We start from the raw sequence: 56,469 nt of genomic DNA on the forward strand, positions 1-56,469 counted from the left end.
ACGCTGATCCAGGTCAACAACCGGGACCTGGATCGACTGACCACGGACCTGCGCATTTCCGAGGATCTGATCCGGCACAAAGCCGAGGGCGAGGTCTGGATCAGCGCCAGCGGGATGAACTCGGCCCAGGACATGGCCCGGATGCGCGACGCCGGATTTCACGGCCTGCTCATCGGCTCCCGGCTGATGCAAGAGCCTGATCCGGGGCAGGCCCTGGCGGACCTGTTGCGAACCATGCGAGAGGTACAATCGTATGCATGAGGAAGTCCGCCAAAATGACCGGAGGGACGCCGACCCCCTGGTCAAGGTCTGCGGCCTGCGCCGACCCGAGGACGTGAGGCTGTGCGAGGTACTGGGTGTGGACTGGACCGGCTTCATCTTCTATCCGCCAAGCCCCAGAAACGTGAGTCCGGAGCATGTCGCGGCCCTTCCCCGAGGCCGGGCCGCGCGGGTCGGGGTCTTCGTGCTTCAGTCCGCGGAAGAGGTTCGGGAGATCATGGACCGGGCCGAGCTGGACTTGGCCCAGCTTCACGGCGGCCAGGACCGGCGTTTCTGCGAACACGTCGGGCCGGAGCGGGTGGTCAAGGTATTCTGGCCACTTCGGTACGCTGATCTCGCGGATCTGGAGCGGGATATGGCCACGTTCGCGACCTCGTGCCGGGCCGTGCTCCTGGACGCCGGAACCGCGGTGGGAGGCCACGGCGTCAGTCTGGATTTCGCGGCCATGGCCGGTCTGACTTTCCCCCGTCCGTGGCTCCTGGCCGGGGGCCTGGGCCCGGACAATATCCAGGAGGCCGTGCTTCGGTGCCGTCCGTGGGGCGTGGATCTGAATTCCGGGGTGGAAGAGGCTCCGGGAAGGAAGAGTCCCGTGCTGCTGCGGACTGTGCTGGAAAAAATCAAAATGGATGGCGGTTCGCTAACTGTCCACCATGAACCCCAATAAGAGGAACATCACATGAAAAAAGGATATTTCGGCGATTTCGGCGGGCGCTTTGCCCCGGAACTGCTCATGCCCCCGCTGTTGGAACTTGAGGAGGCCATGGAGCGGATCATGGCCGGAGAGGCGTTTCAGCGCGAGTTGACCGAGCTGCTAACCCATTTCGTGGGCCGACCCACGGCCTTGTACCACTGCGCGAACCTCTCGCGGGAGGTCGGTTTCGGCGTCTGGCTGAAACGCGAGGACCTGGCGCATACCGGGGCGCACAAGATCAACAACACCGTGGGCCAGGCCCTGCTGGCCAAGCATATGGGCAAGACCAAGCTGGTGGCCGAAACCGGGGCCGGGCAGCACGGCGTGGCCACGGCCACGGCCGCGGCCCTGCTGGGCCTGGAGTGCATCGTGTACATGGGCGCGGAGGACGTGGTCCGTCAGGCGCACAACGTCCAACGCATGGAACTGCTGGGCGCGACGGTCCGGCCCGTGGAGTCCGGCAGCCGGACCCTGAAGGACGCCATCAACGCGGCCATGCGCCACTGGATCGCCGAGCAGGCCGCCACCCACTACTGCCTGGGCTCGGCCGTGGGACCGCATCCTTTTCCTCTGCTGGTGCGCGAACTGCAGGCCGTGATCGGCCGGGAAGCCTTGGCCCAGTTCCAGGAGCGCACCGGAAAGCTGCCGGACCGGGTCGTGGCCTGTGTGGGCGGCGGGTCCAACGCCATCGGCATGTTCCATGCCTTCGTGCCCCATGAGCAAGTGGCTCTGATCGGCGTGGAAGCCGCCGGGGACGGTTCTCCGGGCTGCTGTCATTCCGCCACGCTAAGCACCGGGACTCCCGGAGTTCTGCACGGAACCATGACCAAGCTCTTGCAGACCATCGAGGGCCAGATCCTGCCTTCCCACTCCCTGGCCCCGGGTTTGGACTACCCCGGCGTGGGCCCGGAACACGCCCATCTCCAGGCCCTGGGCCGGGCCGAATACGTCTGCGTCACCGACGATCAGGCCCTGGCCGGATTCATGCGCCTGGCCCGGGCCGAAGGCATCCTCCCGGCCCTGGAAAGCTCCCATGCCCTGGCCTATGTCCTTGGCCTGTCCGGAACCCTGCCGGCCACCGTCGACGTGATCGTCTGTCTTTCGGGTCGGGGGGATAAGGACTTGGAGATCGTGCGGCAGGCGTTGGTGAAAAGAGAGGGCTGAGGGCTGAGACCTGATGGTTGAAGGTTGAAGCCGGGGTGAATGTCCATGTCAACAGTATACTTCGACCTCTGACTTCTGAATTCTCACTTTTACTAAACTATTCGGAGAACCCTAATGTCCACAAGTCATTTGACCGATAAGATTAATCAAGCCATGGCCCAGGGGCGCAAGGCCGTTATGCCCTACCTGCCCGCAGGATATCCGACCAAGGATGCTTTTTGGAAGCACATCGAGGATCTGGACGCCGCGGGCGCGGACATCATCGAGGTCGGCGTGCCTTTTTCCGATCCCGTGGCCGACGGACCGGTGGTGGAGCAGGCGGCGTTGTGTTGTTTGGAACAAGGCGTAACCTTGGGATGGATTCTGGAAGAGCTGACCCAGAGGCGCTCGGCCATCCAGGCTGGGATCGTGTTGATGGGCTATATGAACCCTTTTCTGCAGTACGGTATTCCCAAGCTGGCCCTGGACGCGGCCCAGGCCGGAGTGAACGGGCTGATCATCGCCGATCTGCCCCTGGAAGAGAGCGACGAGATTCGAAATGTCCTTCAGGAGCAGGGCATCGCCCTGATCCCGCTGGTCGGCCTGAACAGCTCCATGGAGCGGCTCCGGATGCATGCAGATAAAGCCGCGGGCTTCGTCTATTTTGTCTCGGTCATGGGTACCACGGGAGTCCGGGATGCGTTGCCGGAAGAACTCCGGAACGCCCTGATCCAGGCCAGGCAATCTTTTTCCATACCCCTGGCCCTGGGCTTTGGTCTGCATTCCCCGGCCCAACTCCAAGGCGTGGAAACCGTGGTGGACGGGGTGGTCATGGGAAGTGCTTTGATCCGACACCTGGATGCGACCGGAAAGGTTGGTGATTTTCTGGTCCCCTGGATGATAGCTCGGTAATTTCTATATACGTTGCTTTTTTCACAAGCCTTGACTAGAAAGCGGAGCAAGAAAGTCTTGTATATTCTAATGCTTTTCATTTTTGTGATACTTTTTTGTATGTTGGACCTAAACTGGAGGCGATGATGAAAAAGGTAACGTTCGGGACCATCTTGATCCTATGGTTCGCCCTGGCGTTTCTTCTGCCGCTGGTGATTGGCGCGCAGGGGCCGACGGGCGCAAACTTCGTAGGATCCAAGGAGTGCTCGTACTGTCATCCGGATGAGTATGAACGGTTTACGGCACACGCCAACAAAGCCAAATCCGACCACAGTGTCCGGCTGATGGCGCCCAAGCTGACACCGGAGGAGCTTCGTGAATGTTACGAGTGTCATACTACCGGGTATGGCCAGCCGGGAGGATTTCGAAGCTTCGAGGAAACCCCGGAGATGGCCCATGTGGGGTGTGAAAGCTGTCACGGTCCGGGCTCCGTGCATGCCAGGACAGGCCATCGGGACGACATCGTCGGCAATCTGACTCTCGACGTCTGCCGTCCGTGCCATGAAGACGAGCGGGTCCAGGTAATCAACTACAAGCCGCTGATTTACAGCGGGGCGCATTGACCGCAAGGGAGACGATCATGAATATATTGCGTAACTCCCTGGGAGCAAAGATTCTCATTCTGGTCACCATCTTGACGGCATCGGTTTTCGTGGTGTTGTTGCTTGTCAATTCGTACTGGCAACGCACCGACACCATGTATCAGATCGATGCCATGGGCTCACGGGTGTCGGATCTGCTACAAATGGCCATCGAGGAGCCGATGATCATCGGCGACGACGAGGGAACTCGGGACCAGTTCACCAAGGTCGAGAACCTGTACGCTGATATTGATGTCTTCTTGACTGATTTCCGAGGCAACATCACCTACGCGACACAACCCGCCGCCGTTCGCAAGGACATGACGTCCGTTCATGGTCAGGAGGTCATTCGAGAAGTCCTGCGCGAGGGGCTGAGCAAGGTGACGGATCGGGCCGTACTTTTGGATACCGCGGAGGGGCCGTATTATGTTCGCCTCCGTTCAATCCCTAATGAACCTGGCTGTTATCATTGCCATGGCCGATCCCAACCCATTTTGGGCGCCATGCTGGTTTTTCAGGACGTGGGCGTGGAAATGGCGACGCTCAGAGACCATCAAGTCAAAGGAGCGGCGCTTTCCCTTGGCGGGTTCGCCATTTTGTTGGCCAGTTTGCTGATTTTCATGCGCAGAGCCGTTGTCGGAAAAATCGCGACGCTGAGCGACGCTAGCCAGAAGATCAGTCAGGGCGACTACTCCGTCACCTTTGACATCACCGGTTCCGATGAACTGGGCCGCCTGGCCCGCAACCTGGGGACAATGGTCAAAAGTATCCAGGACCAACTGGAATACAACAAAGAGGTTCTGGAGGGCATTGCCGTCCCCCTCTACGTGACGGACCATGATGAACAGGTCACTTTTATCAACGACCAGGCTGTTGAGTTGCTCGGCAAATCCAGAGAAAGCATCCTCGGGCGCGCGACATGTGAGATGATGGGGGTGGCCCCGGGCTCCTGCGCCGCCTCCCAGGTCATTCGCGAAGGCACGATTGTCAAAGGAAAACGGGAATACGCCCACCCTGATGGACACAATGTGCCGATATACCGTGAGGTTTCACCGCTCAAAAACGCACAGGGTCAGGTGATAGGTGCCATTGGGGTGATTATCGATCTGACTCAGGAGGAAGAAGCCAAGGCCCGGATTCAGAAGCAGCAGGATAATCTGCTTGTCGTTGCCCGCGATGTAACCGAGGTGTCAAACTCTCTGCGGAGCATGGCCCAAAGGCTCTCGGACCAGATGATCACGGTCAGCGACCGCATCGGGATGACCGAGTCACAGACCACCCAGGCGGCCACGGCCATGAATCAGATGACGGCCACGGTCATTGAGGTCGCCCGCAGTTCGGCCCAAACCGCCGAAGCCGCGGCCCAGGCAACGCAGAGCGCCAAGGAGGGTGGTCAGGGCGTCCGGGAGACGGTGGACGACGTAAAGCGCGTGGCTCAGGATACGGACGCCTTGGCCCGCTCCCTGAACGATCTGGCGCAGCGGGCCGAGGATATCGGACAGGTCTTGAATGTGATCAATGATATCGCCGATCAGACCAATCTCTTGGCCCTGAACGCGGCCATTGAGGCGGCCCGGGCCGGAGACGCCGGACGCGGTTTCGCCGTTGTCGCCGACGAGGTTCGTAAGCTCGCAGAGCGTACGGTACAAGCCACCAAGCAGGTGGAAGAAGTGATCACCACGATCCAGACCAGCACCCGAAGTGCCGTGGAGAAAATGGAGCAAACCCGGTCCGTGGTCGAAAACACGGCCGACAAGGCCCTGGTCGCCGGGGAAGCTCTGCAAACAATCGTTGAGCGCTCCGAATCCATGGCGGACATGATCCGGACCATCGCAACAGCCGCTGAGCAGCAATCCGTGACCAGCGACGAAATCAATGAAAGCATCGGCCAAGTCAGCCAATTGTCCATGGCCAACAGTCAGGATATTCAGGAAGCGGACCGTGGTATTCAGGAAATCTCGCAAATGTCGGAGCGTCTGACCGAACTGGTCAAGAAGTTCCAGACTAATTGATCGGGCACGGGTATCTCAACGTAGTTTCGACGCGAATGAAAACAGGGGGGCGGTCCGGGCATTGCCGGGGCCGCCCCCTGTGTTTTTTTCACGGGGCTCCGTTTGGTCCGCTTGAATTCTTTTCGATTACGACAACGAGCACCACTTCGCTGAGCACGAGAGGTTCAGTTCCCTGTTTTCTCGAGGGGCTTGACAAGCGGCCCGAGAGTTAATAGGAATAGTTCTCGTTCACGCAACAGAAGGACGCTGATCATGCCGAAACCCAATCTTCGTTTAACGCCACAGCGAAAAATCATCCTTGAAGAGCTACGAGGGACCCGGACGCACCCCACTGCCGACGAGGTTTACGACTTGGTGCGCAAGCGGCTTTCCCACGTCAGCCTTGGGACCATCTACCGCAACTTGGAGTTTTTGCATTCCCAGGGACTCATCCGCAAGCTGGACAAGATCGGTCCACAAATGCGGTTCGATGCGTTCGTGGACCCGCATCTGCATGTCTGCTGCGTTGAGTGCGGAAAGGTTGGGGATTTACCTCCGGACGCCGCTTCGGTGGTCATGCGCCGGGACCCCGCCCTTGAAGCCGAGAGTGAATTTCGGATCACCGGGCACTGGCTCGAACTGTACGGCATCTGCGCGGATTGCGTGACGGCGCGTGAAGAAGGTTGACGAAGCGTTCTCTCGATGCGCGACATGTTTTGAAAACCACGAAACCCTACGAAACCTATGGAGGACACCATCATGAGCGGACTGAAAGGAACCCAAACCGAAAAGAACCTGCTGATCGCCTTTGCCGGGGAGTCCCAGGCACGCAACAAGTACACCTACTTCTCCAAGCAGGCCAAGAAGGAAGGGTACGAGCAGATTTCCTTTATTTTCGAGGAAACGGCCAACCAGGAAAAGGAACATGCCAAGCGTCTGTTCAAGTTCATGGAAGGCGGCGAGGTGGAAATCACGGCCTCCTTTCCGGCCGGGGTGATCGGCAACACTTATGACAACCTGATCGCCGCGGCCGAAGGCGAGCACCATGAGCAGACCGAGATGTATCCGAGCTTCGCCAAGGTTGCCAAAGAGGAAGGATTCCCCGCAATCGCCGCGGCCATGGAAGCCATTGCCGTAGCTGAGCGGCAGCACGAAAAGCAGTACCGCGAGTTGGCCGCGAACATTCAGTCCGGCAAGGTCTTCCTGAAAGACGTTTCAGTGACGTGGCGGTGTCGCAATTGCGGTTATGTCGGCAATGGGTCAAAGGCCCCCCATAGTTGTCCGGCCTGCGACCATCCCCAGGCTCATTTCGAAGTTCTCAAAGAGAACTGGTAGGGTTAACCGTGCCCGGCCGGAAGTGTCTTTCGAGATTTTTTTCGGCCGGGCGAAAACCCCCGGAAAGGGTTTGACGGGCGGACGGTATCCGAATAGGCTTCACCTTATCCTTATACCCCATGAACCAGACAAGGAGCGTAGGAATGGCCCAACAACATGAAGTGTACAAGTGTGATCTGTGCGGCAATATCATTGACGTGCTGCATGGCGGTGGCGGAGAACTGGTCTGTTGCGGCGAACCCATGAAGTTGATGACCGAGAACACCGTGGACGCCGCCAAGGAAAAACATGTGCCCGTGGTGGAGAAAACGGCCAACGGCTACAAGGTGACCGTAGGGAGCACTCTCCACCCCATGGAAGCCAAGCACTACATCGAATGGATTGAGATCATCGCGGACGGCAAGTCCTACAAGCAGTTCCTGCAACCCGGCCAAGAGCCCGTTGCTGAATTCTGTATCCAGGCCGAACAGGTCACGGCTCGTGAATACTGCAATCTGCACGGCCTTTGGAAGGCCTAGCGGGGCGGCTTGTTTTTCGAACCGGCATCTCGTTTGACGACTAACCCGCCCTACGGCGGGGAATACAGGGAGAAAGCATGGCCAGCCCGGAAGAAATGTATCAATGCCAGGTCACGAACTGCGGATGTATCTACAACCCCGACCGGGGCGACAAGCGGGGAAAGATTCCCGCTGGAACGGCATTTCAAGACCTTCCTGAAACCTGGAAATGTCCGGTCTGCGGAGCTGGCCCAAAATCGTTTCGGCCCTTGGCCGGACCCGGTTCGGCCGCGGAAGAAGCACCATAATATAGGACGGCGGTAACCTCTAGCTTAACAAGGAGTCGCTTATGCGATATGTATGCAGTATCTGCGGTTACGTTTACGACCCGGCGGACGGCGATCCGGACAGCGGCGTCGCGGCGGGTACCAGCTTCGATGATATTCCGGCTGACTGGGCCTGCCCGGTCTGTGGAGCGTCCAAGGATAATTTCGAGCCGGAAGGGTAAACCGGATCATCACCTCATCAAGCCCTCTCCCAGAGTCCGGGAGAGGGCTTTTTCATTGGAGAACATGAATGCTGCCAGTCGAAATCAAAAAGGATATTTTCTGGGTCGGTTCCGTGGATTGGAACCTCAGGGACTTTCACGGCTACTCCCTTGCCCGGCGAGGCACCACCTACAACGCCTACCTGGTCAAGGACGAAAAAATCGCCCTTTTCGACTTGGTTCCCGCGAATCATGTGGACGAGTTGCTCCGTTGCCTCAAGGCCACCATTGATCCGGAACAAATCGACTACCTGATCGTCAACCATGTGGAGCCGGACCATTCCGGGGCACTGCCCAAGATCATGGACATCGTCAAACCGGAAAAAGTGTTCTGCTCGCCCATCGCCAAGCAGGCTCTGATCAGCCACTACCACCGCGAGGACTGGCCTTACGAGGTCGTAGCCACTGGGGACAACATCAGCCTGGGCAAACGAACGGTCACCTTTCTGGAAACCAAGATGCTGCACTGGCCGGACAGCATGTTTTCGTTCCTGCCGGAGGACAAGCTGCTCATTTCCAGCGACGCCTTCGGCCAGAATCTGGCTTCCAGCGAACGGTTCGACGACCAAGTTGATCAAAGCCTCCTGTTCGATTTGGCCGCCAGTTACTACGCGAACATCATCCTGCCCTTCTCCCCGCTGGTCCAAAAGCTGTTGGCCAAGGTCGGGGAAGTGGGCTGGGACATCGACATGATCGCCCCGGACCACGGACTGATCTGGCGAACCCACATCCCGGAAATCCTGGCCAAGTACGGAGAGTGGAGCACCCAAAAACCCCAGCGCAAGGCCGTGGTCTTTTACGATACCATGTGGAAGAGCACCGAGCGGATGGCCAGGGCCATTGCCGACGGAATCATCGCCGAGGGTGTCAGCGTGCAGCTGTTTTCCTTGAAAACAGCTCATCACAGCGACGTCATGCCGTTCATCATGGAGGCCCAAGCCGTTGTTGCCGGTTCTCCAACCCACAACAACGGGATGCTCCCGTTGCTCGCGGATATGCTGACCTACATGAAAGGGCTCAAGCCGCAAGGCAAAATTGGTGCGGCCTTCGGCTCCTACGGCTGGAGCGGCGAGGCGGCCAAGCAGATTTCCGAGTTCCTGCAATCCGCCAAGGTGGAGATTGTCGCCGAACCGCTGCGTGTCAAAAACGTCCCCACTGACCAGGATCTGGCCGCCTGCCAGGAGTTTGGCAGTAAGATCGGACGAGAAGTGATCGCTCGCGTTCCTGAGTAGATTTCTCACGGATCATACGACCAACCTTCGCCGCTCCGTTCATTCCGGACGGAGCCGGATCGAACGAAAGCAAAGGGCGCTCATGAGAGCGCCCTTTCTCATTGGTGCGCTCCAAGAGTATGAACGTTGCCTTTTTCACGGGAATGAATCCCGACAGACTTGGGGTACTATCCCTTGCCAAACAGTTGCCTTTTCGTAAGATAAAACAAAAAAGCGTGCTCCCAGCCCCTTTTGGTTGACATGCTCCTGTCGCGGGGCTAGGTAATTCACCATACTTTGGAAAAGCATTGCGTTGAAATGTTCTTTTTTTCACAGGCTCTGGAGTCGTAAGATGACGATTCCGTCCGGCTCTGAGAAACGACATTTTTTCAATGTCTGAAAACCTTTACCTTAAATGCTTTTCACCAAAGGCGATTTCTTCCTGTTTAACCGTTTAAACGGAGGTGGGTTATGAGACTCAGTGTTGGTCTGGCAAAGGAAGGAGCCGAGAAACGGCTCGAATGCCGTGGCGTGAATCGCCGCGACTTCATGAAATTCTGTGCGACCGTCGCCGCTGTCATGGGCATGGAAGCCTCGTTCGCCAAGCAGGTCGCCGCCGCGCTGACCGATCCCCGCAGACCCTCGGTGGTCTACTTTCACTTCGCGGAATGCACCGGTTGCTCCATGGCCGTGGTCCGGACCGTCAGCCCGTACATCGACGAATTGCTTCTGGACACCATTTCCTTGGATTATCACGAAACATTGATGGCCGCCGCCGGCGACGCCGCCGAGGACGCCTTGGCACAGGCCGTGAACTCGCCCCACGGATTCATCGCCGTGGTTGAAGGTGCCATTCCCACCAAGGACAATGGCATCCACGGCATGGTCGGCGGACATACCATGCTGGAAATGGCCCAGAAGTACCTGCCCAAGGCCCAGGCCGTGATTGCCATCGGTGCCTGCGCAACCTTCGGCGGGGTCCAGGCCGCTGATCCGAACCCCACCGACGCCATGGGCGTGAACGAGCTGATGGAGCACCTCGGTCTTCCGACCCGAGCCATCAATGTCGCCGGCTGTCCGCCCAGCCCGTACAATTTCGTGGGCACCGTGGTCCATTTGTTGACCAAGGGCATGCCCGATTTGGACCGCCTCAACCGCCCGAAGATGTTTTACGGCGAATCGGTTCACGAACTGTGCGAGCGCCTGGACCATTTCTTCAATTATGAGTTCGCCCCGTCCTTTGATTCCGAGGAAGCCAGGAAGGGATGGTGCTTGTACGAAGTCGGCTGCAAGGGCCCGGACACCTACAATAACTGCCCCAAGGTCAAGTTCAACGAGACAAATTGGCCCGTGGAAGCCGGCCATCCCTGCATCGGTTGCAGCGAGCCGAAATTCTGGGATCAGCTGAGCCCGTTCTACAAGCCGGTCTAGGCTGCCTTGATTTGTAAACCGTGAATCACGAAACCTATCGTAAGGAGGACATACCATGTCAGGCTGTAAGCCCCAAGCCGCACCGGTCATTCCGGTGACGCCGCAAAGCGCCTACTCCGGGCCGATTGTCGTCGATCCGTTGACCCGGATTGAGGGCCATCTGCGTCTGGAAGTGGAAGTGGACAACGGCAAAGTCGTCAACGCCCGTTCCAGCTCCCAATTGTACCGTGGTCTGGAGACCATTTTGAAGGGTCGCGACCCAAGAGACGCGCAGCACTTCACCGCTCGCGCGTGCGGGGTCTGAAACTACACACATGCCCTGGCATCCACCCGATGCCTGGACGACGCCGTGGGCGTCGAAATTCCTGATAATGCCCGGATCATCCGCAACCTGGTCATGGCTTCGCAAATCGTCGCCGACCATTTCATCCACTTCTACGTCCTGCACGCCCTGGACTGGGTCGACGTCACCAGCGCCTTGCAGGCCGATCCGGTCAAGGCCGCCAAGATCGCCAACAACATCTCCCCGCGCCCGACCAAGGCTGAAGATTTGAGGGCCGTTCAAGAGCGTCTGACCACCTTCGTCAACCAGGGTCAGCTCGGCATTTTTACCAACGCCGATTTCCTGGGCGGGCATCCGGCCTACTACCTGCCGCCGGAAGTGAACCTGATCGCCACAGCCCACTACCTGGAGGCCCTGCGCCTGCAGATCAAGGCCACCCGGGCCATCGCCATCTTCGGCGGCAAGGTCCCGCACACCCAGTTCACCATCAGCGGCGGGGTGACCTGCTACGAATCCCTGCGGCCCGAGCGGCTGGAAGAGTACCGATCCCTGTTGCGCGAAACCCGGGAATTCATCGAGCAGATGTACATTCCGGACCTGCTGACCGTGGCTTCCTACTACAAGGACTGGGCCGGCATCGGCGGATGCACCAACTACCTGGCCTTCGGCGAGTTCCCGAAGAACGAAAGAGATCTTAAGAGCCGCTGGCTGCCGCCCGGCGTGATCATGAACCGCGACCTGTCCAACGTCCAGGACGTTGATCCCAAGGCCATCTACGAGCACGTGGCCGCCAGCTGGTACGAAGGTTCCGAGGCCCGCCATCCCTACGAGGGCGTGACCGAGCCCAAGTACACCAAGCTGGGCGACACCGAGCGCTACTCCTGGATGAAGGCTCCGCGGTATCAGGACGAGCCTATGGAAGTCGGCCCGCTGGCCGCCGTGCTGGTGGCCTACGGCAAGGGTCAGCCCGAGACCGTCGCCGCCGTGGACCTGGTCCTGAACCACCTCGGCGTGGGCCCCGAAGCCCTGCACTCCACCCTGGGCCGAACCGCGGCCCGCGGCATCCACACCCTGACCGTCGCTCAGAAGATGGAAGACTGGTTGGACGAGCTGGTGGACAACCTGAAGAGCGGAAACAACAAGATCGCCGAAAACCATGAAATGCCCGACGAGGCCGAAGGTGTCGGATTCGCCGACGTGCCCCGCGGCGCGTTGAGCCACTGGATCAAGATCAAGGGCGGCAAGATCGAGAACTTCCAGCTTGTTGTCCCCTCCACCTGGAACCTCGGACCGCGCTGTGCCAAGGGCAAGCTGGGACCGGTGGAAGAGGCGCTGATCAACACGCCCATCGCCGATCCGAAACGCCCCGTGGAATTGTTGCGCACCGTGCACTCCTTTGATCCCTGTATCGCCTGCGGCGTGCACGTCATCGACTCCAAGACCAACCAGGTCCACGAGTTCAAGGTCCTGTAACCACATAACCTGACCGTCCGGCGTTGCCTTTCGCGACGCCGGACGGTATGCATGCACGGAGAGCGAAGGAACCCCGTGGGTCGGGGAATCTTCGCTCTCTGTATTTGGAAAATCCGATGAACGAACAGAACTCCCCGAAAATTTTGGTCCTTGGCGTGGGCAATATTCTGCTCAAGGACGAGGGCGTCGGCGTGAAGACCGTGGAAAAGCTGCGCGCCGAGTACTCCTTTTCCTCCAACGTCGAACTCATGGACGGCGGCACCCTGGGCATGGCGTTAATGGAGCCGATCATGGAGTTCGACAGGTTGATCGTCGTGGACGCCGTGGTCAACGGCGGCGAGCCGGGAACGCTGTACCGGCTGACCGGCGTGGAGATGGGCAAGAGCGTGGCCTTCAAGAACTCCATGCACCAGACCGACCTTCTGGAAACCCTGGCCACCTGCAAGCTTTTGGGCAACTGCCCGGAAACCGTGGTCATCGGCATGGAGCCCAAGGATTTCGATCCCTGGGGCACGGACTTGACCCCGCCCTGCCAGGCCCGCCTGGAAGACCTCTGTCGGGCCGTACTCCGGGAAATCACGGAACACGGCGGCGAGTATCACCCAATTACGCAATAACGCGCGGTCGCTTCCTAAAGATGGAACCTGCCGCGTCACGGAGTATGGTTTCACCACGCAAAAGGCCGCCCACATGGGCGGCCTTTTGCGTTTCCGGTTGGGAGGGGCGGAAAACTATTTGATGAACAGCATCTCCTGGTAGCTGGGCAGGGCCCACAGATCGTCGGCCACCACCGTCTCCAGGGAGTCGGCCCATTCGCGGACCGTGTTGATCGCCGGAAGGATCTTCTCGCAGAAGTACTTGGCTTCCTTGAGGGTATCCCCGTGAGGGATTTTCCCCAGCAAGGCCTCTAAATCGCCCACGGCCTTCTGCAGGGTGCGCAATTTGGCGGTCACGTCTTCCAGGGTGATCATCTTCACGTCGTGGCCGATGGCCTTGAGGTTGGCGCAGGTGGCGGCCAACTCGCCCTGGTAGCGCATGGCGGCGGGGAAAATCACGGTCTTGGCCAGGCGGATGGCCAGGTTGGCCTCAGTGTTGATGGTCTTGCTGTACTGTTCCAGGTAAATTTCCTGGCGGGAATGCAGTTCCGCCTCGGAGAGCACCCCGTAGGTTTTGAACAGCTCGATCACCGGCTTGCTGGTAATTTCGGGCAAGGCTTCGGGGGTTGTCTTCAGGTTGGGCAGCCCCCGTTTTTCAGCTTCCTTGTGCCATTCCTCTGAATAACCGTCTCCGTTGAAGACGATGGCTTCGTGCTCGGTGATGACTTTTTTGAGCAGAGCCTGGACGGCGTTGTTCAGCTTTCCGGGATCGCCCTTGGTGGCTTTTTCCAGTTCCGTGGCCATGTAGTCCAGGGACTCGGACATCATCGTGTTCAGGGCCACCTGCGGCCCGGCGATGGACTGGGCAGAGCCCACGGCGCGAAACTCGAAGCGGTTGCCCGTAAAGGCGAAGGGACTGGTCCGGTTGCGGTCGCCCGGGTCCATGGGCAGCGGCGGCAGGGTGTCCACGCCCACGGTCAGGGCGTCCTTCTTTTTGCTTCCCCGTACGGCCCCGGCCTTGATTTGGTCAAACACGTCGGTCAATTGCGCGCCCAGATAGACGGACATGATTGCCGGAGGGGCCTCGTTGGCACCGAGGCGATGGTCGTTGGAAGCCGTGGCCACGGTGGCCCGCAACAACGCGCCGAATTTATGCACGGCCCGGATGGCCGCGGCGCAAAAGATCAGGAATTGAGCGTTTTCATGGGGTGTTTCGCCCGGATCGAACAGACTGCCCAGTTCGGCGTTGCCGATGGAGTAGTTCAGGTGCTTTCCGGAGCCGTTGATCCCGGCAAAAGGCTTCTCGTGCAGCAGGCACTCCATGCCGTAGCGCTTGGCCACGGTTCGCAGCACGGTCATCACCAGTTGATTGTGGTCCGTGGCCAAGTTGCCGGCCTCGAAAATCGGCGCGATTTCATACTGCCCGGGAGCGACTTCGTTGTGTCGGGTCTTCACGGGAACGCCCAGCTTGTACAATTCCCGCTCCACTTCCATCATGAAAGAGAGGACGCGGCGCGGAATGGCTCCAAAGTACTGGTCCTCGAATTCCTGGCCCTTGGCCGGCTTAGCGCCGAACAGGCTACGACCGGCGATGAGCAGGTCGGGGCGGGTGAAGACGAAGTTGCGGTCGACCAGGAAGTATTCCTGTTCCGGGCCGGCATAGGAGGTCACCGGGAGCTTGGTCTCCACGCCGAACAGGCTGAGCACGCGCTTGGCCTGTTTGTTCAGGGCCTGCAAGGAGCGCAGAAGCGGCGTCTTTTTGTCCAGGGCTTCGCCTGTCCAGGAGACGAAAGCCGTGGGAATGCACAGGAAGGTTCCGTTGGGATTCTCCAGAATGTAGGCCGGACTGGTCACGTCCCAAGCCGTGTAGCCGCGGGCTTCGAAGGTGGTCCGCAACCCCCCGGAGGGAAAGCTGGAGGCATCCGGCTCGCCCTGGATCAGCAGCTTGCCGCTGAACTGGGCCATTGCGCCGCCGCTACCGTCCGGGACCAGGAAGGCGTCGTGCTTTTCCGCGGTCAGGCCGGTTAGCGGGTAGAAAACGTGAGTGAAATGGGTGGCCCCTTTCTCAATGGCCCAATCCTTCATGGCGTTGGCCACGATGTCCGCCAGGGCCGGGTCCAGCTTCTCGCCGTACTCGATGGTTTTCTTCAAAGATTTGTAGGCATCCGAGGGCAGGCGTTCCTTCATCACCTTGTCGTTGAAAACGTTGCACCCGAACAGATCCGTAGGTTTGGTTTCCGCGAAGTTCAGCGGTGCCTCGGAGGGTGCATAGTTGGTGACCGCTGAAATGGCGTTCAGACGTGACTGGATTCCGCTCATGAAAAATCTCCTTTGTAGCTCTTCTCGTGTTGACAAATATCCGGCCTCAATAAATGAAGGCCTTGCAACCTGACGTTCTGTTCGGAATCACCCCTTCTTATTTCGCCAAGGGCTTTCCAATTTGCTTGGTTATAGCAAAAGGTGTTCCATGAACCTTTTTTTAGATATTTCAGTGGATTGAATTTTTGGCACGCAAAGGTGTCTTTCATTTTTGTATTCTTTTGACCTTGTTTTTGTCATTTTAAGCCAATTAATTGCATTTTTGTTAAAATATTTTTGGTAGGCAGCGCCGACTTTTCCGAAGGGAGGAACCATCGTGACCCAGACCATATCCGCATTGACCAAAAACAAACCCGGAGTCTTGGCCGACATGGCTCAGGCCATCCGGAAGCATAACGTGAACATCCGCAGCATCTCCGCCGGAGAAACCGAGGATCCGGACATCTCCCGGCTGACCATCGGCCTGGACGGGTCCGACGAGGATGTCCAGCGGATCACTGAGGACATGGCCGCGATGGACATGATCATCGGTATGGACGATCTACGGCGCAAGGAATTCGTGGACCGGGAACTGATCCTGGTCAAGGTAGCCATGGACCCGGCCAACACCACCCAAATCATGCAGATCTTCGAGGTGTTCCGGGCCAACGTGGTGGGTATGGGCCGGCGGACCATCACCGTGGAGATGAGCGGGGACCGGGAGCGCGTGGACGGGTTGATCAACATGCTCAAGCCCCACGGCATCAAGAGCCTGTGCCGCTCCGGTATGATCGCCCTCAAGCGCGGGGACGACTGATATCTCCGGTCGCGACGGTGCCCCCCATGACTCCCATGACCATTACTTCCCTCGACGATTTGATCCGTTTTGCAGCCTCGGCTGACCAAAACCCAAAGTTGGCTATTGCCCGTTCCGGGGACGCTTTTGTGCTGGAAGCCGCGATGCAGGCGTACGCCGCCGGGGTGGTGGAGCCCGTGTTTATCGGCGACATGGACGCCACCCGGCGTATTGCCGAGGACCTGGGCGCGGACTTATCAGGCTTGCGTTGCGTCGACCTTCCGGACGACGAGGCCGCGGTGCGGGAGGCCGTCCGGATGTTCCGGGAGGGCGAGGCCGCGCTGATCATGAAGGGCGCGGTTTCCACGAGTACGCTGCTCAAGGCCGTGCTGGACAAGGCCAACGGCGTTCCGCCCCAGGGGATTCTCAGCCATGTCACGGTGTTTGAGAACCCGCATTCCGGCAAGCTGATGCTGCTCAGCGACGCCGCGGTGAACATCCGCCCCAATTTGCAGCGCAAGGTGGAAATCCTGCGCAACGCCCTGGCCGTGGCCCGAGCCCTGGGGATGACGGCTCCGAGGGCGGCCATGCTCGCGGCCACGGAAAAGGTCAACTATCCGGCCATGCCGTCCACCCTGGACGCGGACCTGATTGCGCGCATGGGCGAGGAGGGAGCCTTTGGCGACGCCCATGTGGCCGGTCCCATGGCCCTGGACCTCGCGCTTTCGGCCGCGGCCGCGGCCAGCAAGCGCTTCCGGAACGAGGTCGCCGGCCAGGCCGACATCCTGATCACCCCGGACATCGAGAGCGGCAACGTGCTCTACAAATGTCTGAACACCCTGCTCGGCCAGGACGTGGCCGGAGTCGTGGTGGGCAGTTCCGTGCCCATCGTTGTTCCCTCCCGCGGCGACAGCGCTCGATCCAAGCTGCTCTCCATGGCCCTGGCGGTCTATCTGGCAACACGAACGTGACGCGCGGCCAAGCCTTCGCACCAGTGGCGATCGACCAACCCGCATCTCCTACGTTTCAGGATACGCCTATGCAAACCATCCTGACCATCAACCCCGGTTCCACTTCCACGAAGGTCGTCCTGTTTCACGGCCTGGAGCCGACGTTGTCCCGCGAGGTTCAGCATTCCAATTCCGAGTTGGCCGGATTTTCCGATGTCTGGAGCCAGTTCGCGCTGCGCCTGGAACCTATCCTGGCTGTCCTCGATCAGGCAGGTGTAAATCGGCTGGACGCCGTGGTCGGAAGGGGCGGACTGCTGGCGCCGTTGCCCGGCGGGGTGTACCGGATTGACGAGCGGATGCTTGAGGATTTGCGTTTGCGACGCTTCGGGGAGCATCCTTGCAACCTGGGTGCGCCGTTGGCTCTGGAGATTTCGCGGCGCTTCGGGGGATCGGCTTTGATCGTGGACCCAGTGGTTACGGACGAACTGTGTCCGGAGGCCAGACTGACCGGTCTGCCGTGCATTCGCCGACGGAGCACCTTCCATGCCTTGTCCCAGCGCGGCGCGGCCCGGGAGGCGGCTCGCCGATTGGGCAAGAATTACGAAAACGGCAAATTCATCGTCGCCCATCTGGGAGGAGGCGTAAGTATCGGTGCGCATCGCCGCGGACGGGTGGTGGATGTGACCAACGCCCTGGACGGGGAGGGGCCGATGAGTCCGGAGCGGAGCGGAACCCTGCCGATCCTGCCCCTGCTCCAGCTTTTGGAAGACGGCGTCATGGATCTTCCCGGTCTGCGCCGGGCCGTGCTCCGGGAAGGCGGGTTGTTCGCGCATTTGGGGACCAACGATTTCCGGGAAATTGAGGAGATGGTCCAGCAAGGAAACGCCAAGACAAAAACCGTGGTCGCCGCTTTCGTCTATACGACGACCAGGCACGTCGCATCCTTGCTGCCTGCTCTCGTAACCCCGGACGATCCGCGGCCCGTGGACGCCATCGTGCTCGCCGGCGGCCTGGCCCACAGCGAACTGTTGGTGCGCGACCTGAGTGCCCGGCTCACGCCGTGGGGCAGGGTCGAGGTGGTCCTCGGGTTGACCGAGGCGCGGGTTATGGCTGAAAGTGCCCTGGCGGCCCTGGAAGGCGGGGCCGAGGTCCAGGACTACGTCGGCAATGTTTTTTGAAACCCATCTCTCATAACCATCCCGCGTTCCCTTCCGGAAGTACCCTCACAGCATGATCCGCATCACCATAACCGCCCTGATTACGGCCATGCTTGTGCTGCTTTGCATAGGCCAGGCCCTGGCCCAAAACCCGTTTCTCACGCCCCCGTCCCGGGAGCGGCCCGCCGCTCCGTCCGTGGAACAGCCTTCCGAGGACCACCGTCCTGGCGTGGAAGAGCAGGTCGGGCAAGCCCCCCGTGAAGATCCTGGCCGTCCCTTGGCCCGTCCTCCGTCTGCGGGACCGCGCATCACGCCTCCGTTCTTCGCCGAAATGGTCGCCCTGCAACGCGACCTGCGCCAACGGATGACCAACTATGCCCGCCAGATCCAGGAACGCCCCTTGGGCGCGGCCACTTGGCAGTTGCTGCTGCTCTCGTTTTTCTACGGGGTGATTCACGCCCTGGGACCGGGGCACGGCAAATCCATCGTCTGTTCCTATTTCGTTTCCCGCCGGGGAACATGGCGACAAGCCCTGCTGTTCGGCAACCTGATCACCGCCACCCACATCCTTTCCGCGGTGGTGATCATCGTCGGGCTTTCCTGGGTCCTGGGCCGGGCGAACATCGCCGCGTTCCACTCCGTGGAGGGAAGGTTGGAGTCCATCAGCTATGCGCTGATCACACTCATCGGTTTTTTTCTTCTGGGCAAGACCTTGTTCGACTGGCGGCGGGCGTCAAGGGAGAGGCCCGGCGAGGAGCCCGATGAGTGTCCGCGATCCAGCCCCAGGGACATCGTCACGCTGTCCCTGGCCACCGGCCTGATGCCCTGCCCCGGAGCGGCCCTGATCCTGCTCTTCACCCTCAGTCTGAACGTCTTCTGGGCTGGCTTGATGGCCATGATCCCTCTGGCCTTGGGTATGGGCCTGACCGCCTCGGCCCTGGGCTTGATCACCGTCGGCTCCACCAACGCCGTGCTCGACGTCAGCCGACGCTCCAAACGCCTCTTCGCCATCCTGCACCGCACCCTGGCCTGCCTGGGCGCGCTGCTGATCATCATTCTGGGCGCGAGCCTGCTGCTCAGCGCCGGGTATGTATGATTGCCGGCCAAACGGTTGAACCGCCCGGGACCATCGGTCGCGGGCGGTTCCGTCATGGAAGCGACAAGACGGTTTCTACCATCTCCCGCTTACCGACTCATCAAGCGGCCTCCACCCTGCACAGCAACGCCGAATGTGGCCAGGAGCCGATTTCCGGGCTGCAATGTTCCGGCTCCAGCGGGCAGAGCACGTTGGCGTTGGATTCGTAGACCCCGAACAATTCCGGAAGTTCTTGTTTGCGTTCCGGGAACCACCAGCCGTGCTGGGCGTCGGCCATGCGGGGGTGGATCCGGGGGGAGGTGCGCAGGCGCATCCGGATCTTGCCCTTGGGCGAGATCACGGACACCCATTGATCGTTCTCCAGGCCCAACTCCTGGGCCGTTTCCGGGTGCAGCAGGACCAGCGGGTCCGGATTCACCTTCCGGGCCGATGCAATCTGGCGCTGCTCGGAATGGTACATGGGCATGAACCGGCTGCCGGTGATCAGGACCAGTGGAAACTGCTCGGCCAGCTTCGGATCCCCGGCCGGGCTCCAGAGGGGCTCTTTGTAGGCGGGCAGGGGGTCGCAGCCCAGTTCCTCGAAGATGCTGGAGTACAGCTCCACCTTGCCCGACGGGGTGCCGAAGCCCGAGGTTTCGTAGCGCTTGAATTCGGGCGTGCCGAAAAAGCCGTACTGCTCGGTCAGCTCCCGGAAAGTCAGCCCCGTGGGCTCCAGGCGAAAATCGCAGGCCTGCTCCAGGTTTTCCCAAGGCCAGTCGTTTTCCTGGCCAAGGCGAAGACCCAGACTCCGGTAGAACTGGTAGGTGTCCCGGCGTTCGTAGAGCGGCTCGATGCCCGGAGGGCAGGCCATGCAGAACCCGCCGGTGACCCACAGCTCCGGCTGCTCCACCGTGGTGGCCGAGGGTAGGACATAGTCCGCCAGGGCCGCGGAGGGGGTCATGTAGTATTCCATGACCACGTACAGCTCCAGGGCGGTCAGGGCGTCGAAGACCATCCGGGGGTCCGGGAAGGAGAGCATCGGGTTGCTGGCCACGGAGAACATGGCCGTGACCGGATAGGGCTTTTTGGTGATGGCCGCCTGGAACACGTCCCGGATGTGGGCCACGCAGGTTCGGTACATGGACGGCGGGTTGACCTGGCCCTGGGGCAGCTTCTGGTTGTTGGCTAGGTTGCGTTCCCAGCCGGGGAAGCCGAAAAAGGGATAGCTGTCCGCGCCGAGCTGCTTGGCCCGCTGCTCCGGGCCGATGGCCTCGGCGGCCACCAGGTCGAACTCCCCGCGCACTCGGGCCACCTCCGGGGTCTGGCCAAAGGTTTCCCCTCCCGGAATCTCCAGGTTGCCGGTGATGGCCCGTAAAATGGCCCGGGCCCGGGCGCACTGGGTGGAATTGATGCCCTGCTTGTCCAGGCCGTAGGCATAGGGCAGCTGGGCCGGCTTGGAGGTGGCGTAGATCCGGGCCGCCGCGGTGATCTGCTCCACCGGCAGCCAAGTGATCTCGCTGACCTTTTCCGGGGTGTACTCCCGCACTGCGTCCTTAAGCTCGTCAAAGCCCACGGTCCACTGAGCCACGAAGTCCGCGTCGTACAATTCCTCCTCGAGGATCAGCCGTATCCAGCCCAGCATCAGGGCCAGGTCCGTGCCCGGCCGAATTTGCAGCCACATGTCCGCCAAGGCCACTTCCTCGATCTCCCGTGGATCGACCACGATGATTGTCGCTCCGTTGCGCTTGGCCTGCTGGGTGGCCGGCCAGGCTTGGATGGGCGAGGAATTGGCCGAGGCCTTGCCCCAGACCACCAGGCACTTGGCCTGCCGGGCGTTGCCCCGGGCCATGCCGCCGTAGGTGGCGAACTCCGTGGCGTAGGACGGGCACATGCAGATGTTGTTCGCTCCACAGACGTTGGCCGAGCCGAAGAGGTTGTAGAACCGACGACAATCCCAATGGTGGGTCCGGCTGGTGCCGTGGGTGAAGCCCAGGGTTTCCGGGCCATGGGCGTCCCGGAGCCGAGTCAGCTTGGCGGCCACCTCGTCCAGGGCCTGGTCCCAGGAAATCCGCTCCCATTTGCCCTCGCCCCGTGCTCCGACCCGCTTCAGCGGATAATTGATCCGGTCCGGGTGATGGATATGCTCCGGCATAAGCAGGCCCCGCTCGCAAATCAGGCCACGGGTCACCGGATGGTCCGGATCCCCGCTGACTTCGAAGACCTTGCCGTCTTTCATGTGCAACAGGGTGCCGCAGCGCGGATGACACAACCCGCAATAGCTGCGACGTACCCCGTCCCGGGGCCCGGCCCCGGCCTGGGGGTTGTAGGCGTACAGGGGCAGACCGCTCAGGGCCAGGGACGAGGCGACCAGGGTCGAGTAGTGCAGAAAGGTCCGTCGGGTGATGCGCATGGTTCCTCCCGTGCGTTGGGGGTCTGGGGGGCTTGGGGCGGGCTGGAAACCGGCTACAGAATCTCCTTGATGGCCGTGATCAGTTGTTCGTCGTCTGGAATGTAGAACCGCTCCAGCGGCGGGCTGGCCGGGACCGGGATGTCCGGGCCGGTGACACGGCGCAGGGGGGCCTTGAGCAGGTTGAAGCCCTCCTCCATGACCACGGCAGCGATCTCCCCGCCGAAGCCTCCGGTGCGGGTGGCCTCGTGCAGGACCACCAGCCGACCGGTCTTGGCCACGGAAGTAAGGATGGTCTCCTTGTCCAGGGGGACCAGGGTGCGCAGATCCACGATCTCCACGCTGACGCCTTCCTGGGCCAGCTTTTCCGCGGCAGCCATGGCCACGCCGAGCATCCCGGACCAGGTGACCACGGTCACGTCCGTGCCCGGCCGCTTGACCTCGGCCTGGCCGATGGGAGTGAGATAGTCGTTTTCCGGCACGGGCATGGGCGCGAAATACAGACCCATATGCTCGATGAAAATCACCGGGTTGTCATCCCGGATCGCCGACTTGAGCAGGCCCTTGGCGTCCGCCGCCGTGGCCGGCATGACCACCTTCAGGCCGGGGCAATGGGCCGCCCAGGCTTCAAGATTGTGCGAATGCTGGCATCCGGCCCCGAATCCCGCGCCGGATTTCATGCGCACCACAAGGGGAAAAGTAGATTTGCCGCCGGACAGATAGCGCAGCTTGGCCGCGTGGTTGACGATCATGTCCGAGGCCAGGGTGAAAAAGGGGTTGAACATGATCTCCACCACCGGGCGCAGTCCGGCCTCGGCCGCGCCCACGGCCAGCCCGGCAATGGCCGCTTCGGAAACCGGGGTGTCCTTGACCCGCCCCGGTCCGAATTCTTCCAACAGGCCGTGGGTGGGAAACATGGGGTTCAAGTGAATGCTCACGCCCACGCCTTCCCCGGCGATGAACACGTTGGGGTCGCGGTGCATTTCCTCCCGCAGGGCTTGGTTCACGGCTTGTCCCATTCCTAATTTTTGCATGGCGTCCTTCCTTGTGGCAAAAATTTCTTCGGATTTCATGTCAACGGACTGCTACGCGAACACATCCTCCAGCGCCTCCTCCGGGCTGGGGTACGGACTGTCCTCGGCAAAACGGACCGCTTCCTTCACGAGAGCCTCGGCCCGGTCGTCCATTGCCTGAACGTCCGCGGCGGTGATCAGCCCTTGGGCCAGGAGGTCGTCCCGCAGGCGGGGGATAGGGCATTTTTCCTTCCAGGCGCGGATCTCTTCCTTGGGCTGGTAGTGCTGGGGATCAGCTTCTCCATGGCCCCGGCAGCGGTAGGTCCTGCACTCGATGAGGCTCGGCCCCTCCCCGGCCAATGCACGCTCCCTGGCCTCCCGCACGGCCTGGTACACGGCCAGGGCGTCGTTGCCGTCCACCGCCTCGCCGGGCATGGCGTAGGCCGAGGCCCGGTCGGCCATGCTCGGGTTCGGGGCGTGCTCTTCATAGCGCTGGGCCCCGGCGTAGACGTTGTTCTCGCAGATGAAGATCACCGGCAGCCGCCACAGCGCGGCCAGGTTCATGGCCTCGTGCACCGAGCCCTCGGCAGCCGCGCCGTCGCCGAAAAAGCAGACCGTGACCCGCTGCTCGCCCTTGTACTGCTGGGCAAAGGCCCGACCCACGGCAATGGGCGGCCCGGCCCCGACCACGGTGGAGGTGCAGGGCGCGTTGACCTCGGGCACGGCCAGATGCAGCGTGCCGCTCTTGCCCTTGTTGCAGCCGGTGCGCTTGCAGTAGATTTCGGCCATCAGGGTGTTGGGGTCGGCCCCCTTGGCCAGGAGGTGATTGTGGCTGCGGTGGTTGGTGATGATCACGTCCTCCGGTTCCAGGGCCGCGCAGGCCCCGGAGCCCACGGCCTCCTGGCCGGTGCTGAGGATCATCATCCCCGGAATCTTGCCCTCGATCTTGCATAGCTCCGTCAGTTCGTCCTCAAAGCGACGGGACAGAAGCATGGTCCAGAGCATTTCCTTCTGTTTCTCCGCGCTGATCTTCATGAAACCTCCGTGCGTTGACATGGTTGCGGGCGGTACCGCGCGGCGTTGCGGCCAGACGTTTGATGTAAGAAATGGCGTAGCAGGAAAACAATGCTTCTTGAACCCCCTCGGGAGAGGGTTCCGCGGATGTCGGTGGAGAGGATATGATTTTCCGGTCCGGACTATTCGTGCCGGGCCGGAAGGGAGCGGAAGAGCGAAAAGGCCGCCGGAGTGGCGGCCTGTGTCTAAAAGGTCCGGGCCGCGATCCAGCCGCCGGAGATGAAGGCTGCCAGGGAACTGCCCAGGTTGACCAGGGCGACCACCAGCAGAATCCGGCACAAGGGGTTGGTCCAGAAGCCTTTCAGTGAGGTGATGGCCTGGGGCAGGTCTTCCAGGTCCGCCACGGTGGGTCGGCGGATTACGGCCTGGACGAATCCGGCCACGAACCCGGCGGCGATCATCGGGTTCAGGCTGGTGAACGGCGAGGCGACCATGGCCGTGAGCACGGTCAACGGATGGGCCCAGGCCAACACCGCGCCCAGTCCGGCAAGAACGCTGTTCAGGGCGACCCAGATGATGGCCGATTCCATGGCGTGGGCCTGGCCTTCCTTGAGAAATCCCCAGGCGATCAGGGCCACGATGGCAATGGGAATGGCCCATTTCAGGAAGGAGCCGATATTGGATTTCGGCGGCAGGACCGTCAGGGGCCCAAGGTCCGTATCCTGGTGAATGTGGTTTTCTATCCCGGCCACATGCCCGGCCCCGACCACGGCGACCACGGTTTGGCCTGGGGCCTCGCGGATCTTCTGGGCCAGGAACAGATCGCGCTCGTCGATGAGTCGTCGCTTGACCTGGGGGAATTCATCCGCGAAGGCGTCCATCAGGATTTCCATCTGGTCCTTTTTCTTCAAGGACTCGATCACTTCATCGTCGATTTTGCCAGCAAAGATCAGCCCCATCAGCAACTGACCGACCATTTTGAATTTTTCAATAAAGCCGAGATGCCGCCAGGTCCGCTTCAGCGTGATCTCTACCTCCCGGTCCGCCAGGATCAGATGGGCGCCGGTCTCCTTGGCCAAACGCACGCCCTCGGCCATGTCCGCCCCGGGCTGGATGCCCAGTTGATCGCCCAGCTTGCGATAGAATGAGGAAAGGATCAGTTGGGCCAGCAGAAACGGGGTCTTGCGTTCCCGGATCACCCGCATGATGTCCATCTTGCGCCAGCCTTCCCGGTCTATCAGGGCCCGATGCCGGGACGGGCAGAGTTCCACGCAGATGGTGTCCGGATGGACCATTTCCACCGTGGTCCGGACGTCCTCAACGCTCTGCTTGGACACATGGGCCGTGCCCACGAGATACACGTCCTTCTCGCCCACCCGGACGTGCTTTACGCAGGACGGAAGTTCAAGGGCTTGGGCCTGTTGGTCCGTTTCGGCCGCTTCGAAAGGGGGGGATGACGGGGAAGTTGATTCTGGATGCATTCGATTTGATTCTGGAAAGAGGGATGAAGCCGGGCAGCAGTTCATTTTGAGCACGGCAAAAAATGGAATTATCTACACCGTGCCGGATTGGAGGGCAAGCGGGCGGCAAGGCGTCGTTTTTAGAAACCTCATGTGGCCGAAACTCCTATCCTGATGAATGGTTTCAGCCGCAAAAAACGTAACTGCTCAAAAACTTGTGGCGAGCATGGCCTGGATGCCCGCCTTCGCGGGCATGACGAGCTTGGAAGCGCATCCCTATGAAGTCATTCCCGCGAAGGCGGGAATCCAGGTGCAAGGCAGCTATCAGGCTGTGCCCGACCTTTTTGAGAAATTATGCAAAAACCATGAAAACGAACCTGGGACTTGAATCCAGTATCATGAAGGAAAGGTGGTGTGTGACAAATAATAAGCTTGGCTCTCGTTTGTCGCCAAAATGCACACGTCCATGCAAGTATTCATCTATGAAACTGCTTGACTGGAATCATGAGAAGAACCAATGGTTGAAGGATGAGCGGCATTGTGTTTGAAGACATCGTTTACCACTTGAACCATGGCGGGCTTCTGGACGTGATGGATCATCCAAACCAGGCGAGGTATCCTGGCCAGCGGATTTTCATTGTCAACGCCGAGGGCTACGCCTACATCGTGCCGTTTGTCGAAGATGACGAGGTCATTTTCATGAAGACGATCATCCCCAGCCGAAGGATGACCAAGTTGTATCTCGGAGGTGATTCAGAATGAGACTGACGCGGGAAGAACAGGAACTCTTGGAATCGGTTGAAAAGGGAGAATGGAAGCGTGTCGAGGGTTTCGAGCAGGAGGCTGCTCGTTACCGCGAGGCGGCCCGGGCCACCATGCGCAAAGACAAGCGTGTGAATATCCGGATGACGGAGCGAGATTTCATCCATTTCCAAAAGGCCGCTTTGCGGGAAGGGCTTCCCTATCAGACCCTCATTTCCAGCATTTTACACAAATACATCAATGGACGACTTGTGGAGAAGGCGAATTGAGGCAGTGCCGCCTTTGCTTCATGATAATTGCTACTTGGACACAGCAGAAAGATCGTTCACTCTCTCGCTGATCGGCAGCGACACGAAAAGCCCGCTGAGGGTGAAAGCTACCATTCCTCGCCAGCCTTCTCCACAACATACGCAAAATATTCCGGGTGCTCCCGAAACACTGGCAAAGATCTCATGCCAGACATCGTGGGCAACGAGTCTTGCACCACGGTATCGGCTAATCAGCCATTGATTTAGAAAAACGCCGCGATCTCGGCGACTGCGTAGGGATAATATCCGGGCATCATCATCTTCAATGATTTCAAGGCAACCTTTTTGAAAATATCTTATCGCCACAAGCCCCGTGTCTGGTGTAGAGTTCCAACATTTCCTTTGGCCAGAGTGATCACAAATCGCACCTATGTTATTCCGGCAGCATCAGGCGACTTTGGCCGCAACCGACGATCCTGGCCGGTTTTTCCTGGTGGATAATGGACGTGGCGCGGGAAACTGGTCTTTGCCTTGACGCGGCTTTCCAGGGGCGGATAACCAGGGACGAATTGCTACACCCCGGACGAGAGGTGGTACATATCCGCGACAAGGGAGGCGCGTCATGGCAGATTTGGTTCCAATGGAGAGCATCACCGGGAAAATTCTCGTTCTTCGCGGCTTGAGGGTCATGCTGGATCGTGACCTGGCTGACCTGTACGGAGTCGAGACCAAACTTCTCAAGCGACAAGTGCGTAGAAATATTGATCGATTCCCAGACGATTTCATGTTTGAGTTGACACCGGAGGAGCTGAATAATTGGAGGTGCCAATTTGGCACCTCCAAATCAGACAAGATGGGCTTGCGGTATCCGCCCTTGGCCTTCACCGAACAGGGCGTGGCCATGCTGTCCACGGTTTTGAACAGCAAGCTGGCCATCCAGGTCAACATCCAGATCATGCGCGCCTTCACCAAGCTGCGCCAGATGCTGGCTACTCATGAGGACTTGCGGCGCAAGATCGAGGATATGGAATCCAGGTACGACGAGCAATTCCGGGTCGTATTCGAGGCCATCCGTCAGCTTTTGGCTTCGGAGGAGCAGCCGGAGCGGAGGATTGGGTTTGTGAGGGAGGATGCCCAAGAGTTTGGGGCTACGAGGGATTGACCCTGTCAGGAAATGATATGCCGACACGAACGATAAATTTGAAAATGGTCCTTGGCCGAAAAGATGATACGGCGGAATTGCGCCGGGCTTTGTGGACCACGCATGAGCACGTCAATTTGGCGGTGGCTGAAGTTGAGCGGGTGCTTTTACGGTGCAGGGGGCGCTCCTACTGGACGTTGGATCGCCGGGGCGATCCTGTTCATGTGCCGGAGAGCCAGGTCGCTGAAGACGCCCTTGCGATGGCCCGAGAGGCCCAGCGCCGCAACGGCTGGCCGGTGGTTGGCGAGGACGAGGAAATCTTGCTTGCCCTGCGCTATCTTTACGAACAGATAGTTCCTTCATGCCTTCTGGATGACCTTGGAAAACCGTTGAAGGGGGATGCTCAGAAAATCGGTACGAATTATGCCGGGCCGTTGTTTGACTCGGACACGTGCAGACGAGATGAAGGCAAAGACGTCGCATGTTGCGGACCTTTTCACGAGGTTGCGGGGAAGTATCTCGGGGCGTTGCCCGAATGGGCCACCCCCATTTCCAAGCAGGAGTTCGACGGCAAGGATGCTTCCCATCTGAGATTCAAGGCAACTGGCGGTGACGATGCATTTTTTCGGGTGTCGATTGAGAAGGCCAATGCGTGGTACGAAGACCCGGCAAATCAGGATGCTCTGAAAAACAAGGCATACAACAAAGATGACTGGAAAAAGGAGAAGGACAAGGGAATCAGCTCCTGGGCCGTGAAATATATCCAAAAGCAATTGCAATTGGGCCAGGATCCAAGGACGGAGGTTCGCCGAAAGCTCTGGCTGGAACTTGGGCTTTTACCGCTTTTCATTCCAGTTTTCGATAAGACGATGGTGGGCAATCTCTGGAATCGCCTGGCCGTTCGTTTGGCCTTGGCCCACTTGCTTTCCTGGGAAAGCTGGAATCATCGGGCCGTCCAAGACCAGGCCTTGGCCCGAGCGAAGCGGGATGAACTCGCGGCCTTGTTCCTGGGCATGGAAGACGGCTTTGCTGGTTTGCGCGAATACGAACTGCGGCGCAACGAAAGCATCAAGCAACACGCTTTCGAGCCGGTGGATAGGCCATACGTCGTTTCTGGGAGGGCTTTGCGCTCCTGGACTCGCGTGCGGGAGGAATGGCTCCGGCACGGCGACACCCAGGAAAGCCGCAAAAATATCTGCAACCGTCTGCAAGATCGCCTGCGAGGCAAGTTCGGCGACCCGGACGTGTTTCACTGGCTGGCTGAAGATGGACAAGAGGCGCTCTGGAAAGAGCGGGACTGTGTGACGTCTTTTTCCTTGCTCAATGACGCCGATGGCTTGTTGGAAAAACGCAAGGGCTACGCCTTGATGACCTTCGCCGATGCCCGGCTTCATCCGCGGTGGGCGATGTATGAGGCCCCCGGTGGTTCGAATCTGCGGACGTATCAGATCCGAAAAACGGAAAACGGTCTCTGGGCCGATGTGGTATTGCTTTCCCCGAGAAACGAGAGTGCCGCTGTAGAAGAAAAAACGTTCAACGTCCGTCTTGCACCCAGCGGCCAGTTGTCCAACGTGTCCTTTGACCAGATACAAAAAGGCAGCAAGATGGTTGGCCGCTGTCGATACCAATCGGCCAACCAACAATTTGAGGGCCTGCTGGGAGGCGCGGAAATCCTCTTCGACCGCAAGAGGATTGCCAACGAGCAACATGGCGCGACGGATTTGGCGAGCAAACCCGGCCACGTCTGGTTCAAGCTGACTCTGGACGTTCGGCCTCAAGCGCCCCAGGGCTGGCTGGACGGCAAGGGGCGCCCGGCTTTGCCGCCGGAAGCGAAACACTTCAAGACCGCCCTTTCCAACAAGAGCAAGTTTGCCGATCAGGTCAGACCCGGTCTGCGGGTGCTGTCCGTTGATCTTGGGGTACGCTCCTTCGCGGCCTGCTCGGTCTTCGAACTGGTCCGGGGCGGGCCTGACCAGGGAACGTATTTCCCGGCAGCCGACGGACGGACCGTGGATGATCCTGAAAAACTTTGGGCCAAACATGAACGGAGTTTCAAGATCACCCTGCCCGGCGAGAACCCCTCACGCAAGGAAGAGATTGCCCGCCGGGCGGCAATGGAGGAGCTTCGTTCGCTCAATGGGGATATCCGACGATTGAAGGCGATTCTTCGGCTCAGCGTTCTTCAGGAGGACGATCCGCGTACGGAGCACTTGCGGTTGTTCATGGAAGCGATTGTTGATGACCCGGCGAAAAGCGCCTTAAATGCGGAATTATTCAAAGGTTTTGGGGATGATCGTTTCAGGTCGACGCCTGACTTGTGGAAGCAGCATTGCCATTTTTTCCACGACAAGGCGGAAAAGGTGGTTGCCGAGCGTTTCAGCAGGTGGCGCACCGAGACCCGTCCGAAATCCTCATCCTGGCAGGACTGGCGGGAGCGTCGGGGGTACGCGGGCGGCAAGTCTTACTGGGCCGTGACCTATCTGGAGGCCGTGCGCGGCCTGATCCTGCGGTGGAACATGCGCGGCAGAACATACGGCGAGGTCAACCGTCAGGACAAGAAACAATTCGGCACGGTCGCCTCCGCGTTGTTGCACCATATCAATCAATTGAAGGAGGATCGCATCAAGACCGGCGCGGACATGATCATCCAGGCCGCGCGCGGCTTCGTGCCCCGAAAAAACGGCGCGGGTTGGGTTCAGGTTCATGAGCCGTGTCGGCTGATTCTTTTCGAGGACCTGGCCCGCTATCGCTTTCGAACGGATCGATCCCGGCGGGAAAATTCGCGCCTGATGCGTTGGAGCCATAGGGAAATCGTCAACGAAGTCGGCATGCAGGGCGAGTTATATGGTCTGCACGTCGACACGACGGAAGCAGGCTTCAGCAGCCGCTATCTGGCATCAAGCGGCGCTCCCGGCGTGCGCTGCCGTCATCTGGTCGAGGAAGACTTCCACGACGGATTGCCCGGTATGCATCTGGTCGGCGAGTTGGATTGGCTGTTGCCCAAGGACAAAGACAGGACCGCGAACGAGGCGCGACGTCTGTTGGGTGGCATGGTCAGGCCCGGTATGCTCGTACCCTGGGATGGCGGGGAGCTCTTCGCCACGCTGAACGCTGCAAGTCAATTGCACGTCATTCATGCCGACATCAACGCGGCCCAAAACCTCCAGCGTCGTTTCTGGGGGCGCTGCGGCGAAGCGATTCGGATTGTCTGCAACCAATTGTCCGTGGACGGATCGACCCGATATGAAATGGCCAAGGCTCCAAAGGCCCGCCTGCTCGGCGCGTTGCAGCAACTGAAGAACGGAGATGCCCCTTTCCACCTGACGAGCATTCCGAACAGTCAAAAGCCGGAAAATAGTTACGTGATGACCCCGACCAACGCCGGGAAAAAGTACCGTGCCGGGCCAGGGGAAAAGAGCAGCGGGGAAGAGGACGAACTTGCTCTGGACATCGTGGAACAGGCCGAAGAGCTTGCCCAAGGCAGGAAAACATTTTTCCGTGACCCCTCCGGAGTATTTTTCGCACCTGACAGGTGGCTGCCCTCCGAGATCTATTGGTCGCGGATACGACGACGGATATGGCAAGTCACGCTCGAAAGAAACTCCAGCGGAAGACAAGAAAGGGCGGAAATGGACGAGATGCCGTACTGAACGGCGCATGCGCCCATGCCGGACAATTTTCCGCCTTGCCCCACGCATAAGAATAGTCTACCGACGAATCATTGGTCTACAGGACCAAGGAAATCCGGCGGCAGTGCCCCGACTGCCACAAACAGTCACCCGCCGGTGATCATTCATAACTGATCTTTGACGAAACGGCTTTCCGCCTGCCCCTGGCGTTCGAGCGCTCTGGTGCTTGCAAAATGCCCGTTACCGCTCGCACTACTCAACGCTCCGGGATATTTTTACTTTCAAGTTTTCTTCATGGCCTGGAGGGGAATGTTCCGCGCCGAACCACGGACCTCTCGAAAACATGGTTGGAAATTTGCGAGGAGCAAGGCATTCCCGGCTCGAGGTCTCGGCAAGCTTGGTCAGTGTTGGGTGATTGGCACATCCAGGTGGTTGGATGCGGGACATACCTTCCGCCTTGTCTCGGCAAGCTTGGTCAGTGTTGGGTGATTGGCACTGCTTCCCGGCGAACGGCGAGCTGACCTCCTAGATGTGTCTCGGCAAGCTTGGTCAGTGTTGGGTGATTGGCACCGTCTGCTCGGTCTCGGACTTCACCACCACGTCCACGTCTCGGCAAGCTTGGTCAGTGTTGGGTGATTGGCACGGGTGCGGCATTTGCGGGTGTTGGGGGAGTGGCAGGGTCTCGGCAAGCTTGGTCAGTGATGGGTGATTGACATCAGTGATGGGTGATTGACACTAGAAGCGCACGGCCTAGGTTACGTTCTTGGGGAAAGCTAGGCAAGTTTTGGATGATAAGAAATAATCATGTCACAAGGAGGGAGTTTTTGTGGCGAGAATCACCATGTATCGAATTCAAATCAATACAGAAGCTATAAGAAAGGGTGAGCCTATTGCCTGGGTGCATGACGGCCGTCAATGGATATCGACAGCTAACCAACCACAAGCTGGTTTGTTGTTGAGTGAAGAAATTGAATCAATTAGAAAGCTTGGATTTCAAGTAGATCTATTGGAAGAGTTCATTTTTGACGATTTGAAATAGCTCTTTTCAGCAATGAAGGCATTGAAGGGGATATGGCCCTTCCGTCCAGGCTCGCCAAGCACCACTCACTTCGAGATATAGTCGTTGTAGGACTGATAAAAAGCGTCCACCAACCTCACCCGCTCTTCAAGCTCAACAAACCGCCTCAAAATCCGGGACAGCGGTACCCTGTAGCCGACATCCGCATGCCGGACATCCGGGCAGCAGCGTTGCTTTTCTTCCATTTCCCTGGCCACCTGGGCGTACTCCTCACGAATCACGGCCTCGTCGGGCCGTTCTTCATCTTCCTCCGGCCAGTTCTCCATCCAGTTGGCGAAAAATGCCTCAAACGGTTCGCCTTCCTCAATCCACGTTTCCATGCCCTCGGTGTCCGATTGGTACAAGGCCACGTTCATGCCGAGCATCAAGACCGCGTCCTCGGGCAGCATCCGGTCCAGGTAAATGCACAGGCCGGTTTGCTCTTTGCTGGGCTGGGCCTCCAGGGTGGACAGGTGATCCGCCAGCCAGCGGACGTAGAAGTGATAATCCTCGGATGATCGGCAACCGTTCATGGGGTGGCCTTGTTCGTTCAGAGGGACTTGGCCGTGCCTGCTGTCCCTGCCCCAGCGCATTCCGGCGTAAACGAGGCCGAAGGGGAGCACCTGATCCTGCGACCTGCCGGGAAGAGCTTGGGCAAGCACGTCCATTATCAGATTGTTCTCTGTGTTTTCCATGTCATGTTTCTCCCTGGTTGACGGGCTTTGGTGGTTGCCGTTCCGCCGGTGGGATTTGGCCAGATGGGCACTGTATACGATGGCCACCATGGCGCTATTGAACTGCCGGAACAAGGCGGTTTGGAGAGAATCAGAAGATTGAACTGCCTTGTTCTAGGATATCAGTGGATTGGGTTTTCATTCTTCTGATATATGGTGATTTCTGGTTCCTCATGCTGCGCTGCGGGAAAAATCGCCTACCGTGCTCTGCATCTGGCTGAGGCGAAATGAAATGGTGGGCGCTCTTCAGGCATGCAGGGCGACGAGTCGGCGGGGAAGGGGTGCAAAGAGGTGGTGGAGCGGGGAGCACGCAATGCTGGAGTTCATTGGGAAAAGGCAAAAGCAAGGGGCCGCGATGACGTATGTGGAATTTTCAAGTCTGGTCGCGCGCCAGCCTGATGGAGTCGTTTTACTGGAGGGGCGTAGGGCGATTTTGGAGTGCGATGCGGTTCACGCGGAAAGTCTGGGCCGGATGCTCGCTGCTCGGTTTCCGAGGCTTCGCTTTCGGACCGGGAACGCCCTGGGCGCGGACGAGGCGTTCAGCAAGGGCGTTGTTTCCGTGGACGCGACGCGTCTTCAGGTGGTTCTGCCCTACGCCGGACACCGCAGCGGCGCACGCAGGCCTAGCGTTGTTTATGCGTCCCTGGATGCCCTGCCAGATAGCTGGGAAGAGAAGCTCGCCGCCAAGACCATCGCGGCCAGCGGGAAATACCGAAGCCTGATCGGCTATCGCAACCGGAGCGCCGCCATGGCGGCCAAGGCCGCCTACCTGATGCGGGATACGCTGAAGGCGGTCGGGTGGCGAGGGGAGTTTCCCAGGCCGATCTGCGCGTGTTTTTACGTGGATGCCCACGATCCGGAGGCCGGAGGCACCGGGCACACGATCCGGGCGTGCCGCCGGGAAGGCGTTCCCGTGGTCTTTCAAGCTGCGTGGCGGAAGTGGGACGGTGAAGGATGAGCGTACCGTCCTACCATCCTTGCCGGGAGCGCTGACGAAAGTAGTCGTAGAGGTCAGGGTGGCTTTTGAAGACGGGCAAGGCCATTTCCAGGCTGGCCCGGATCACCTCGGACCTGTGGGTGTCCAACTGGGCGCACAGGGCCATAAGTTCGGCCTGCCGGTCGTCTGGAAGGACGAAGGACAGCGCGCCCTTGATTTGGCGGTTGGGTGAGCAAGAGTTGAAGGCATCGTTGGCGCTTGCTTCTGGAACGTCCTTGGCATCTCGACCGTTCTTGCCGAGCTGGACCGGCTTTGTCTGGTTTTTACGCATGAACGCAGGGATGGAGTCGCCATATGCCTCATGTTCCTCCTGCATGGCGGGCGAGTCCATGTCAGCGTCCGGGCTTCCATTTCTTCCGAGGCCGCAGGAAGTATTCCCCGGTTCCTTGGTGACACCCTCGGTGACACCAACGGGCACCTGATCATTCGTGCGCCTGTTGAAAAAAAAATTCCATAATCCCATGCAGCACCTTTCCTTTGCTATCTGTTCTCCATCTCCACATAACCCTGCCAGCGCCCCCCCCCCCCGTCCATTCGGCCAAGATTGTTCTTTTGACGGTTGCGCGAGGCAAACGTCAAGAAAGCTTGTCGAAGAGCTTCTCGGCGCACGGCGAGGTGATCAGGCTGGATGAAATTTCGTTTGGCTTCTTCGATGACGTGCCGCGAGGCCAGAAGACGGCATTCGGCCCCTGTCGACAATTGCGGTGCTTGGGGTATAGAGTGTTTTGCCCATCTCAAGGAACTTTTGACGGTCTTGTTCCCGGCTTTTGATGCCTGGGGCGAGTCGAATGGAGAAATCCCCGATGCCCCCTCCTGCTCGAAAATCCCTTTTGGAGCCGAAAACGTCTCCCTCCGAGGTCTGGCAAGAATCCGGCAAGCAGAAGAGCGTCGTCCCGGACAACGATCCGAATGCGTTGATCCGGGAGAGCGTTGTCGAAAACGTCCTGGAAAGCATGCCTGCCGGTTTGATGATCGTGGGTAAGGAAGGACGGGTTTTTCAGGTCAACGCTCTTCTGGCCGCTATTCTCGGATTTTCCAGGGACACGCTGCTGGAGCAGGGCTGGAGCGTTTTGTTCATCGACCATCCCGAGAACAACGACTTCAACGACGCGATCCTGGACGTGATTCAGGAGGCGCGGGTTCGGGAGAGCCGGGAAGTCTGGTACGCGAGGCCGGACAGCCAGCGGTTTTTCTTGAAGATCACTTCTTCGTTCCTGCGATTTGGCGGGGACGACTGGAGGCTGGTCGTCCTGGTTGAGGATATGACCGAGTTTCGCCAGATGCACCAGCGGGAAAAGGCCGCTCTGGAAGAGAAGCGTCTCGCGGAGCAGCAACGGGCCGACAGCCTGAACAACCTGGCCCTGTCCATTGCCCACCAAATCCGCAATCCGATCATGACCATCGGCGGGTTCGCCGGACTCGCCGCGAAGCACAAGGACAACCCGGACAAGGTGGCGGAGTATCTAGGAAGCGTGATGGAGTCGGCCCAGCGTCTGGAGCGGATGGCCGCCGCCGTCCGGGAGTACGTTTCCATCACGCCGGGAACATTCCAACGTCTTGGCGTACAAGACCTGCTGCGCGAGACGGCCCGGAGAGTCGGCAATAACGCCGCGCATCCGGGACGAGTGCTTCAAATCGCCGGGTCGCTTTCTCCGGATTGGGCGATTTTCGCGGACCCGGGGCTGGTGGCTTTGGCCCTGGACGCCGTGGTGGAGAACGCCTTTGAAGCCTCTGACGGGAGGAGTCCGGGGGATGGAATCGTGATCATCGAGGCACGGGAAACCGCGGACATGATCGAGGTACGCGTCACCGACGCCGGACGGGGTATCCGTGAGCAGGATCTCCCTTTTGTCCGCGACCCGTTCTTCACCGCCAAGGCGGTGGGGGCTGGAATGGGATTGGCTGTCGCGCAGCGGGTCATGACCATGCACGGTGGCGATCTGAAGATCACGAGCTCACCGGGCAACGGAACCCGGGTCGATCTTTTTTTTTCCAGAGCGCGGGATTGAACGCACTCCTCATCAAACCAGAGCCGCCAGATCATAGGTCTTGGTATCGGTGATTTCGGCCCGGACCAGTTCGCCGGGGCGGATGTTTTCTCCGCTGACGTAGGTGATGCCGTCCACTTCCGGGGCCTGGAACCAGACCCGGCCTTCATGAAGTCCCGGCCATTCCGGGCTGGGGCGCTCCACGAACACGTCCATTTCCCGGTCCTGGTATTGCGCGAGGATTTCGGCGCTGATTTCGGCTTGCAGCTTCATCAGGCCTTCACGGCGGCGGGCCTTGGTCTTGGCGCCGACCTGGCCGGGCAGGGTCGCGGCCTTGGTTCCCGGTTCCGGGCAGAAGGCGAAGACTCCGAGGTGGTGAAAGCGGGTTTCGGCGACGAAATCGAAGAGCTTTTGAAAATGGTGAGGCCGTTCGCCGGGGTAGCCGACGATCAGGCTGGTGCGCAGGGCCGCTTCCGGAAAATGCTCCCGGACCCGATCCACCACGTGGCGGGGATCTCCGGTGAAGGGGCGGCCCATGGCCCGGAGGATGTCCGGGTGGGCGTGTTGCAAGGGGATGTCGAAATAGGGCAGCAGGGGTGGGCCGAGTTCGGCCAGAAAACGCAGCAGGCGCGGCGTCAGGCCGGCGGGATAGAGATACATCAGCCGCAGCCAGTCCAGTCCGGGCAGTCCGGCCAACCGCGCGAGCAGGGATTCCAAGGCGTTTCGCGAGCCCAGGTCCCGGCCGTAGGACGTCAGATCCTGGGCCACCAGAATTAGTTCCCGGACGCCCTGCCCCAGAAGCGTTTGGGCCTCGGCCACGATCAGGTCCGGCGGCATGCTTTTCAAGGGCCCGCGGATGGACGGAATGGTGCAGAAGCGGCAGCGATGATCGCAGCCTTCGCCGATTTTCAGATACGCGTAGACCGGCTTGGTGCTGACGACCCGAGCGGGCGACTCTGCCTGAGGGAGAGCGAGGTTGAGTTCGGCCAGCCGTGGAAGCAACTGGTCTTCCTCGGCCACGTTCAGCCAGAGGTCCACCTCTGGGACGGCTTCGCGCAGTTCCGCGCCGAACCGGGAAACCAGGCATCCCGCGACCACCAGCAGGGGGCGGGGATGGAGGTCGGCGATGTCTTGCGCGGCTTCCAGGATCACGCGGGTGGACTCCTCCACCGCCGGGGCGATGAAGCCGCAGGTGTTGATCAGCACGATTCGGGCTTGGTGGATGTCGTGCACTACCCGCCCGGGGCCGAGTGCTCCGAGCATGCGCTCCGTATCCACGCGGTTTTTGGGACAGCCCAGGCTGACGCACCAGACGCTCGGCCCGGCGAAGTCCGCGGGGTCGCTTGAAGTTGGAATGGGATTGAGGGTATGGCTTGGCATTCGGTTCCGTTGCTCGCGGTTTGAGGACTTCCGGGAATTGCGTCCAGCGCTTGGCACGGAACTCATGGCCCGTCAACCCCACGAGGAACCCATGCATCTTTCAGCAGGTTACAATGAAGCCGTTCATGTCCTGGAATCGGCCCAAGGAGACTTTCTGGTCGGACTGGTCTGCCCGGAGGCTGGGTCGGTTTCGCGAGACGACGCGGACCTCTCGTCGATATTTGCCGCGATCCTGGAACTGCTGGACCGCTCGGCGCGCGAAACGCAGCTCCCCAGCATGCGCCTCGCGGCCTGCTCCGGCCAGATTCCGGCGGCGCGGGAGCAGGAATTGACGGAACGGGGCATCCACCGGTTCACGGACCCGGAGACCATGCTGGCCGCCCATCCGGACATCAATCTGGTGATTGATCTGGCGGGCAGCCCGGAAACCGTGCGGACTCTGCGTCGGATCTTGCCGCCCTCGGCGGCCTTGCTGGACCGCGCTTGCACGGTCTTTCTGCGCTGCATGCTGGTGATGAGCGAGGTGTCCGGGCAGTGCCAGACCGACCTGCGCGGCAGCCGGAACCTGCTGAACGCCATTGTCGACGAACTGCCGGACGATATTTTCTTTCTGGACGACCAGGGCCGCATTCTGGACGTGAACAGGCAGGTCTGCGAGCGACACGGCGTGGACAAACAGACATTGCTGCATCAATCCAGCAGCACGGTTCCCGCCGGACCGGGCCAGGTGGCCTGCGGGCCGGCGCGTCAGGACTGGCCCGTGCTGGCGACCCTCGCGAACCGGCGGGAGCAGGAGGCGCTGCAAACCTGGATGGATGAGCAGGGCCGGGTCCACTACTACCAAGTGACCGCCTACCCCGTGTTCGACGAAACCGGGCAAATGCACCGGATGATCGAAGTTCGTCGGGACGTCACGCTGCGCACGGAAATGGAGAAGCGCTTGCAGCAGGCCGAGAAGTTGGCCGCCATCGGCGAGTTGTCCATGTACATCGCCCATGAAATCCGCAACCCGTTGTTCGCCATCGGCGGATTCGCCAATTCCCTGCTGCGCTCCCAGGAACTGACCGAGAACAGCAGGGAAAAGGTGCGCATCATTCTGGAAGAGTCCAAGCGTCTGGACAAGATTTTAAAGAGCATCATCAACTTCGCCCGGCCCACATCCTCGGAGCTGGCGGAAGTGGACGCCAATCTGATCGTCGCCGAAACCGTGCAGGTGCTCGGGATCGGCAGCCAGGAGCGCGGCGTGTCCCTGGACGTTCGGCTCGGTGCGGAGGTGCCCAAGATCCGGGCCGACGTCGAACTGCTCAAGCAGTGTTTGATCAATCTGATCAAGAACGCCCTGGAAGCCATGCCCGATGGCGGGCGGCTCACGGTGACCACGGCCATGGAGCGCCGCCAAGTGCTGATCAGCATCGAGGATACCGGCCACGGCATTCCGGTGGAGATTCAAGACAAGATATTCAACCCTTTCTTCACCACAAAGAAAACCGGCTCCGGGGCTGGTCTGGGGCTGGCCATGACCAAGAAGATCATCAGCGACCTGGGAGGCGACCTGCGCCTGAACAGCCGCCCCGGAAAGGGCACCCAGGTCGACCTGCTGCTCCAACCCTACGTGGCCATGGAGCCGCCTGCTCCAAGGCTTCCCGACCAAAAATCCGAATAACGCCATCCTTCTGGAACAGGACCTTCCCGGCTTGCCCGAATTGCTCTGCCCAGTGGACGAGGTGGCACGGGCGAATATTGTCGCAAGCACCAAAACTTTCGGCGGTGAAGAGCAGGAAAGACAAACAGGCCCGAACCGCTTCCCGTGGCCTGTATAAATTATCGACTTGACGGCCTTTACGCGCATGGATAAGCAATGAATATCATTCTTTCGGCAATAAAATCATATGAGGGGTGGTCTCATGGCAAATGTACAGGTCAGGGTGGATGACAACTTGCGGGAACAGGCTCAGGCCGTGGCAAGCAGTATGGGGATGGATTTGGCCTCGGCGGTCCGGATTTTTTTAACGCAAATGGTTCGCGAAAACGGATTGCCGTTTCGACCAGTTGGGGACCCATTCTACAGTGCTCAAAACCAGGTTCATCTGGCCAAGGTAGTGGAAGATTTGAACAACGGCAGAAACAGTTTCGTGCATGACTTGATCGAGGATTGAGATGCTCATTTGGCACGATTCCGCCTGGAAAGAGTACATGTATTGGCAATCGCAGGACAAAAAGACGCTCAAACGGATCAACCTGCTTCTCAAGGAAATTGCGCGTGATCCATACGAAGGAACAGGCAAGCCGGAAGCATTGAAAGGCAACCTTTCCGGATTCTGGAGTCGGCGAATTGATGAGAAAAATCGTCTTGTTTACCGAATTGTCGGCGAAGATTGTCAAATTGCGCAATGTCGAGGCCATTACGGGGAAGAGTGATCAATGTTTCGCCTCATGTTCAGCCCCTGAGTGAGCCAGGCTTCGTCCGGCGCATCGATTCTGTTTGCGATGCCCGGGAGATATGCCGTGGCGCGGGACGTCAGGCGGGATATTGCCGGGGCAGGGAGACGATCAGGTGGGTGCCTTGGGATTCGGAGGTGGTGAAGCGGATGGTTCCCCCGTGGATCTTGGCGATGAGCATGGCGCTGTAGGTTCCGATGCCGGTGCCGTGCTCCTTACCGTAGGTCACGTAGCGGTCGAAAAAACGGTCGCGGATGTCTTCGGGGATGGTGCCGAAGTTGTGGATGTCGATTTCATGCAGTGAACCCGGATGCGCCTGCTGGCGCTCATCTTGACGAAGCTCTGAGCCGCTTTTCGGAGAACGGACGGCAATGGTGATCCGGGTGCTTTCCGGAGCGGCGTCCACGGCGTTCTGGATCAGATTGGCGAACAGGGATTCGAGCAGGATCGCCTCTCCGGAAAGGGTATATTCATCGTCCCAGGATAGGGGGCGGTCGTCCAGCAGGTAGACGAACTCCAGGGACTTGGCGACGGCCGACGGCAAAAACTCCTCGTGCAGGCCATGCAGCATCCGGATCAGGTCAAAGGGTTCCGGCAGCAGTTCGTAGGTGCCTTCCTCCATCTTGAACAAGGCCATGGAGTGGCCGAGCATGTGCAAAAGCTTCATGGCGCTCTGGTAGATCGTGGACACGATCTCCCGCTGACGCTCGGGAAGGTCTTCGCGCAGCAAAACCTTGGCCAGTCCGCCGATGCCGGTCAGGGGCGACTTCAGGTCGTGGCGGACCATCCGCTCCACGTCGGTCCGCAAAGATTCGACGCGCTTGATTTCCGTGATGTCCGTGAGCATCCCGTTCCAGACCACCCTCCCGTCCGGTTTCCTGGTCGCCAGGGAGCTGTTCTTGAACCAGCGCACCCCTCCTTCGTTCGGTTTCATGGAAAACTCGAATTCCACCGGGTCCTCGGGAGGTTCGGAGCAGGTCAGAGACGTGGAAAAGCGCTTTCGAACTTCGGGATCGACGCGCTCGAAAAACAGCTCCGGATCCCGCAACGTGCTTTCCGCGGGCAGGCCGAACAGATTCCAGATGCCCTCGCTGATGAACGTAAAGCTCCCCTGATCCTCGCCGGAGGCCTGGTACTGATAGACCACCCCGGGAATGTTCGCGGTGATCTCCGTGAGCTGGCTCTTGCTGGCCCGGAGTTCGGCTTCGGCCTGAGCCCGTTCGGTGATGTCCTGGATGGTCTCGATGGCTCCGACGATTTCACCGCGTTCGTCCCGGCAACGGGCGGCCAGGAAATAGATGGAACGCGCCGTGCCCTGAATGGTCAACCGGTCCGAGGCCTCGAAAGCCTCCGGGATGAACGCGCTGGGAGCGAGATTTTTGTCCCGATAGAGTGCGGCGATTTTTGGCCGGTCCATGGTCAGGACCAGATCGGCCAGGACCGGCCTGGACGGCTCGGGATAGAAAATGCGAGAGTCCACCGGCTTGCCCAGGCACTGCCCCCCGGGCACTCCGGTCAGGATTTCGCAAGCTTTGTTCCAGAAGATGACGCGGTGATCCGTGTCGATCACAAAGGTGGGTATAGGGGTGCTGTCCAGAATCGCGGCCATGAGCTTACGACGCCGACGGAGCAGGTTCTTGATCCGACGGTTTTGGGTGATGTCCCGCAGGCAGACCAGCATGGCGTCCTGACGGTCCCAGGTGGTCCTGGCGAGAGAGATTTCCACGGGAAACAGCTTGCCGTCTCCGGGACGCCTGGCCACCCAGTTGAAGTTCAGGACGTCCCCGTCCGGCAGTTTGGCCCGGATGTCCTCGAATTTGTCCAGCGGGCCGCGGGGACGAAGCAGGTCCAAGCGGGGGCTCAGGGCCAAGAGTTCCGCGCGGGGCAAACCGAACAGGTCCGCGGCCCTGTTGTTCAGGTCGACAATTGTGTCGGCCGAGGAACAGATGAGTATGGCGTCGGGACTCTTGTGAAACAGGGCATGCAGGTTGTCCCGCGCTTCATGCAACGCTTCCAGCTCGCGCCGGTCGTCTTGCCTCTGGTCGCGAAGGCGGGCGACTTCCGAGCGGGCTTCGTCCAAGGCAGCTTGGAGGTGAGAGGCGTGGTCCTGGTCCATGGCAAGCGGGTTCAATTGTTCAGAGCAGATTTGAGCGTAGCAGAAGCAGGCGGACGGAGTCCACCGCTTGGCTGAAGAAGCCGGCCGGGGCCGCTTCGTTTAAGGTGAAGACGTCCTCCCTGGCCAGGACTTGATCGCCCAGGGCGATCACCAGTTCCCCGACTTTCTGGCCCCGGAGTATCGGGCCGAGGACCGGCTCGGTCAGGGAGAGGGAGACGCGTCGATCGATATCCGGAAGCCGTCCCTTGGGAATGGTTACAACGATGTCCGTGTCCAGGCCGTAGGCCAGTTCGCTTTGGCGGGCCTTCCAGACCCTGATCGCGCCCAGGGGCTCTCCGGGAACATGCAACCGGTGGGTTTCATAGTTGCTGAAGCCGTAGTCCAGCAGCTCCTGGTTCAGCCGGGTGCGGGCGGCCGTGGAACCCGCGCCCAGCACTACCGCGATGAGCCGCATGTCGTCGCGCACCGCCGAAGTGGTCTGGCAATAGCCCGCGGCCCGTGTGTAACCGGTCTTGATGCCGTCCACGGTGGGGTCGCGGTGGAGCAGGCGGTTCCGGTTGGCCTGGTTGATGTTGTTGTGCTCGAAGTGTCGGATGGAATGCAGGCTGTACAGATAGGGATGGTCGCGCAGCAGGGCCAGGGACAGGGTGGCCATGTCCCGGGCCGTGGTCTGGACCCCGGGGGCCGGTAGGCCGGTGGCGTTGGCAAAGGTGGTCCGGGTCATGCCCAGGTCCTTGGCGGCGCGGTTCATCAGTTCGACGAACGCGGCTTCGGTGCCGGCGATATGTTCGGCCAGGGCCACGCTGGCGTCGTTGCCGGACTGGACGATGATCCCGTGCAGCAACGCGGCCACGGACACGGTGGAATTCAGGTCCAGAAACATCCGGGAGCCGGTCATGCGCCAGGCTTGCCGGCTCACCCGGACCTCGTCGGTCATGAAGACGGCTCCTTCAAGCAGCTTTTGTCCGGCGACGTAGACGGTCATCATTTTGGTCAAACTGGCCGGTTCCCGCGGGGCGTCGATGTCGTGGGCCGCCAGGAGCTGCCCGCTGTCCGCGTCCATGAGCAGATACGCGGCGGCGATGCCGGGGGATGAGGGAGTAAAACTCCGGGGCGTCGCGGCCAGGGCGCTGTTCAGGCCCAGACCAAGGAGCAGGGCCAGCATCGCCGCGAAGGCGATCAATACGGCTTGATACGGCGGCAACGCGAGTCGGTCATGTCGCGGCATGTTCATATTCCCGTTGTTTGGTTTCCAGTTCGTCGAGGCGTTCATAAAGGCCGAGCAAGGCGGCCTCGGCCTGGTCCAGCCGGTCGGCCAAGTCGGTCAGGGTCTCGGCGTTGGAGGCGTTTTCAGGGGCTTCCAGGGCTTGGCGCAACTCCTGCTCCAAATTTTCGGCCTCCCTAATCCGCTCCGCCATGCCGTCCAGCTCCCGCTGTTCGCCGTAGGAGAGTTTGGTGGGACGACGGGCCTTGGAGCCGACCGGCTTGGTCGCGACGGGTTCGGTATCGGCCTCGGAGGGAGCTGAACGGGCGGCCAGCCACTGGGCGTAGTCTGAAAAATATCGGGCCTGGCCGTGTTCGCCATCTCCCGGCTCCAGGGCCAGCAGCCGGTCGCAGAGCGTATCCAGCAAATAGCGGTCGTGGGTGATCAGCACGATGGCCCCGGGGAATTCCCGCAACCCTTCTTCGAGCACTTCCAGGGTCGGGATGTCGATGTCGTTGGTGGGTTCGTCCAGGAGCAGGATGTCCGCCGGGGTGCGCATCAGCCGGGCGATGAGCACTCTGGCCCGCTCTCCGCCGGAGAGCAGGGACACCGGGAGCCCAAGCTGGTCCGGCCGGAACAGAAAGCGCTTGGCCCAGGTGACCACGTGTAGCGGGCGGTCCTGGAAGACCACGGTGTCCCCGGTGGGCGCCAGGGCTTGGCGCAGGGTGATTTCGGAGTCGAGCTGTTCGCGCTTCTGGTCGAAGTAGACCACCCGCAGGCCGTCGGCCCGGCGCAGGGTTCCCTGGTCCGGCTGGAGCGAGCCGTGCAGCAGCCGCATCAGACTGCTTTTGCCCGCGCCGTTGGGGCCCATGATCCCCAGGCGGGTTCCGGGGGAGAGCAGGATGTCCAGATCGGCGAACAAAGGCCGTTCGCCCAAGGTCAGGCCCAGGCCGCGGGCCTCCAGCAATCGCTTGGTCTTGCGGCCCGTGGCGTCGAAAGCGATGTCCGCGGTCTGCTTCAGGGCGTTGCGGGCGCTGACTTCAGCCAGCTCGTCCTGGAGACGATGGGCTTCGTCGATACGCGCCCGGGCCTTGGTGGTCCGGGCTTTGGGTCCGCGGCGCAGCCATTCGATCTCCCGGCGGACCTTGTTGGCCAGAACCTGTTCCCGTGCTTCCTGGGCCGCGACCAGGGCCTCCCGCTTGTCCAGGAACGTGCTGTAGTTGCCCTCGACCCGAAGAAATCCCTCGGGGTAGACGCGGTTCAGCTCCACGGTCCGGTTGGTGACGGTTTCCAGAAAGACCCGGTCGTGGCTGACCAGGACAAAGGCGAAGGGGACCTGAAGCAGCAGTTTTTCCAGCCAGAGGATGCCTTCCAGGTCCAGATGGTTGGTGGGTTCGTCCAGCAGGAGCAGGTCCGGTTCCTGAATCAGGGCTCGGGCCAGGGCCAGCCGCTTGCGCCAGCCGCCGGACAAGGTGTCCACCGGGGTGGGGCCGTCGGGCAGATGCAGGCGGCTGGACATCTCCCAGACGCGTTGAAAGGCTTCCGGGCCCGAAATTCTTTCGTGGAGTCGCTCAGGGGATCGCTCAGGCGGTCTCTGGGCTGACTCTCCAGGGGATTCGCCGGACGATTCTTCGGTCAGGGCTTCCAGCAGAACCTGCTCCACCGTGCTCCCAGGGGCGAAGCGTTCTTCCTGGGCAAGATAGACCACGCGCACGTCCTTGCGCCGATGCACCTCGCCCTGATCCGGCTCTTCCAGTCCGGCGACGATTTTGAGCAGGGTGGATTTTCCAGAGCCGTTGGGACCGATCAATCCCGTGCGCTCGCCTTCGAACAGGCCGAGGGAAATGCCGGAGAACAGTGGGTGGGCGGTGAAGGCCTTGGTCAGGCCGGTGAAGGAGACGAGAATCGGCGTAGCCATGGGCATGGCATCTACACCACAAACGATCGGACTGGAAGAGAGGTTTGGTACCGGTTCGCCAAGGCAGTCGCCCCTTCGGCTGGCCTATTCCACCACCACCCCCGCGTAGCCGACAACCTGAGAAAAATCCCCGGTCACGTCCCCGGAAGTGGCATAGGCGATCAGGCTGGCCTGGGTCGCTCCGAGTGCGTTGGCCGTGGCCAGCCCCAGGGTCATGGGCAGCATCCCGCACATGGAGATCCGCTGGTCGTGCACCGTGGCGTAGAGCTTTTCCGGGTCGCGCTCCAGGGCTGCTTGCAGGGCCAGGCCGTCCAGTTCCTTGGCTTGCTGGGCGGAAACGAAATGGCTCATGTCCGAACTGACGAGGATCAGTAATGGTTTGGGCCACTTTGCGAGCACCGCGGACAGCTCCTGAGCCGTGCGCAACAACACTTCCAGGCTCGGCTCGGCCACGGCCAGCGGGACGATCTTGGTTTGGGGGCGGACGGCCCAGAGAAAAGGCAGGATGACTTCAAGGGAGTGTTCCTGGAGGTGGGCTTGGTGATCCGCCTGAATTGCCGGGGCGGCCTCGAAGATGCTTCTTGCCAGTTCCTCGTCCACGTCCAGGTGTGCGCCGGGCAGCAGCCAGCGGCCGTTGGGCCACAGGGCCAGGGGGCGTCCGAGTCCGGTGTGGTTCGGGCCCAGCAGGAGCACGGTTTCCGTCTGGATTACTTCAGAAAGGGTCTTGCCGGCCACGGCCCCGGAGTATGCATATCCGGCGTGGGGCATCATGGCCAGAAGGGCTTTGCGCGGCGTGGATACAAGGGGGAGATAGCTTCGGACTTCAGATTCCCAGGCTTGTTTCGTGCCGGGATAAAACCGACCGGCCACGACGGGATTGCGATCCATGATGGTCCTCCGATCAAGACTTTGAGATAACGGGTTCAGCGCGGTTGGGAAAAGCACCGCGACTGTCGGGCAACAAGACCCAAGTTTTACGCCGAAACCTTTGTACTGCCCAGACACGGCCGAGGAGATTTTTGCCGCATTTGCATCACGATAGCGTATTCAGTTGTTCAGGCTAAAATTATTGCGGCATAATCTTTAAAATTTATTATTTACTCTCAATTCGCTATAAATAGGTTATAAAAGTGATATTCAGCTTGAAAACGGACTTGCCTTTCTCTGGCGTCTCGTGGATAAGCACTCCTGCTAGCACTCACCGTCTTCGAGTGCTAGCAAAACAAACCAATTCGGAGGAGAAAAAAATGAAACTGAAACCATTGAATGATCGTGTTCTGGTGAAGCGGCTTGAGGGCGAGGAAGTGACCAAGGGAGGGATCATCATCCCTGATTCCGCCAAGGAAAAGCCGATGAAGGGCGAAGTGGTCGCCGTGGGTCCCGGCAAAGTGGGTGACGACGGTAAGCGTGCCGAGATGGCCGTGGCCGCCGGAAACAAGGTGCTCTTCAACAAGTACGCTGGCACCGAGATGAAGGTAGACGGCGAAGAGTTTCTGGTGATGCGCGAGGACGATATCCTGGCCATCATTGAAGAGTAGGCTTTTCGCATCGCGAATCGACCGAGCACATCAGCGACATCAACGAATTTTACGACGCAAGGAGAATAACCATGGCTGCTAAAGAATTACTTTTTGATACCAAGGCGCGTGAACGGCTGAAAAAAGGCATAGACACCCTGGCCAACGCTGTAAAGGTAACTCTGGGACCCAAGGGCCGCAACGTGGTCATTGAGAAGTCCTTCGGTTCCCCGATCATCACCAAGGATGGCGTAACCGTTGCCAAGGAGATCGAGCTGACCGACAAGTTCGAGAACATGGGTGCCCAGATGGTCAAGGAAGTGGCCAGCAAGACCAGCGACGTGGCCGGCGACGGCACTACCACCGCCACCATCCTGGCCCAGGCCATCTACACCGACGGCGTGAAGCTGGTAACCGCCGGCCGTAACCCCATGGCCATCAAGCGCGGTATCGACAAGGCCGTGGAGGCCGTGACGGCTGATCTGGTCAGCCAGACCAAGCCCACCCGCGACCAGAAGGAAATCGCCCAGGTCGGCACCATTTCCGCCAACAACGACCCGACCATCGGCAATATTATCGCCGAGGCCATGAACAAGGTCGGCAAGGAAGGCGTGATCACCGTTGAGGAAGCCAAGGGCCTGGAGACCACTCTGGAAGTGGTGGAGGGAATGCAGTTTGACCGCGGCTACCTCTCCCCCTACTTTGTGACCGATCCGGAAAAGATGCTTTGCGAATTGGACGAGCCGCTGATCCTGATCTGCGAAAAGAAGATCTCCAGCATGAAGGACATGCTGCCCGTGCTGGAGCAGGTGGCCAAGATGTCCAAGCCCCTCCTGATCATCTCCGAGGACGTGGAAGGCGAAGCCCTGGCCACCCTGGTGGTGAACAAGCTTCGCGGCACACTGCAAGTTTCCGCGGTCAAGGCTCCCGGCTTCGGCGAGCGCCGCAAGGCTATGCTCCAGGATATCGCCATTCTGACCGGCGGGCAGATGGTTTCCGAAGACCTGGGCATCAAGCTGGAGAACATCTCCCTGAACGACCTGGGCAAAGCCAAGCGCATCGTGATCAACAAGGAAAACACCACGATCATCGACGGCGCCGGCGATGCTGAGCAGATTAAGGCCCGGGTACGTCAGATCCGCAGCGAGATCGAAGAAACCACTTCCGATTACGACCGTGAGAAGCTGCAAGAGCGGCTGGCCAAGATCGTCGGCGGCGTGGCCGTGATCAACGTGGGTGCGGCCACCGAGACCGAGATGAAGGAAAAGAAGGCTCGGGTCGAGGACGCCCTGAACGCAACTCGTGCCGCGGTTGAGGAAGGAATCGTGCCTGGCGGCGGCGTGGCCCTGGTCCGTGCCGTGAAGAGCCTGGGTGCCATCAAGACCGCGGACGACGACGAGGCCGCCGGCGTGACCCTGGTCCGGCGGGCCATCGAGGAGCCGCTGCGGATGATCGCCGCAAATGCCGGCTTCGAAGGCTCCATCGTGGTGGAGAAGGTCAAGGACGGCAAGGACGGCTACGGCTTCAACGCCGCCACCGGCGTGTACGAAGACCTGATCGCCGCAGGGGTCATTGATCCCAAGAAAGTGACCCGCATCGCGCTGCAGAACGCCGCTTCCGTGGCCGGCCTGCTGCTGACCACCGAATGCGCCGTGGCCGAGAAGCCCGAGCCCAAGAAGGATATGCCCATGCCCGGCGGCGGGATGGGTGGAATGGGCGGAATGGGCGGAATGTACTAAACGCCTCTCCGCGAGAACAGATACAGCTTCACGGCAAAAGGCCGGACATTTTGTCCGGCCTTTTGCTTTTGGTGCGGCAAGAAGGTCTTGCGCGAATTGTAAGGTTTGCTTTAAGCACGGTTTCAGGGCAAGGGAATGAGTTGGTCAATTTGCCTGGTTTTTGAGAACGACATGAATCGTATGGGCAAGGGGTGGTCGGATGAAACGGTGTTTTGAAGATCTCTGCGGAACCATGGATCGGCTGGGGGTGCCCCGTGAGTCCAAATGGCGCGGCTTGATAATGTATATGCGCAGTATCAGGGATTACGAGTTTCTGACTCCGGAGCAACGAGAGCAGGCGCAGGAGTTGGTCATGGAGGTGCTGCGGAAGAGGGACTTTTCCGAGGAGGCCTTCCGCAAGCTGCTCCGGGGCAACGAGGGGATCATCAATGACCAGTGGCGGGCAAAACTGACAGAGGCCTTGCAGGATACCGCGCTATTGATCAAGCAATTTCAGGATGTGCTGGTGCATCGAAAAAACGACGTTCAAGAGTTGGGCGTAATGACTTTGGAAACCATCCAGAGCGAACAGCCCCTTGACGAAATGGTGCGTGGCATTCAAGGCGGCTTCCAGAGGATCGAGGGGTTGTTGCAAAACGATCTAGAAACCATCGTCACCATGGGACTGACCGACGACCTGACCAAGCTGAACAACCGTCGGGCCCTGGACGCTTTTCTGAGCCGGGCCGTTTCCGAGGCCGTGGCTTCCGGAAATCCCTTGTCCATGATCTTCATGGACATTGATCATTTCAAGAAATTCAACGACGACTACGGCCACCTGGTGGGCGACCAGGCCCTGGTTACGGTGGCCGCGATGATCCGATCCTTCGTCGAGTTTCAGGCCAATTTGAATTCGCGCGAATTTTTTCCGGCCCGTTTCGGAGGAGAGGAGTTCGCCCTGGTTCTGCCCGAGACTTCCGGGGAGGAGGCCGTGGCACTGGCGGAGACGATCCGCAAGAAAATCGAGAACTACAATTTCCTGGTTCGCGACGCCGATGGCGAGGTGCTCTCGGCTGGAATCAAAATCACGGTCAGCGCCGGGGTCGCGGAACTACATGCCGGGTGTGGGCTGTGTCCCGGTATTTCCTCCCTGATCGACGCAGCAGACAAGGCTCTGTATCAGGCCAAGAAGGGCGGCAGGAACAAAGTCGAGTTGTACACCGGCTAGGTAGGCAGAATTCTCTTCATTACTCGATCGAGGCCGGAAGGGCGGCCATGATCCGCTGGACCAGGTTTTCCAGCCCCTCGCCGGACGCGACGGAAATTCCAACACCTTCGGGAAACATCCCTCCAAGATGAATCCGGTCCTCCCCGGAGAGCAGGTCGAGCTTGTTCAGCACAAGCAGGACCGGAATTTCGTGCAGCCCCATGTCCGTCAGAATGGCCCGCACATCCCTGACTTGGCGTTCCAGTTCCGGATGAGCGGCGTCGGCCACGTGCAGAAATAGGTCCGCCTCGTCCAGTTCCTCCAACGTGGCCCGGAAGGCTTCCTTGAGTTCCGGCGGCAGGCGGCGGATGAATCCCACGGTGTCCGTGAGAATCACTTCCCGGTGTTCCGGAAAACGGACCCGGCGACTCGTCGGGTCCAGGGTGGCGAAGAGCTTGTTTTCGGCCAGCACCTCGCTGGACGTCAGCACGTTCAGCAGGCTGGATTTGCCCGTGTTGGTATAGCCGACCATGGCCACCACGGGCAGCCCCACCTTTTGTCGCCTGGCCCGTGTGGCCTCTCTTTGGCGGCGTAGAGCTTCCAATTCCTGCTTGATTTTGGCGATTCGTTGACGAATTTTGCGTCGATCCAACTCCAGCTTCGTCTCTCCCGGTCCTCGTCCCCCGATTCCCCCGGCCAAGCGGCTCATGGCCCTGTCCTGACGAACCAAACGCGGCATGGCGTAGCGCAACTGGGCCATTTCCACTTGCAGCTTTCCGGCCCTGGTCTTGGCGTGCTGGGCGAAGATGTCCAGGATCAGCTGGGTCCGGTCCAAGACCTTACGCTCGCTGAGTTGGGTCAGGTTGCGAATCTGGGTGGGGCTTAAATCCTGGTCGAACAGCAGCAGGCCGGCATTGGTCCGCAGGGCTTGGACCTCCAGTTCGGCCAGTTTGCCCTTGCCCAGGATGTGTTTGGGATTTTGGCGCGCTACCCGTTGGATCACCACGCCGACAACGGCGATTCCGGCGGTCCGGGCCAGTTCAGCCAATTCCTGGAGGTTGCGTTCTTGTTCGGGCCGGGAGAGCGTGTCCACGCTGACCAGCAGGGCCCGGTCCCCGGGGCGTCCGACGTCCGGCGAGACGTCCTGGGCGGCGATGGTCCTGCTCAACTCATTTTCAATGGCTTCGGTTTGCTCCACGAAATCAACATGCACCTGGTCCCAGGATGCAGGGTGAGAAACGCGATACGGACCCTGGTCCGACTCGCCGGGCAGAAGGTGAGCCCAGGACAGCACGCTGGGCAGGCCCGAGGGGTCCAGGCCCAGGGCGGCGATGGAGTCCAGACGGAGAAAGATCAGGTCCATCAGATCTTCCTCGTTCAGAGGATCTTGATTCAGGTGAGTGTGCAGCAGGCGTAGCCCGCGCAGGCGACCCGGCCCATGGCGGCCGGGGGGGAGTTCGGGGATGAGGATGCCGTGGGCGTCGCCTACGACGATGATTTTTGGACGACCCTGGCGGTCGATGAGCAGCCCGATCTGGCGGCCCAGATCCGTGCTGAGCATGGCCAGCTCTCGGGCCTGTTCCTGGGTGTAGCCGCCAAGCGCGGGATAACGCCTCTGGTGGAGGCGGGTCAGAGCCTTGATCTGGCTCGGCTTGAGCCCGACGGTGTTGCCGTGAATCTGGGCGGCTATGTCGCGACCTCTCCGAAGTCTTTTTCCAGATAGCCCGCGATCATCGCGTCATAGGCGGAGGTCAGGCGGAAGGTCTTGGCAGCGGTTTCGCGGCGCAGGGCCAGGCTGACGTGGTAGTGCTGGGAGCCCAGTTCGTCCATGACCCTGGGATAGTCTTCCGGGCCGGGAATCACCAGCACGCTGTGAAAGTTTTTCGCCGCGGCGCGGAGCATGGTCGGGCCGCCGATGTCGATCTGTTCGACGCAAGCCCTCAGATCCAGATCTTTCGCCAAAGCTTTGGCGAAATCGTACAAATTGACGCAGATCAGGTCCAAGGGCAACAGGTTGCGGTGGGTCAGAGTCCGGAGGTGTTCGGGATTGTCCTTGTCCGCCAGCAACGGCCCATGGATGTGCGGGTGCAGGGTCTTCACCCGCCCGTCGAGGATTTCCGGGAACCCGGTGACCTCGCTGACGGCACGGACTGGAAGTCCGGCGTCCAGGAGCGCCTTGCGCGTCCCTCCGGTGGAAATGAGCTGGACCCCGCCCTGGTTCAAAAACGTCGCGAACTCCGTCAAGCCGGTTTTGTCCGTGACGCTGAGCAGGGCCTGTCTGATGGGCAATAATTGCATACCGTCCTCCCTGGCTTCGGACATGCCACAAGCCCGAAATCTTGGCAAGACGGCGCACTCGGCCTCTGCCTGTGGACGCTTTCGAGCCGTTCTTTCCGTACTTGCTCAAAAAAAGTGGCAAGCATGAGCTGGATGCCCGCTCCCCGTCTGCACGAGGACAGGCTTCGCGGGCATGACGAGCTTCTTATAGCATGCCGCTTCAAGTCCTTCCCGCGCAGGCGGGGATCCAGACTCTGGAGCTTTCAGGCTATGCCCGACTTTGGAGCAGTGACGTCTTCCATGCCTCTGGCCGAGTCGTCCGGACCGGGAACCGCTCCCGGCTCGGACGACCGCGGTCAAGACGGAGGAGAAACCACGGGATGCGCGGCAGTCTACTGGGCCAGTTCCATCAGGAGTTCCTTGGCCGGATCATAGGAAGGATCGCTTTCCAGAGCCCGTTCCAGCTGTTCACGAGCCTTGGTCACCTGAGCCAGCTTGACCAGGATGCCGGCCAGGGTGAATCGGATTTCGGCCTTGTCCGGGTTGAGTTCGAGGAAGTTATCCAGGGGAGTGAGGATCGCCTCCAGACGGTTCAGACCGTGGCCGGCCTGGACGAGACCGTAGAGGGCCACCAGATTTTCCGGATTATATTCCAGGGCTTGAGAGAAGTGGGTAAAAGCGCTGTCCAGGGCGCCGGTTTCCATTTCCACCAGGGCCATTCCGGCCAGGGACTTGTCGCTGGCTTCGATTTCCGAGGCGCGACGATACAGGCTGAGGGCGTTTTCCAGGTGTCCGCGCTGCACCGCCACCGTGGCCAAGCCCAGGTAGGGGTCCGGATGGGTTCCGTTGGAGTTGGCGGCCTTTTCGTAATATTGCTCGGCTTTGTCCAGTTCTCCCATGAACAGATAGCATTCCCCGAGTTCCTTGTTGATTTCGTAGTCGAGATGGCTGGTCATGATGGTCTCTCCTCTAAGTTGTTTGATCCGTATCGACGTCTGTTTCGACTGACGCCCGACCTTGTTCCGAGAGCTTTGCATCCTTCATGCCAACCCCTCGCTGCAATCCTTGCCGCGCCTGGTTGGCTCGCCTGTACCCACTCCTCGTGTAACGTTGGAACGAGAGTTGCTTGTCTGCTTGACAATCAACCGCGTCCTATTGAGCTCATTTTCGGGCTGGTCTTCATGAACATCCCGGAAAGACAGGAGGAATGGAGTTATGAAAAGTCTGTTCGGATCCCATATTCATCTCCAGGGGAAAGTCCTGGACATGCGTCTGGAACGTCAAAATGTCGTCGCGGGGAATCTGGCAAACATCAAAACCCCTGGATACAAGGCCCGAAGTCTGGAGTTCGAGGATGATTTGCAGCGGGCCTTGGGATTGGACGCTCGGGGCAAGATGACCCGGACCAGCCCGGATCATATGCCGGCGGAGTTCGACGCTCGGAAATTTTCCGCGGATTTCATCAAGGATCTCAAGCCCAGGGTGGTGCAGGGCGAGGATGCCGTGGACCTGGACAAGGAAATGACCACCATGGCCAAGAACACGTTGCTCTACAACACGTTGATCACCACGCTGCAGAAGAATTTCGAAGGACTGAAAACCGTCATTACCGAGGGAGGCAAATAATGGACTTCATGACCGCCCTGGAGATCGGAGCGTCGGGCCTGAGCGCCGAACGGACGCACCTGAACATCATCTCCATGAACCTGGCCAACGTGAACACGACGCGGACCCCGGAAGGCGGTCCATATCGTCGCAAAAGCGTTGTCTTTCAGGCCACGCCTCTGGATTCCCCCTTTACCAAGGCCATGCGTTCCGAGCTGGAGCGGGAAGTCAAGGGTGTGAAGGTTTCCGGCGTTGTCACGGACCAGCGGCCCCTGAGACGGGTCTACGATCCCGGGCACCCGGACGCGGATGGGCAGGGCTACGTCAGCTTGCCGGATATCAACGTGGTCGAGGAGATGGCCAACATGATGACCGCGTTGCGGACCTACGAGGCCAATGCGGCCACGATTTCATCGGCCAAGACCATGTTCAACAAGGCCCTGGAGCTGGGCCGATAACCTTCCATTTCGCTGACGCGAACTCACGGAGGACGTCATGTCCATATCCCCCATCGCCATGAAGGCCTACAACCAGGCCGCGCAAATGGCGCGACCCGAAACCATCAAACCGCATGAAGAGGTCCGGTCGTTCACCGATACCTTGAAGGGGTCACTGGCCGAGGTGAACAACCTCCGTCAGGAGTCCATCGGGATGATCGAGTCCTTTGCCTCCGGCTCCAATCAGAACGTGCACGAGTTGATGATTTCCATGCAGAAAGCCAGCTTGTCCATGAGCATGACCTCCGCCGTGCGCAATAAGATCATGGAAGCTTACAAGGAAGTGCTGCGGATGCCGTTTTAGCAGTCCGCTGGATAATTCCCAATTGTCGCGTCGCTGTAAAAAGTTCAAGCTCTCCCGTAGCAAAAAATACGCTTCGACCTTNNGCTCCTTGCACTTGGGATTTTTGAACGGACTGCCTGCAAGGTATTTTATTCAATAACTTTTTGAAACCCTGAACCGTTGAACCTCAACAGCCGGAGCCAGCCATGTCTCCTTTTCTGGAAAATTTGAAAGCCAAGGTCCTGCTAATCTGGAACGATTCCAGCGTTTCCCAGCGCATCATGGTCGGCGGTTTGGCGGCGACCCTGGTTTTGGTTTTTTTCCTGCTTATTTACTGGATCGGTCGTCCGGATTACGCGGTTTTGTACGACCGCCTGACTCCCGAGGACGCCAGTCGGGTGAGCACCATCCTGCAGGCCGGCAAGGAGCCGTACCGGCTGGCGGACAACGGGCAGACCATTTTAGTTCCGGCTGACCGGGTCCATGAACTGCGGTTGCGTGTCGCCGGAGAAGGAGCGTTGCGGGGGCCGGGGTTGGGGTTCGAGTTGTTCGACGACGTCAAGCTCGGCCAGACCGATTTCATCCAGCGCATCAATTATCAGCGGGCTCTGCAGGGCGAGTTGTCCAGAACGATTTCCGAGTTTCCCGAGGTGGAAAGCACCCGGATTCACCTGGTCATCCCGCATCGCAGCCTGTTCATCGAAGAGCAGAGTCCGCCGTCCGCGGCCGTAATTCTGACCATGAAGCAAGGTTCCAGGCTGGACAACCGTCAGGTCCAGAGCGTGGTCAATCTGGTTACGTCCTCAGTGGAAGGGTTGACTCAGGATCACATCACCGTGTCCGACACCACTGGGCAGGTCCTTTACCAGCCCAAGAGTTCGGATACTTTGGAAGGCATGACCAACACCCAGTTGGAGTACAAGCTGCAACTGGAGCAGAACCTGGAACGGCGCATCAGCCAAATGTTGATTCCGCTGTTCGGCCACGATCAGGTCATCGCCAAGGTGAATACGGAACTGGATTTTAGTCGGCGGACCATCGTCAGGGAATTGTTCGATCCGGACAGTGCCGTTGTCCGCAGCGAACAGAAAAGTGACGAAACCAGTATCGGACAATCCAACCTGGAAGCCGGGGTTCCAGAGCCGCAGTTTCAGGGTGACGGCTTTGCCGGGCAGGGTACCTATCAGGAAAGCGCTCGTTCCCAGTCCACGACCAATTTTGAGATCAATCGCGAGGAACAGCAGATTGTCATGCCTCTGGGCGAGTTGCAGCGATTGAGCGTGGCGGTTATCGTCGATGGAACATACGAGCCGGGGGCTGACGGTCAGGGCCATGTCTTCGTGCCGCGCAGCGCCCAGGAACTTCAACGGATCGATCAACTGGTACGTAACGCCATCGGCTTCGACGGAGCCCGGGGCGACAGCGTGGAGGTTTCCAGTATTTCTTTCGGCGCTCCGGAAATGATCCCGCCGCCGAGCCTGGCGGACGTCATCCTGGACTACGGCCGCCAGTTCGGCAAACCGATCCTGAACTTCCTGTTGGTTCTGCTCTTTTTGCTCCTGGTAGTCCGCCCCGTGGTGATGGCCATGATCCGGCCGCGTGTCGCCGAGCAGGACGAGGGTGCGATTGACGAGTTGGATGGGGCGGAAGCGATGGCTCTGGAAGGTGCCGAAACGCAGGAGTCCGAAGGCATGTTGGCTCAGCGCCGCCTGGAAGAACTGAAGCAGGCCACCGCGGAGCTGTTTCAGAAGAACATGGAACAGAGCGTCCAAGTTCTGAAGATCTGGCTGAAAGAGGAGAACGCCTGAAGTGGCAGATAAAATATCCGGTACGCAGAAGACGGCCATCCTCCTGTTGGCCTTGGGAGACAAGTGCGCCGTGGACGTGTTCAAACGCCTGGATCGTCGCGAGATCACCCAGGTGAGCAAGGCCATGGTGGAGATGGATTCGGTCCCCAAGGAGATGGTCGAGGAGGTGCTCAAGGAGTTCAACCAGGTCCTGGCCCTGGGCGAAAACATGCTGGTCGGCAGCCCGGACCGGGTGCGTAAGATGCTCCAGGGGCTGGACAGTGAAACGGCCAAATTCGTACTTGACTCCTTGGAACTGGACACCGGGCCGGGGCCGTTCAAGGCCTTGGAAAGCATCAGCCCGAAGTTGCTGGCCCAGATTCTGCGCAACGAACACCCTCAGACGCTTGCTTTGATTCTGGGTCACCTGGAGTCGGAGCAGGCCGCCGGACTGCTCCAGAACATGACCGCCGGGGTCCGGGCCGAAGTGCTGATCCGCTTGGCCCGCCTGGAGGCCGTGCCCGCGGACATGCTTGAGGACGTGGGCAAGGTGCTGGATCGGCAATTGATCGCCATGGGCGGTCGTGAAGGGCGGAAAGTCGGCGGCGTGTCGTCGGTGGCCGAGATCCTCAACGCCGTGGAACGCGCCACGGAAGAGGAAGTGCTGGCGGACATCGAAGAGGAATCCACTCAGTTGGCCGAGGAAATCCGACAGCTCATGTTCGTGTTCGAGGACATCAAGACCTTGGACGATCGCGGTATCCGGGAACTGCTCAAGGAGGTCAG

53 protein-coding genes and 1 CRISPR repeat array (2 of these 54 running past the window's edge) are annotated in these 56,469 nt (G+C 60.0%); of the genes, 38 read left to right on the top strand and 15 right to left on the bottom strand.

The features are described from left to right. The 15 genes from GY33_RS0105685 to GY33_RS0105755 form a co-directional block, all read left to right on the top strand. A protein-coding gene (locus tag GY33_RS0105685) for an indole-3-glycerol phosphate synthase TrpC (RefSeq protein WP_031386414.1) crosses the window boundary here: on the top strand, positions 1–261 show its 3' portion. Its footprint begins 528 nt before the window's first position; the window shows 261 of its 789 coding nt (coding positions 529–789); the start codon falls outside the window, past its left edge; its stop codon occupies positions 259–261. Beyond that, complete coding sequence (locus GY33_RS0105690; protein WP_051822338.1) at positions 254–943, top strand: phosphoribosylanthranilate isomerase; 690 nt, start codon at positions 254–256, stop codon at positions 941–943. The genes GY33_RS0105685 and GY33_RS0105690 overlap by 8 nt, the downstream gene beginning before the upstream one ends. 12 nt (positions 944–955) lie before the next feature. Further along, positions 956–2,134: a tryptophan synthase subunit beta gene (trpB, locus tag GY33_RS0105695; RefSeq protein WP_031386416.1), complete on the top strand. Its 1,179-nt coding sequence runs from the start codon at positions 956–958 to the stop codon at positions 2,132–2,134. Between the two features lie 114 nt (positions 2,135–2,248). After that, positions 2,249–3,025: a tryptophan synthase subunit alpha gene (trpA, locus tag GY33_RS0105700; protein ID WP_031386417.1), complete on the top strand. Its 777-nt coding sequence runs from the start codon at positions 2,249–2,251 to the stop codon at positions 3,023–3,025. Between the two features lie 125 nt (positions 3,026–3,150). Continuing rightward, on the top strand, positions 3,151–3,627 hold the full coding sequence (locus tag GY33_RS0105705) for a cytochrome c family protein (protein ID WP_035271426.1): 477 nt from the start codon (positions 3,151–3,153) through the stop codon (positions 3,625–3,627). A 17-nt stretch (positions 3,628–3,644) separates the two neighbouring features. Next, the gene (locus tag GY33_RS0105710) at positions 3,645–5,657 is read left to right on the top strand and encodes a methyl-accepting chemotaxis protein (RefSeq protein ID WP_031386419.1); all 2,013 of its coding nucleotides are present in this window, start codon (positions 3,645–3,647) and stop codon (positions 5,655–5,657) included. Between the two features lie 252 nt (positions 5,658–5,909). Beyond that, complete coding sequence (locus GY33_RS0105715; RefSeq protein WP_031386420.1) at positions 5,910–6,323, top strand: Fur family transcriptional regulator; 414 nt, start codon at positions 5,910–5,912, stop codon at positions 6,321–6,323. A gap of 72 nt (positions 6,324–6,395) precedes the next feature. Continuing rightward, on the top strand, positions 6,396–6,971 hold the full coding sequence (rbr, locus tag GY33_RS0105720) for a rubrerythrin (protein ID WP_031386421.1): 576 nt from the start codon (positions 6,396–6,398) through the stop codon (positions 6,969–6,971). A gap of 143 nt (positions 6,972–7,114) precedes the next feature. Beyond that, on the top strand, positions 7,115–7,489 hold the full coding sequence (locus GY33_RS0105725) for a desulfoferrodoxin (RefSeq protein ID WP_028573293.1): 375 nt from the start codon (positions 7,115–7,117) through the stop codon (positions 7,487–7,489). A 77-nt stretch (positions 7,490–7,566) separates the two neighbouring features. Further along, on the top strand, positions 7,567–7,776 hold the full coding sequence (locus GY33_RS0105730; RefSeq protein ID WP_031386422.1) for a rubredoxin: 210 nt from the start codon (positions 7,567–7,569) through the stop codon (positions 7,774–7,776). Between the two features lie 41 nt (positions 7,777–7,817). Next, the gene (gene rd / locus GY33_RS20325) at positions 7,818–7,976 is read left to right on the top strand and encodes a rubredoxin (RefSeq protein WP_084184820.1); all 159 of its coding nucleotides are present in this window, start codon (positions 7,818–7,820) and stop codon (positions 7,974–7,976) included. Positions 7,977–8,044: 68 nt separating this feature from the next. Beyond that, a complete protein-coding gene (locus tag GY33_RS0105740) occupies positions 8,045–9,247 on the top strand; it encodes an FprA family A-type flavoprotein (protein ID WP_031386423.1) in 1,203 nt (400 codons plus the stop codon). Between the two features lie 450 nt (positions 9,248–9,697). Continuing rightward, positions 9,698–10,657: a hydrogenase small subunit gene (locus GY33_RS0105745; protein WP_031386424.1), complete on the top strand. Its 960-nt coding sequence runs from the start codon at positions 9,698–9,700 to the stop codon at positions 10,655–10,657. Between the two features lie 55 nt (positions 10,658–10,712). Beyond that, on the top strand, positions 10,713–12,413 hold the full coding sequence (locus GY33_RS19005) for a nickel-dependent hydrogenase large subunit (RefSeq protein WP_084184822.1): 1,701 nt from the start codon (positions 10,713–10,715) through the stop codon (positions 12,411–12,413). Positions 12,414–12,529: 116 nt separating this feature from the next. Further along, on the top strand, positions 12,530–13,030 hold the full coding sequence (locus GY33_RS0105755; protein WP_031386425.1) for a HyaD/HybD family hydrogenase maturation endopeptidase: 501 nt from the start codon (positions 12,530–12,532) through the stop codon (positions 13,028–13,030). Positions 13,031–13,144: 114 nt separating this feature from the next. Here the strand turns inward: GY33_RS0105755 and GY33_RS0105760 are convergent, their stop codons facing one another. Further along, positions 13,145–15,328 (bottom strand): glutamine synthetase III family protein, encoded by a 2,184-nt coding sequence (locus tag GY33_RS0105760; RefSeq protein WP_031386426.1) that lies wholly within the window; start codon positions 15,326–15,328, stop codon positions 13,145–13,147. Positions 15,329–15,644: 316 nt separating this feature from the next. Here GY33_RS0105760 and ilvN point away from each other — a divergent pair, with 316 nt between their 5' ends. The 4 genes from ilvN (at position 15,645) to GY33_RS0105780 (ending at position 19,306) form a co-directional block, all read left to right on the top strand. Continuing rightward, on the top strand, positions 15,645–16,124 hold the full coding sequence (ilvN, locus tag GY33_RS0105765) for an acetolactate synthase small subunit (RefSeq protein WP_031386427.1): 480 nt from the start codon (positions 15,645–15,647) through the stop codon (positions 16,122–16,124). 35 nt (positions 16,125–16,159) lie between these two features. Then, entirely contained in the window at positions 16,160–17,074 is a 915-nt protein-coding gene (locus GY33_RS0105770) for a phosphate acyltransferase (RefSeq protein ID WP_035271429.1), read from the top strand. 68 nt (positions 17,075–17,142) lie between these two features. Further along, positions 17,143–18,231: a butyrate kinase gene (gene buk / locus GY33_RS0105775; RefSeq protein WP_031386429.1), complete on the top strand. Its 1,089-nt coding sequence runs from the start codon at positions 17,143–17,145 to the stop codon at positions 18,229–18,231. Positions 18,232–18,283: 52 nt separating this feature from the next. Then, positions 18,284–19,306: a nickel/cobalt transporter gene (locus GY33_RS0105780; RefSeq protein WP_051822339.1), complete on the top strand. Its 1,023-nt coding sequence runs from the start codon at positions 18,284–18,286 to the stop codon at positions 19,304–19,306. Positions 19,307–19,406: 100 nt separating this feature from the next. Here GY33_RS0105780 and GY33_RS0105785 read toward each other — a convergent pair whose 3' ends face one another. The 4 genes from GY33_RS0105785 to GY33_RS0105800 form a co-directional block, all read right to left on the bottom strand. Next, on the bottom strand, positions 19,407–21,695 hold the full coding sequence (locus tag GY33_RS0105785; protein WP_035271431.1) for a molybdopterin-containing oxidoreductase family protein: 2,289 nt from the start codon (positions 21,693–21,695) through the stop codon (positions 19,407–19,409). Positions 21,696–21,748: 53 nt separating this feature from the next. Next, on the bottom strand, positions 21,749–22,726 hold the full coding sequence (locus GY33_RS0105790) for an alpha-ketoacid dehydrogenase subunit beta (protein WP_031386432.1): 978 nt from the start codon (positions 22,724–22,726) through the stop codon (positions 21,749–21,751). Between the two features lie 51 nt (positions 22,727–22,777). Beyond that, positions 22,778–23,740 carry a thiamine pyrophosphate-dependent dehydrogenase E1 component subunit alpha gene (locus tag GY33_RS0105795; protein ID WP_031386433.1) on the bottom strand — a complete coding sequence of 321 codons (963 nt, stop codon included), beginning with the start codon at positions 23,738–23,740 and terminating at the stop codon, positions 22,778–22,780. Positions 23,741–23,964: 224 nt separating this feature from the next. Beyond that, the gene (locus tag GY33_RS0105800) at positions 23,965–25,200 is read right to left on the bottom strand and encodes a TraB/GumN family protein (protein WP_084184824.1); all 1,236 of its coding nucleotides are present in this window, start codon (positions 25,198–25,200) and stop codon (positions 23,965–23,967) included. A 205-nt stretch (positions 25,201–25,405) separates the two neighbouring features. Here GY33_RS0105800 and GY33_RS21215 point away from each other — a divergent pair, with 205 nt between their 5' ends. The 6 genes from GY33_RS21215 (at position 25,406) to GY33_RS0105830 (ending at position 31,998) form a co-directional block, all read left to right on the top strand. After that, on the top strand, positions 25,406–25,567 hold the full coding sequence (locus GY33_RS21215) for a hypothetical protein (protein ID WP_153304579.1): 162 nt from the start codon (positions 25,406–25,408) through the stop codon (positions 25,565–25,567). 152 nt (positions 25,568–25,719) lie between these two features. Beyond that, positions 25,720–25,941, top strand: a complete 222-nt coding sequence (locus GY33_RS19010; protein WP_200874838.1) for a toxin — start codon at positions 25,720–25,722, stop codon at positions 25,939–25,941. Next, the gene (locus GY33_RS0105815) at positions 25,938–26,210 is read left to right on the top strand and encodes an antitoxin (protein ID WP_031386435.1); all 273 of its coding nucleotides are present in this window, start codon (positions 25,938–25,940) and stop codon (positions 26,208–26,210) included. Before GY33_RS19010 ends, GY33_RS0105815 begins: the two co-directional genes overlap by 4 nt. Positions 26,211–26,811: 601 nt before the next feature. Then, positions 26,812–27,351 carry an ORF6N domain-containing protein gene (locus tag GY33_RS0105820; RefSeq protein WP_031386436.1) on the top strand — a complete coding sequence of 180 codons (540 nt, stop codon included), beginning with the start codon at positions 26,812–26,814 and terminating at the stop codon, positions 27,349–27,351. 17 nt (positions 27,352–27,368) lie between these two features. Next, positions 27,369–30,980 (top strand): type V CRISPR-associated protein Cas12b, encoded by a 3,612-nt coding sequence (gene cas12b / locus GY33_RS0105825; RefSeq protein ID WP_152555090.1) that lies wholly within the window; start codon positions 27,369–27,371, stop codon positions 30,978–30,980. Positions 30,981–31,344: 364 nt separating this feature from the next. Continuing rightward, a CRISPR array of direct repeats spans positions 31,345–31,675; the repeat unit is 37 nt; unit sequence GTCTCGGCAAGCTTGGTCAGTGTTGGGTGATTGGCAC. 110 nt (positions 31,676–31,785) lie between these two features. After that, positions 31,786–31,998, top strand: coding sequence for a hypothetical protein (locus tag GY33_RS0105830; protein WP_031386438.1), 213 nt, complete (start codon positions 31,786–31,788; stop codon positions 31,996–31,998). Positions 31,999–32,063: 65 nt separating this feature from the next. Here GY33_RS0105830 and GY33_RS0105835 read toward each other — a convergent pair whose 3' ends face one another. Next, positions 32,064–32,711 carry a hypothetical protein gene (locus GY33_RS0105835; RefSeq protein WP_152555091.1) on the bottom strand — a complete coding sequence of 216 codons (648 nt, stop codon included), beginning with the start codon at positions 32,709–32,711 and terminating at the stop codon, positions 32,064–32,066. Positions 32,712–33,063: 352 nt separating this feature from the next. On the opposite strand from GY33_RS0105835, the gene GY33_RS0105840 reads away from it, so the two are divergent. Further along, complete coding sequence (locus GY33_RS0105840; RefSeq protein WP_031386440.1) at positions 33,064–33,708, top strand: hypothetical protein; 645 nt, start codon at positions 33,064–33,066, stop codon at positions 33,706–33,708. 10 nt (positions 33,709–33,718) lie between these two features. On the opposite strand, the gene GY33_RS0105845 is transcribed toward GY33_RS0105840, so the two are convergent. Beyond that, positions 33,719–34,078 carry a hypothetical protein gene (locus GY33_RS0105845; protein WP_152555092.1) on the bottom strand — a complete coding sequence of 120 codons (360 nt, stop codon included), beginning with the start codon at positions 34,076–34,078 and terminating at the stop codon, positions 33,719–33,721. 472 nt (positions 34,079–34,550) lie between these two features. On the opposite strand from GY33_RS0105845, the gene GY33_RS0105850 reads away from it, so the two are divergent. Beyond that, a complete protein-coding gene (locus GY33_RS0105850; RefSeq protein ID WP_031386442.1) occupies positions 34,551–35,756 on the top strand; it encodes a two-component system sensor histidine kinase NtrB in 1,206 nt (401 codons plus the stop codon). Positions 35,757–35,768: 12 nt separating this feature from the next. Here the strand turns inward: GY33_RS0105850 and rimO are convergent, their stop codons facing one another. Then, the gene (gene rimO, locus GY33_RS0105855; RefSeq protein ID WP_084184828.1) at positions 35,769–37,115 is read right to left on the bottom strand and encodes a 30S ribosomal protein S12 methylthiotransferase RimO; all 1,347 of its coding nucleotides are present in this window, start codon (positions 37,113–37,115) and stop codon (positions 35,769–35,771) included. A 91-nt stretch (positions 37,116–37,206) separates the two neighbouring features. Between rimO and GY33_RS0105860 the strand changes: the two genes are divergently transcribed. From GY33_RS0105860 to GY33_RS0105870, 3 genes are all read left to right on the top strand, one after another. Next, on the top strand, positions 37,207–38,778 hold the full coding sequence (locus GY33_RS0105860) for a two-component system sensor histidine kinase NtrB (RefSeq protein WP_161788447.1): 1,572 nt from the start codon (positions 37,207–37,209) through the stop codon (positions 38,776–38,778). A gap of 241 nt (positions 38,779–39,019) precedes the next feature. Beyond that, a complete protein-coding gene (locus tag GY33_RS0105865) occupies positions 39,020–39,271 on the top strand; it encodes a type II toxin-antitoxin system RelB/DinJ family antitoxin (protein ID WP_031386445.1) in 252 nt (83 codons plus the stop codon). 1 nt (position 39,272) lies between these two features. After that, on the top strand, positions 39,273–39,533 hold the full coding sequence (locus GY33_RS0105870; protein ID WP_031386446.1) for a Txe/YoeB family addiction module toxin: 261 nt from the start codon (positions 39,273–39,275) through the stop codon (positions 39,531–39,533). A 100-nt stretch (positions 39,534–39,633) separates the two neighbouring features. Here the strand turns inward: GY33_RS0105870 and GY33_RS0105875 are convergent, their stop codons facing one another. The 4 genes from GY33_RS0105875 to amrB all read right to left on the bottom strand — a co-directional run bounded on the left by GY33_RS0105875 (position 39,634) and on the right by amrB (position 45,680). Further along, positions 39,634–41,670, bottom strand: coding sequence for a PAS domain-containing sensor histidine kinase (locus GY33_RS0105875; RefSeq protein WP_031386447.1), 2,037 nt, complete (start codon positions 41,668–41,670; stop codon positions 39,634–39,636). A 19-nt stretch (positions 41,671–41,689) separates the two neighbouring features. Then, positions 41,690–42,898: a D-alanyl-D-alanine carboxypeptidase family protein gene (locus GY33_RS0105880; RefSeq protein ID WP_051822341.1), complete on the bottom strand. Its 1,209-nt coding sequence runs from the start codon at positions 42,896–42,898 to the stop codon at positions 41,690–41,692. Then, positions 42,885–44,798 (bottom strand): ABC-F family ATP-binding cassette domain-containing protein, encoded by a 1,914-nt coding sequence (locus GY33_RS0105885; protein WP_235185475.1) that lies wholly within the window; start codon positions 44,796–44,798, stop codon positions 42,885–42,887. The genes GY33_RS0105880 and GY33_RS0105885 overlap by 14 nt, the downstream gene beginning before the upstream one ends. A 78-nt stretch (positions 44,799–44,876) precedes the next feature. Next, a complete protein-coding gene (amrB, locus tag GY33_RS0105890) occupies positions 44,877–45,680 on the bottom strand; it encodes an AmmeMemoRadiSam system protein B (RefSeq protein ID WP_031386450.1) in 804 nt (267 codons plus the stop codon). Positions 45,681–46,039: 359 nt separating this feature from the next. Here amrB and groES point away from each other — a divergent pair, with 359 nt between their 5' ends. The 3 genes from groES to GY33_RS0105905 all read left to right on the top strand — a co-directional run bounded on the left by groES (position 46,040) and on the right by GY33_RS0105905 (position 49,255). Then, positions 46,040–46,330 carry a co-chaperone GroES gene (groES, locus tag GY33_RS0105895; protein ID WP_031386451.1) on the top strand — a complete coding sequence of 97 codons (291 nt, stop codon included), beginning with the start codon at positions 46,040–46,042 and terminating at the stop codon, positions 46,328–46,330. A gap of 71 nt (positions 46,331–46,401) precedes the next feature. After that, on the top strand, positions 46,402–48,048 hold the full coding sequence (gene groL / locus GY33_RS0105900; RefSeq protein ID WP_031386452.1) for a chaperonin GroEL: 1,647 nt from the start codon (positions 46,402–46,404) through the stop codon (positions 48,046–48,048). A gap of 199 nt (positions 48,049–48,247) precedes the next feature. Then, positions 48,248–49,255: a GGDEF domain-containing protein gene (locus GY33_RS0105905; RefSeq protein WP_051822342.1), complete on the top strand. Its 1,008-nt coding sequence runs from the start codon at positions 48,248–48,250 to the stop codon at positions 49,253–49,255. A 19-nt stretch (positions 49,256–49,274) separates the two neighbouring features. Here the strand turns inward: GY33_RS0105905 and hflX are convergent, their stop codons facing one another. The 3 genes from hflX to GY33_RS0105920 form a co-directional block, all read right to left on the bottom strand. Further along, a complete protein-coding gene (gene hflX, locus GY33_RS0105910; protein WP_031386454.1) occupies positions 49,275–50,795 on the bottom strand; it encodes a GTPase HflX in 1,521 nt (506 codons plus the stop codon). Between the two features lie 125 nt (positions 50,796–50,920). Continuing rightward, positions 50,921–51,532: an IMP cyclohydrolase gene (locus GY33_RS0105915; RefSeq protein ID WP_031386455.1), complete on the bottom strand. Its 612-nt coding sequence runs from the start codon at positions 51,530–51,532 to the stop codon at positions 50,921–50,923. Between the two features lie 371 nt (positions 51,533–51,903). Then, a complete protein-coding gene (locus GY33_RS0105920) occupies positions 51,904–52,467 on the bottom strand; it encodes a tetratricopeptide repeat protein (RefSeq protein WP_031386456.1) in 564 nt (187 codons plus the stop codon). 259 nt (positions 52,468–52,726) lie between these two features. On the opposite strand from GY33_RS0105920, the gene flgB reads away from it, so the two are divergent. The 5 genes from flgB to fliG all read left to right on the top strand — a co-directional run. Continuing rightward, positions 52,727–53,137 carry a flagellar basal body rod protein FlgB gene (flgB, locus tag GY33_RS0105925; RefSeq protein WP_031386457.1) on the top strand — a complete coding sequence of 137 codons (411 nt, stop codon included), beginning with the start codon at positions 52,727–52,729 and terminating at the stop codon, positions 53,135–53,137. Beyond that, complete coding sequence (gene flgC, locus GY33_RS0105930) at positions 53,137–53,574, top strand: flagellar basal body rod protein FlgC (protein WP_031386458.1); 438 nt, start codon at positions 53,137–53,139, stop codon at positions 53,572–53,574. The genes flgB and flgC overlap by 1 nt, the downstream gene beginning before the upstream one ends. 37 nt (positions 53,575–53,611) lie before the next feature. Further along, positions 53,612–53,917, top strand: a complete 306-nt coding sequence (fliE, locus tag GY33_RS0105935; protein WP_031386459.1) for a flagellar hook-basal body complex protein FliE — start codon at positions 53,612–53,614, stop codon at positions 53,915–53,917. 185 nt (positions 53,918–54,102) lie between these two features. Then, positions 54,103–55,704, top strand: coding sequence for a flagellar basal-body MS-ring/collar protein FliF (gene fliF / locus GY33_RS0105940; protein ID WP_031386460.1), 1,602 nt, complete (start codon positions 54,103–54,105; stop codon positions 55,702–55,704). A 1-nt stretch (position 55,705) separates the two neighbouring features. Next, positions 55,706–56,469: the 5' portion of a flagellar motor switch protein FliG gene (fliG, locus tag GY33_RS0105945; protein ID WP_031386461.1), read on the top strand. Its footprint extends 238 nt past the window's final position; only the first 764 of its 1,002 coding nucleotides appear in the window; its start codon is at positions 55,706–55,708; the stop codon falls past the right edge of the window.

Origin of the sequence: Desulfonatronum thiodismutans, from assembly GCF_000717475.1 — a bacterium.
In the GTDB taxonomy this organism is placed as follows: domain Bacteria; phylum Desulfobacterota; class Desulfovibrionia; order Desulfovibrionales; family Desulfonatronaceae; genus Desulfonatronum; species Desulfonatronum thiodismutans.

Excerpts from the sequence above, each read along its gene's own strand:
- GY33_RS0105905 (WP_051822342.1), top strand. The coding sequence starts at position 48,248 with ATGAAACGGTGTTTTGAAGATCTCTGCGGAACCATGGATCGGCTGGGG.
- GY33_RS0105875 (WP_031386447.1), bottom strand. The coding sequence starts at position 41,670 with ATGGACCAGGACCACGCCTCTCACCTCCAAGCTGCCTTGGACGAAGCC.
- GY33_RS0105800 (WP_084184824.1), bottom strand. The coding sequence starts at position 25,200 with ATGCATCCAGAATCAACTTCCCCGTCATCCCCCCCTTTCGAAGCGGCC.
- GY33_RS0105815 (WP_031386435.1), top strand. The coding sequence starts at position 25,938 with ATGAGACTGACGCGGGAAGAACAGGAACTCTTGGAATCGGTTGAAAAG.
- rd (WP_084184820.1), top strand. The coding sequence starts at position 7,818 with ATGCGATATGTATGCAGTATCTGCGGTTACGTTTACGACCCGGCGGAC.
- rbr (WP_031386421.1), top strand. The coding sequence starts at position 6,396 with ATGAGCGGACTGAAAGGAACCCAAACCGAAAAGAACCTGCTGATCGCC.
- GY33_RS0105860 (WP_161788447.1), top strand. The coding sequence starts at position 37,207 with ATGCATCTTTCAGCAGGTTACAATGAAGCCGTTCATGTCCTGGAATCG.
- GY33_RS0105850 (WP_031386442.1), top strand. The coding sequence starts at position 34,551 with ATGCCCCCTCCTGCTCGAAAATCCCTTTTGGAGCCGAAAACGTCTCCC.
- groL (WP_031386452.1), top strand. The coding sequence starts at position 46,402 with ATGGCTGCTAAAGAATTACTTTTTGATACCAAGGCGCGTGAACGGCTG.
- GY33_RS21215 (WP_153304579.1), top strand. The coding sequence starts at position 25,406 with ATGGCCTGGATGCCCGCCTTCGCGGGCATGACGAGCTTGGAAGCGCAT.
- flgC (WP_031386458.1), top strand. The coding sequence starts at position 53,137 with ATGGACTTCATGACCGCCCTGGAGATCGGAGCGTCGGGCCTGAGCGCC.
- GY33_RS0105740 (WP_031386423.1), top strand. The coding sequence starts at position 8,045 with ATGCTGCCAGTCGAAATCAAAAAGGATATTTTCTGGGTCGGTTCCGTG.
- fliE (WP_031386459.1), top strand. The coding sequence starts at position 53,612 with ATGTCCATATCCCCCATCGCCATGAAGGCCTACAACCAGGCCGCGCAA.
- GY33_RS0105920 (WP_031386456.1), bottom strand. The coding sequence starts at position 52,467 with ATGACCAGCCATCTCGACTACGAAATCAACAAGGAACTCGGGGAATGC.
- flgB (WP_031386457.1), top strand. The coding sequence starts at position 52,727 with ATGAAAAGTCTGTTCGGATCCCATATTCATCTCCAGGGGAAAGTCCTG.
- GY33_RS0105705 (WP_035271426.1), top strand. The coding sequence starts at position 3,151 with ATGAAAAAGGTAACGTTCGGGACCATCTTGATCCTATGGTTCGCCCTG.
- GY33_RS0105780 (WP_051822339.1), top strand. The coding sequence starts at position 18,284 with ATGATCCGCATCACCATAACCGCCCTGATTACGGCCATGCTTGTGCTG.
- GY33_RS0105880 (WP_051822341.1), bottom strand. The coding sequence starts at position 42,898 with ATGCCGCGACATGACCGACTCGCGTTGCCGCCGTATCAAGCCGTATTG.
- rimO (WP_084184828.1), bottom strand. The coding sequence starts at position 37,115 with ATGCCAAGCCATACCCTCAATCCCATTCCAACTTCAAGCGACCCCGCG.
- GY33_RS0105730 (WP_031386422.1), top strand. The coding sequence starts at position 7,567 with ATGGCCAGCCCGGAAGAAATGTATCAATGCCAGGTCACGAACTGCGGA.
- amrB (WP_031386450.1), bottom strand. The coding sequence starts at position 45,680 with ATGGATCGCAATCCCGTCGTGGCCGGTCGGTTTTATCCCGGCACGAAA.
- buk (WP_031386429.1), top strand. The coding sequence starts at position 17,143 with ATGCAAACCATCCTGACCATCAACCCCGGTTCCACTTCCACGAAGGTC.
- GY33_RS0105710 (WP_031386419.1), top strand. The coding sequence starts at position 3,645 with ATGAATATATTGCGTAACTCCCTGGGAGCAAAGATTCTCATTCTGGTC.
- GY33_RS0105770 (WP_035271429.1), top strand. The coding sequence starts at position 16,160 with ATGACCATTACTTCCCTCGACGATTTGATCCGTTTTGCAGCCTCGGCT.
- GY33_RS0105865 (WP_031386445.1), top strand. The coding sequence starts at position 39,020 with ATGGCAAATGTACAGGTCAGGGTGGATGACAACTTGCGGGAACAGGCT.
- trpA (WP_031386417.1), top strand. The coding sequence starts at position 2,249 with ATGTCCACAAGTCATTTGACCGATAAGATTAATCAAGCCATGGCCCAG.
- cas12b (WP_152555090.1), top strand. The coding sequence starts at position 27,369 with ATGCCGACACGAACGATAAATTTGAAAATGGTCCTTGGCCGAAAAGAT.
- GY33_RS0105715 (WP_031386420.1), top strand. The coding sequence starts at position 5,910 with ATGCCGAAACCCAATCTTCGTTTAACGCCACAGCGAAAAATCATCCTT.
- GY33_RS0105725 (WP_028573293.1), top strand. The coding sequence starts at position 7,115 with ATGGCCCAACAACATGAAGTGTACAAGTGTGATCTGTGCGGCAATATC.
- fliF (WP_031386460.1), top strand. The coding sequence starts at position 54,103 with ATGTCTCCTTTTCTGGAAAATTTGAAAGCCAAGGTCCTGCTAATCTGG.
- GY33_RS0105785 (WP_035271431.1), bottom strand. The coding sequence starts at position 21,695 with ATGCGCATCACCCGACGGACCTTTCTGCACTACTCGACCCTGGTCGCC.
- GY33_RS0105795 (WP_031386433.1), bottom strand. The coding sequence starts at position 23,740 with ATGAAGATCAGCGCGGAGAAACAGAAGGAAATGCTCTGGACCATGCTT.
- GY33_RS0105845 (WP_152555092.1), bottom strand. The coding sequence starts at position 34,078 with ATGGACTCGCCCGCCATGCAGGAGGAACATGAGGCATATGGCGACTCC.
- GY33_RS0105870 (WP_031386446.1), top strand. The coding sequence starts at position 39,273 with ATGCTCATTTGGCACGATTCCGCCTGGAAAGAGTACATGTATTGGCAA.
- GY33_RS0105835 (WP_152555091.1), bottom strand. The coding sequence starts at position 32,711 with ATGGAAAACACAGAGAACAATCTGATAATGGACGTGCTTGCCCAAGCT.
- GY33_RS0105690 (WP_051822338.1), top strand. The coding sequence starts at position 254 with ATGCATGAGGAAGTCCGCCAAAATGACCGGAGGGACGCCGACCCCCTG.
- GY33_RS0105915 (WP_031386455.1), bottom strand. The coding sequence starts at position 51,532 with ATGCAATTATTGCCCATCAGACAGGCCCTGCTCAGCGTCACGGACAAA.
- groES (WP_031386451.1), top strand. The coding sequence starts at position 46,040 with ATGAAACTGAAACCATTGAATGATCGTGTTCTGGTGAAGCGGCTTGAG.
- GY33_RS0105790 (WP_031386432.1), bottom strand. The coding sequence starts at position 22,726 with ATGCAAAAATTAGGAATGGGACAAGCCGTGAACCAAGCCCTGCGGGAG.
- trpB (WP_031386416.1), top strand. The coding sequence starts at position 956 with ATGAAAAAAGGATATTTCGGCGATTTCGGCGGGCGCTTTGCCCCGGAA.
- hflX (WP_031386454.1), bottom strand. The coding sequence starts at position 50,795 with ATGCTCAGCACGGATCTGGGCCGCCAGATCGGGCTGCTCATCGACCGC.
- GY33_RS0105760 (WP_031386426.1), bottom strand. The coding sequence starts at position 15,328 with ATGAGCGGAATCCAGTCACGTCTGAACGCCATTTCAGCGGTCACCAAC.
- GY33_RS0105885 (WP_235185475.1), bottom strand. The coding sequence starts at position 44,798 with ATGCCCATGGCTACGCCGATTCTCGTCTCCTTCACCGGCCTGACCAAG.
- GY33_RS0105755 (WP_031386425.1), top strand. The coding sequence starts at position 12,530 with ATGAACGAACAGAACTCCCCGAAAATTTTGGTCCTTGGCGTGGGCAAT.
- GY33_RS0105745 (WP_031386424.1), top strand. The coding sequence starts at position 9,698 with ATGAGACTCAGTGTTGGTCTGGCAAAGGAAGGAGCCGAGAAACGGCTC.
- GY33_RS0105820 (WP_031386436.1), top strand. The coding sequence starts at position 26,812 with ATGGCAGATTTGGTTCCAATGGAGAGCATCACCGGGAAAATTCTCGTT.
- GY33_RS0105840 (WP_031386440.1), top strand. The coding sequence starts at position 33,064 with ATGCTGGAGTTCATTGGGAAAAGGCAAAAGCAAGGGGCCGCGATGACG.